Source organism: Yersinia sp. 22-579 (assembly GCF_030433455.1).
Lineage (GTDB): Bacteria > Pseudomonadota > Gammaproteobacteria > Enterobacterales > Enterobacteriaceae > Yersinia > Yersinia enterocolitica.
On record NZ_JAUJTZ010000006.1, the window covers coordinates 1 to 57671 of the forward strand.

Genomic DNA, 57671 nt, shown 5'->3' on the forward strand with positions numbered 1-57671 from the left:
GGCTCTGGCGTATCGGTCGGCTCTGGCGTATCGGTCGGCTCTGGCGTATCGGTCGGCTCTGGCGTATCGGTCGGCTCTGGCGTATCGGTCGGCTTTGGCGTTACCGTCGGCTCTGGCGTATCAGTCGGCTCCGGCGTATCGGTCGGCTTTGGCGTTACCGTCGGCTCCGGTGTCTCAGTCGTTGGTTCCGGCGTATCAGTCGTTGGTTCCGGCGGATCAATTGGCGGTATTGATGGATCAATTGACGGTGTCGGTGGAATGATCGGTGGTATCGGCAATGGTGGTAATGGCAATGGCAGCCCGATACCTCCCCCCAGTAGCTTCAGTCCCGCCAGGCTTGAAAGCGCGGCTAAGCCACCACCCGCACCGCCGCCTCCGCCGCCACAACAATCATCAGAGTTAAGGTGGATCTCTCCCCCTTGAATAATGACTTTCTTTTTACCGACAATCTTGATGGTATCGGCACTGAGCACTAGCTCACCACCCGCACCGATCGCCACAGCACCACCAGCAACCAGTGTCGCAGCACCGCCAGCGGCTACCTGATGAGCACCACCGACAGAAAGTGCGTTGTAACCACCGACGTTGGTCAGGTTGGCACCACCCACGTTGGTGGCATTGGCTAAAGCGACATTCAGAGCATGAGTGGCTCCCACGACCACACTACGCGCCGCTCCCACTTGTATAGAGGAGGCCAATGCGATGGACTGCGCACTAGCACCGAGCACAGTAGATGTAGAGTTAGCACCAACAAGGACACTGCGGTTAGCGCCCACACTCAAGTCGGCATTAGCACCAATAATTTGCGTCTCATCATTTTTTGTCAGACGCGCCATATCACGCTCGGCCTGCTCCCAGTATTGCTCCAGGCCCGGTTTATCCTCAAAACGCACGCCGTTATAGTTGGTTAGCCCTCCGCCAATAGTACGGCTGACCATGCCACTTTGTGTGGCATTCGCAGGTAAATCCCAAGGTGGGCGAGTCACATTATTGTAGAGACTACCACTGACCAACGGGCGATCCGGGTCGCCATTGATGCAGTCCACCAGCACTTCCTGGCCAATACGCGGAATGTAAATGCCACCAAAACTGTTCCCAGCCCAAGCCTGGCTCACGCGTAACCAGCATGAGTCCGACTCTGCGTTTTTGCCGTAACGGTCCCAGACAAAACGTACTTTTACCCGGCCATATTCATCAGTCCATACCTCTTCGCCCGGTGGGCCCACAACGATAGCATTCTGTGGCCCGCTGGTTTTTGGCTTTGGTGTGAGTTGTGGATGGCGATAGATCTTGGTGGTTGGCTGAACCGTAAACGTAGTTTCATAGTGAAACTCATCCCCACGGGATAGCTGCGCCACTTCACTAACCAACAAACGGCTCGAGATAACCATGTATTCGCGGTTAGCTTTATCAACCGGGAAGCCTTGCAGTTCGAAGTTAGCGCCGCAAACGATGCCACGAACCTCGCCGAAACCGACAGCACGCGAACCCAATGCGCCGCGCTCCTCAATACGCACTCGCGCCAGATGCTCCCCGATATCAGGCTGATCATAATCCCCAGGCCATTGATAAATTTCGAGATCGCTAAAACTGGTTTTGCGTGGCTTGCTGTCCATCGTCAAAATGTCAGCACGAGATTTGGTGAAATCGTAGTCGTTATAGACCCAGCGCCCAGTAGTTAGCGTTTCCTGAGTCTGGAATTGGGTGATGTATTCTTCCCCGGCCTTTGGCTCATCCGAGAGATATTCAATGGTATGGTAAGCTTCACTGAAATAACGTTTGTGAGCACCGACATGGTCGACCAGAATTAATTTTTGTTTATGATCATCATGTTCAAAGAACCAGTAAATACCCCACTCCTCCATTAAACGCTGGAGGAAATTAAAGTCGGTTTCACCGTATTGCACCTGGAAGTCGAGTATGGGATAAGTCGTCGCCAGCCGTTTTTCAAACGGAAAGTTATAGTCAGCAAGCACTTCATCAATAATATCTACTACATTTTTATTTTGAAAAATCTTAAAGTCAGAGGTTAAATCTGTGAGGTAGAACCAAGGTCGAAGGACAATTTCAAACATTGCCTGATTGGCATCGCGGCCAATAAATCGGGCTTTTTCGACCAAACCAGAAATTTCACGTGTGCCTTTACCGACACCTTTTACATAATCGAGACCGTTACCATCCAGTTCCATTTCAATGGTCATCTCTTTACCAATTAAGGCTTTGAGATCGACATTAGAGGCTGTCTGCCAAGGAATGGAGGGGTTAGCCGGCGTTTTTGCCGTGATGGTATATGAATACAAAGTCGAAAAGGCTTCCTCTCCTTCTAACTTCGACAGTACCAGCGCAGGCTCACCCAATAAATAGGGCATGGCCGGGCTGCTCAACTTTATTGTCCTTGACATACTAATACCTAATATCCGGTTAATATCGCAAAGTGTTCATTACACTTTTAATGGTTGGTGCATCATGATGAATCGGTTTATTCCATTAATTTTCCATACCTACACACCTCCAAATCCATAGTTTTGTAAGCTTTAACTTCCTGTTAAATCACCAAATTTCATGCATATCATCATTGAGCGCACTTGGGCATTGGAAGCCTCTAAGCAGTTCACTGATACTCTCATTACCGTAAGTCAAACCGGACACTTCCAGTTCGACGCGATCTTTGCCCATGACATAGGTCAGAAGTTGCATGCCACTGGCGTCTTGTGCCACTTCATCAGCCTTATCAGCCCATTTCAGCAATGCCCAAGGGCCACGCAGCAGGATGTCTGGCATCGCTGAAGCTTGTTGGCGCTGAGCAGTTAAACTCACTATTGTTCCTTGACGAACTCCCGGCCATTTGAAGAATGATGGCGTCACCGGGCCGTGGGAATAGCGCACAATATTCCCGTCAAAATTCATGATTAATTGCGTAATTGATGGGGCTAAATAACGCACGGATACCGAGAAGTCCAAAGCCACTTTGCGGCCTTCACTGGCATTAAATAATGCATTGCGAATCACCGCCGCCTGTTCAAAAAACTCCAAACCATCACGGCTTGCACTGCCTTTATAACGCCAAGGCGTGGTGGTAGTGTCGACTTTACTTTCCAGGTTCTTCTTAAAGTAACTGTCCACCGTGCCACCCGCGCCGAAGAAACGCTCAAAATCACTCAAACTGACGACTTTCTCACTATCAGCAAAGGGATAACGCCCTTGTAAGGTATTGCGGCATATCTCACCGACCCCCATATCGATAGCCTTCGACGTGTGGGTAATCACTTTATTTTCAAACTTTTGCGATGAACTGGTTAAAAGTGGCGCAATGATGTTGCTAAACGGATCCGGCCAGGTTTGGGACTCAATCGCGATACGCTCCCCACCATGAGAGATCGGAGGGATATCGCCATATTCAAACGCGCTGTTAAACACCACCAGACGGGTATATTGATCGTTCAATGCACCAATAACCCGGCTCATCTGGGTGCCCTGAATCACAGAAAGGTTACTGTTATTCTCCCCCCCATCGCTCGGTTCGCCCTTAACAAAAGCGCGCAGTCCGTCAAATTGACTATCAACAAATTCCTGAACCAGCTTATTCTCACGAAAAGCGATCTTTTCCTGCACTTTCTTAGCCTGGTTAACTAAATTTCCCTGATTTCTTATTGTTATATCGTCGAGTAGTGTTTTCTCTTTTACGGTTTCAACTAACGTCGTTTCTTTCACTGACTGTTTTGCCAAATTGAGCAAAGGCGAGTTCTCTGACACCAGCGTTCTCAACAGCGCAATATCCAGAGATAACCCTTCTGCATACTCTCCACTGTCAGCATCAACAGAAATCAGGCGCACACTGGAGAGGAAGCGTTTCCAGTAATCGGTGTATTCTTTCAAGTACAGGGTTAGCACATCTTGCTGTAGCGCCAGAGGATCAAATGAAGAAGTCAACGGCTGAGCCATCACCCAACGATCCTCTTGCTGAAGTTGCATCAGCAATGGCGTAAGCTTTTTTTTAACCACCTGATGATACCCGGCGTGGGTGTATAACCCCGGAACTCCTTCATGCAGTAATTCGTCATCCGATAGAGTAAAAACCTGTGTCGCATTCTCACCCACCATTTTACGTAATGTCAGATTGGCGGGCGCTTGTGCCTGTAAATGTGATTGAACGCGCCCCCACAGTCTGGCAGTCTCAGTTTTCTCTGCCAGCATGGTCCTGGCCTGTTTGATCAGCTCGCTATCTGCCGCTTGTCCATATTGTCGCCACGCTTTTTGGGTGAAAAGCGTATTCAAATGGGAAGCAAAAATACCTTTCTCCTCATAAGGCTCGATTTTCCCGCTCTTCTGCCAAGCTTGGGTGACTTTATCAACCACATAATTCTGATCGAAATGCTCTTCATCAGTCAGCATGAGATAGAGTTTTAACGCGACATAGACCGCTTCAGAATCGCCACTATTGATCGCATTTTTTAATGAGACTTCGGCCTCACGTTCAACCATCGGGAAGAGGTATTTTTGCAGGAAAAACTGATACAAATTGTTCGCGCCCCGAGACACCGCCCCGCCAGTGTATAAACCATAACGCCAATCAAGACTTGGGTTTTCCACATCCAGCGTGCCGTACTCAGGTAACTGCTGAGTGGCATTCAACAGCGTGGGTAACATCTGCTCATTGGTGGTTTTAACATAACGGCTAACGCTGCTCTCTAAGTGCTGGAGCTTGGTACTAACCGCCTGTAAATAGCCATCGTTGTGCTGGAAACTGATAAGGAATGCCCATACCAGCCACACCGCCAACCCGATACAAGCCACGTGTCCCAATAAATTCTGGAAACGATATTTGGATTGCACTTTGAGGTTATAGCTCACCAAATCCCCATCTTGGGTGATGACGTCGCGGAATAGCTGCTTGAGGAAATATTGTTTTCCATAAGCCGTTTCGCTGATCAATTGACCTTCATCATCACTTCTTTGCGAAAGCGAGGCCGGGGATGCAGGCTTCATATGACTAATGACATTGCGCCATTTCTGGACCAGGGTGCTGTTATTTAACAGCCCAATATTCGCAGGCTGGCAACTGCTGACAAAATAGATGCCACGCAACGTGGTATGAAATTTTGTCTCATCAAAACGCGAGGCAAAAAATACATTCTGCAAGACTTCAGTCACCCGCTGGGACAACAATCTGAAATCCTGCGGTAACGCATACATGCCTTTACGATCAGTGACGGAATACTCTTCTTGCTGACGCACATGCATGTTGTTGCTGATGCGGTTTTCAAGCAGTGCCAACTCAGTGCTGATACGCTGCTCAAGCTCCATATCCGCGCGCCCTTTCTCCTCGTTATAAGGGAAAGTCACACCCCAGATTTGTTCGCGGTCTTCGGCGGTTAAATTGCGGAAATACTCATCAAAACCAGATAGTTGATCCAGTTTAGTGATAGTCACATATACCGGGAAACGAACACCGAGCGCACCACGAACATCATCTAAACGCGCGCGCAGCGTGGCCGATAGCGTCAGTAACTCGGCTTTACTTTTACCCAAAATGTCGGTGACTGAAATAGCCACAATAACGCCGTTAACCGCCTTGACCGGACGATACTTTTTCAGCGCCTTTAAGATGCCATTCCATTCAATTTGATGCTCTTTGCCGTCATCAATGTACTTACCGGCAGTATCTAAAAACAGAGCATCATTAGAGAACAGACATTCGCAATGCTGAGTCGGTACATTTTCTTTACCGATGCGATCCAACTGCTCAGGCAGAGGGAAATCTTGTCCTGATGAGAGGATCAGTGAGGTTTTACCCGCACTCTTGGTGCCCAGCACCATGAACCAAGGCAGTTCGCTACGCCAGCGGCTGGAAACAAAAAAACGCTTCCAGGTTGGAATGCCACTGTGAATACGACGGACATAATTTATGCCATTGCGAATCACCGCATTGATTTCAGAAAGGTCAGGTTCAAGTTCAGATTGACCTTTCTTCGGGTTGATAAAATTATCCAATAGCGCAGGGTTGAGCGCTAAAGCCCGCATAAAACGCCACACACCATAAAGAATGGTGATAAAGGCAATAAAAGCGATGATTGCGCCACGACGCAATGGATCTTCCAGCGGATGGCTATCCCCTATTAATATAAAGGGCGCGATAACCCATACCGCAGCGCAGGCGACCACCGCCAACATAACAAAGCGCGGCACGTTAAACCAAAAGCCCAATAACAGAGCCAGAGCCAGCAGTAAGAAAATAATTCTGGGTTCATAACCTTCAAGCGGTCGCGCCTCGCCAAATCCGAGGAAAGGCCCCAAAAACCATATTGCGGCAGCCAGTAATAGAAAGCAGCCCACCAGCAATATTCGTTTCATGGCCCAGCCAGAAAACAATCGATTCAAATAAGACATTCTATATCTCAATAATTAACAAAGAGTTCTACACGGCGGTTTTGTGAGCGCCCGGCTGCATCGTCATTACTACTGACTGGCTGCGTATCCCCTTTCCCTTCAAACTGAATTTTGTCAGTCGGGATACCCGCTTTCTCCATAAAGCGTGCAACGTTGGCGGCACGTTTCTCAGAAAGCACCTGGTTATTAGGGAAACCTGGTTTGTTGATCGGCATAGAGTCGGTATGCCCAATAATCAGCACCGCCCCTTGTACGCGATGAACTTCCTGCGCAACACGCTCGATGACACTCATGATTTCGGACCGGACTTTATCCGAACCCACCTGGAACATGGTGTCGCCTTTGAAGATGACTTTGCTGCGGCTGCTTGTTTCATCAACACTCACTAACTGCTTCGCTATCTCGTCTTTTAACAAAATAGCCAGACGTAGTTTTTGTACCGCAACGGTTGGCACGATAACCGGACGTTGCAAGGCTTCCATTCTCTTCAGCAAGTCGCTTTCGGGTACGGAGAGAAAATATTTACTGCCAATAAAGGTGGCCGCAATCAAGAAACCACACAGCAGCATCGACACACGAACCGGAACAAAGATCCCTCGCCGTTTGCGGAACTGATGCGCGATTAATCCATGCGGAGAAAGCGCAGTAGGAACGGTATCGCGGGTACTTTGCAGTAACGTCAACAATCCCTGACGGATTTTGGTTAATTGCCGGTCACCCTCTTCGATAATGCTGTAACGGCCTTCAAAACCCAGCCCTAAAATCCTCAGCAATACCTCTAAGCAATCCGCATATTCATGTGGGCTCATTGAGAGACGGCCTACTAACAGGAAAAATTTATTCCCGCCGTCATTATCACCTTCAAAATGGTTTAGCAGGTTGCTTTGCGACCAACCCGACATGACGCCCCACGACATGGTGTGAGCCGCTTCATCTAGCGCGGTACACAAGCAATAGCGGACGATCGCCATTTTCTTCCACGAGATATCCGCTTCATCACATACCACACTAAACAGGGTTATCTCATTCTTCAGGCTCTCTTTTAATATCTGAACCTGCGAGGCATCCGCTATCTCTTGTGGCATCTCGCTTAAGGCGCGTAATAATGGCTGTGCCGCCTCCAATAATGGCGTTGGAGACGCGACCGCTTTAGCCACGCGCTGCTGGACACTTTCGCCCCGAAGTTGGGCAGTATCATAGGGCTGAAAACCTGGTGAGCGCGTAGCCTCATGGCTGAACGCCGCACCAGATTGTGTGCTCTCGGTGTAAACACTCGGCTCATCAAGCAAGAAATGGCCTAACGCCTGCGGATTGGTATCCGCATCTCTGCTTTGATCAAAGGAGGGCATCGGTATCCCAGGGTTCAATTCACTGCTATCACTCATGAATCTCTAATCCCCCAGAGCTCCATCTTCAATGCAGGGAAATCGCCAGCCACGTGTAGTGCAATGGCCCCTGCATTGGAAACTTTGTCCCAAAACGGCCCGCTTTTCATCAATTCGAAATAAACGTATCCCGCGCTGTACGGAATTTGCCGCGGTGGAACCGGCAACCGCTGTAATTCGAGACCCGGTAAATGTGAGCGCACCAATTCATGCAACTGTTGTGGCGCACTGATTTTGGTCTGTACAGAGAATTGATGCTGCAATACGTCCATTGGCAATTGTGCATGAACGGCCAATACCAAATTGGAAAATGAACGTAATTCATTAGGCAGCACAGAGGCAGACCATACGCCATTCCCTTTTGGGTCCAGCGGGATCATCTGCCCTGCACGCACCAGAATCTGATTGAGCAATTCATGCACATCGTCCACCAATGGGCGAATCGACGGATAGAGTTTCCCGTGGTCATATCCCGGCGCCGGGCGCGGCCGACGCGTTTTGGTACGAATAAAGGTGGATAATTCACCGGCAAACTTGGCAAGTTCTTGATAAAGCACGATTGGCGGCAATTCTGGAATATTGCGCAGATGATCCAGACTTGGCTCGTATTTATTAAAAATTTGCAGCAGCAAGTAGTCGACAATTTCAGCACTGGCGCTGGCTTTGCCATCACTGTTTGACAGACGTTTAGCCAGCATATCGGCACGCATTTTGACCAAGCCATTAAGATGGGTCAGCCACTCTGACAGCAGTGAACTCGCCGCGTATCCCGTCACCGGAGGAATGTAGTCATCCAGATGCAGCAGTACGCTACCATCAGGCTGAATCGCCCTGACTTTGGCCAGTGGCAACCCAATCCATGATTCGGTCATTTCGCTTTCAGAAACCAATTTAAGCCGCAGCCGCGACAACTGCACCGGCTTCGGCCCCTGACGAATAGCATTCGTGTCACTGAGGTCTGCTTCATAGGCATAAAAACGCGCCAATGAACTCATGTCATATTCGTCAAAAATAGTTTCATCACTGTTATCCAGCCGCAACGGAACCGCCAGATAGATTAGTTTACCCAAATGATCCGAGGTGATGGTAAGTGGCTCAGGCAGTTCCGCATGACCGGGAATATCAAAAGGCGTGCCGTCCGGTAATACCCCTTTGCCAGATCGCAGTACCAACTTGCCATAGGAGAGCGCTTCGCGATCAATTTCATATTGCGCGAATCCCCAAAAGAATGGGGTAATCGTGGCGGCTCGTTTATGAGCGTAATATTCAAGATACCGCTCTTGCTGTTGAAAAAGTTGCGGGCGAAGAAAAAGACCCTCACTCCAAACGACTTTGTTAGTTCTCACGACTTAGTCCATTTCTTTGATTGATATTGACAGACGCTCAACGCGCACCTTGACTACCGGATCGTTTTGTTTCCCTGACCACCATTTTTTATACCAGGGCTGCACGCGTTTCTTGGGTAACGGGCTAAAAACCGCGTTCCACTCCGCCTGCTCAATTTCACGGTAAGCAGCTACAACGCCGATGGCAGTGACCCCACTGTTTAGCGTCAGTTCTATTGTTTTTGTCTCATTAGGCAGCATGATTCCGTCAAACACTTTCTCCATCTGCTCTTTCAGAGATGGTGTGCCCTCTTCGGTAATAGTGAAGAAATCACTCGACTTAAATTCATCCGTATTCTTCAGGGTATAAACGGTGATCCTTAACGGATTAGCGACACCTTTGTCATTTGGATTGATATTTTTTGCCGTAGTCAGCTCGACAGCCAATTTATCAACCGGTTCAGGTTGAGGTTTCGAGCTACATGCCATGACCAATAGCGTGACCAATGCCACGAAAAAGTATTGTGTAATCCGATTAAACCAACGGATATCTTTTTTCATACTCAACCTAATCAAATAAAAACATTAAGTTTTATCCACAATAATATAGTGACCGGCAGATTCATCACTTTGCCTATTACCTGCGCTGCTATCAGGCCTGTTACATCTATTGTGGATAAAACCTATATCTGGGTGAAAACCTATTACGGATAAACTCCGTCACTGAGAAAACTTGCCACCCGAAAGTGGCAAGTTTGATGTCTGGTCTAAAACAGCATTGCTTAGCTTTGCTGGTTAGCTTTAACATCGTAGTTAGCAGAAATAACGCCAGATTTATGGCCTTCAGCATTCTGCATAACGTAGTCCTGAGTCATCTTGGTGAATGAGAAACGAATCTCTTCACGTGGACGAGTTTCATCTTCAAGAGAACCGGCCATATCAACACGAGTGATGATTACATCGGTAAATTTAATAGTCAGGTATTCCAGTGGATCGCCACCTGCTTTACGCAGAACGAATTGGATATTCTTAATATGCTTACCCAACAAGCAATAGCTCAATAAGTTCGGGCTTGCTTTATCGATATAATGCGTGAAACAGAAGTCAGAAACAGTTGCTTTACCTGAACCGCCGCCTGAACCACTGTGCATATTTGAGTGCTGAGAAACATCCCATTTCCAAGCCAGCACCTGAATTTCGTTTTTGTGGTTAGCATCTAAAGATTCGCCTTCGATACCATCAATTTTAATAAACATATCTTGCGACATAATAATCCTCTCTCGCACTTCTATTAATTTCACTTAATGAAAAACATCAAGCGTAGGAAGGCCCACGTAATAAATTTACGAAAACACATCCCTTTCCTATGAAAATAAGCATTACAAATAGTTTATTATTGACTATTACAATACTTTACCTATACACCACTTCTTTTAACGTCATTCAATATCATGCCTTGAATGACGTAAGGCCTCGCGCGATGCATTGCACGAAAACACATACTTTCCACTAAATACTCATTAAATAGAGGTAACTTCCATATTCTTTAACCTGATACAGAGAAATATTATTCCTCGGCCCCAGCTATTATCTATTTAATTACGCAACATCTTTCAGTGAAGGTAATTTAGCAACCATGCGCAGTGATACCGTCAAACCTTCCAATTGGAAGTGTGGGCGCAGGAAGAATTTAGCCTGGTAATAACCTGGGTTACCTTCAACATCTTCAACAATAACTTCAGCTGCGGCCAACGGACGGCGTGCTTTAGTCTCGATAGAAGAGTTTGCCGGATCGCCATCTACATAGTTCATGACCCAATCGTTCAACCAGCGTTGCATCTCATCGCGCTCTTTGAATGAGCCGATTTTGTCACGCACGATACATTTCAGGTAATGAGCAAAACGTGAACAGGCGAACAGGTACGGCAAACGTGCCGACAAGTTGGCGTTAGCTGTAGCATCTGAATCGTAATATTCAGCAGGTTTTTGCAATGATTGCGCGCCAATAAATGCCGCATAATCAGTATTTTTTCTGTGCACCAGTGGAATAAAGCCATTTTTCGCCAATTCCGCTTCACGACGGTCAGAAATAGCAATTTCTGTTGGGCACTTCATATCAATGCCGCCATCATCAGTTGGGAATGTATGACATGGCAAGCCTTCCACCACACCACCACTTTCCACACCACGAATCAGGGTACACCAGCCATATTCTTTGAATGAACGGTTGATGTTAACCGCCATAGCATACGCCGCGTTGGACCACACATATTTGCCGTGGTCAGCACCGTCAGTCGTCTCTTCAAAATGGAAGGCATCTACCGGGTTAGTGCGAATACCGTATGGCAGACGCGCCAGGAAACGCGGCATTGCCAGGCCAATATAGCGGGAGTCTTCAGACTGACGCAGTGAGTTCCAGGCAGCATACTCAAGATTCTGTGTGAAGATCTTGGTCAAATCACGCGGATTTGACAGCTCTTGCCAGGATTCCATCTGTAATACTGACGGCGCGGCACCCGTGATAAAAGGTACGTGTGCAGAAGCAGCAACCTTACCGATGGAAGCCAGCAAATCAACGTCAGGCGCAGTATGGTCAAAGTAGTAATCCGCCACCAGGCAACCATAAGGTTCGCCGCCCAATTGGCCGTACTCTTCTTCATAGACTTTTTTGAATAATGGGCTCTGATCCCACGCCACACCTTTATAACGCTTCATATTACGGCGTAATTCATCTTTAGAGATGTCGAGAAAACGCAATCTCAACTTCTCATCAGTCTCGGTATTATTCACTAAATAGTGCAGGCCACGCCAGGCACTTTCCAGAGACTGAAACTCTTGATGATGCAAGATCAAATTGATCTGCTCAGACAATTTACTGTCGATCTCAGCAATAATAGAGGCAATGCTTTTATAAGCATCATCAGATACAGTTACCGAATTAGCCAGCGCCTGCTCTGCCAATGTTTTAACGGCACCTTCTACTGCCGCTTTGGTCTGCTCAGACTTAGCCTTGAATTCTTTAGTCAATAACGAATTAAAGTCGCTATATTCAGTCGCAGCAGCGGCTGGTTTATTTTTTGCTTCTAAAGTGGACATGGTTTTTCTCTTCTTAATCAATCTTACTGTGGAGCATCAGCAGCGGATTGCTTTGTTTTCGGTGCGGATGCCAGTGTTGCCAGTAATGATTTGTCTTTCAGAAGTTTCATTACTAATTCCTCTGCACCTGCCTTGCCATCCATATAGGTTTGCAAGTTTGCCAATTGAGTACGGGCATCTAACAATTGAGACAGAGAATCGACTTTCTTGGCAATTTCATCGGGAGAAAAGTCATTCAGGCTCTCAAAAGTAATATCCACCATCAACTGGCCTTCACCCGTCAGCGTATTTTTAACAGCAAATGCAACACGTGGTTTCATTGCTTTCATACGCTCATCGAAATTATCGATGTCAATATCCAGCAGCTTTCTATCTGCTACTGAAGGTAAAGGCTCAAGAGGCTTACCGGATAAATCAGCCAGCACGCCCATGACGAATGGCAATTCAACCTTTTTCTCACTACCATATATTTCCACATCGTATTCAATTTGTACGCGTGGCGCTCGGTTTCGAGCGATAAATTTTTGGGAATTACTTTTACTAACCATATATGCCTTTTATTCAAAACGTATTGTAAAATCATCAGGAAATAAGCTTCCTGAACCGCTATTGGAGAGATCAAATGTAAAAAATGATACTAAAACGTGCTCCCCTATTTATAAACCAACTCAATACCAGCAGTTGCTCTAACCTGCCCTGGGGTTACCGTATTCGTACCTTTTGCATAATAACCCGCTAAAAAATAGTGTGTGACATCTGCACCAGAACTGGAAATAACATATTCCTGTACACTATTTTCATCGCCAACCACCATTTGTTGCCCTGCAGCTTTACTTAATCTGATTTGCGCGCTTTTGCTGAAATCATCAGCCACTTCATTCTGTAAATTTCCGGTTATTGCATCCGGCATGGTAGCGCCAGCAGCTATAAAGCGTAATGACACTGTTCTATTTACCGGACATTTATTCAGCGCAATTTGAAATTGCTTTTTACCCGCTTCTGCTTTATCAGTTTTTAATTCGCTGGTCGACAAAGTCGGTAATAAAACTGACTCTGAAGAAGAACCGCCATCAATACTGACTTCACAGGTATCTTCCAGATACTCACCGGTAAATGAAACCTGAACTTTACAATCTGCCGCTCCTGCACATGCACTGGCTGCCTGAGCGGGCTGGCGCGCGATAAAAGCCGCAGCCAGCAACAGCAAAAACGTTAAAAGTTTCAGTACAACATTACTTTTTAACCACGAAGACATACCACCTCCAACTGTGTTATATGAGTACTTGCTGTCTTCGCTGTAGCATTTGCTTCCGTGCCTGAGTGAATACGGCATTTATCTTTACCACCATTACTGATGACTTGCAGGGGTTGTGAACCTGTCCCCCAGCCGCGAATAAATGCCATACCACCTTGCCCGACAATCCCCTGACTCACACCATCCGCATCCAATAGATCCGTACCAATAGGGAGAAACTCTTTATTTTCATCCCTGACGATAAGCACTAATGGTGCGCCAGTAATGGTCTTCATCGCGACCGGGATCATTGCTCCTGTTCTCGGTACTACTACTTTTTGACTCTCCAGCACATCTACCGAATCAGGTAATTCTTTGTAATCAATCGCCACTGTATTTTCACGGTATGCCGTCATCGACGGCATAATGGCATAGCCACGACTATCAATTGTTGCTCCGTTACCGTTAAACAACTTAGCTCCCGCAGCGCCTTCAGCATGTACGATGGCAAAAGGTGCATCGCCAAGCCGTGGGCCGATAGTCACGCCTCCCTGGTGAGCCACTACACTACCGTTGGCAGAGGCAGACAACTGGCGAGAAGAGCTGTTATTCGCTGATGCCGTCATCCCGTACTGGCCTACTCCGGTCTTGTAACTCATGTTACCTGTCACCGTCTTACTCGCGGCAGTGTCATTGCCACTGCTGTACGACGTCCCGACACCATAACCCAGCTCACTCTGCTCACCTTGACTACCACTGGCATTCATCTGCACTAGCGTATTACCTGCATCATCATGGCTGGCCATTGAATACAAGGTGTTAAACAATGGTCGCTTCACGATACTGCCACCCAGTGGGATGCTAATAGACGCAATGTAACTGTTTTGGTAATCGTTATTACTGTTGTTGTCATAACTACTGATATAGCTGCTATTACTGGTTCGCATTGCCGTCAGCGCATAAGAAAAATAACGCAACGAATGATTAAAGGTCACGGCATACTGCTGCGACGCATCCTGCCCTCCCCAGTAACTATAAAAACTACTATTCAGGTTCAGCGACATATTGTCAGCGACCCGCTGGGAAACACTCACCGATAAACGGTTGCGAGTACGAGAATCAAAAGCGCTGTTAGCATTTATGCTGCCGTAGTGATCCTGACTCGCTTCCCTAAAAGTATAAAAACCGTTGGATGAGTATCTGTATGCCGCCAACGTCAGGTTGGTATCGGTCTCGCCAACGTATTTGGTATAGTCAACTTTGTAACTATTACCTGATGAGCGATGGTCACCACTCAATTCACTTCTTGCGTGGGTGACATCAAATGAAATCCCCCCAATTTGGGTATTAAATGCGTTACCGATCCCCACCGAACTATAATTCTCTGCCAGCTGCGCTCCGCTATACAACGTATAAGTGTTGCCAAGACCGTAGTAATACGCGCCTTGTACAATCGTCGGACTCGCATTTACCGTATTATCATTCAATCGGCCAGCAGCGATATCAAACTGGGATACACCTTGGTAAAGCAACATCGGCGGCGCTGAAAACGGAATTCTTTGGCTACGGGTACGGCCATCAGATTCGGTCACCGTCATTTCTAAATCACCACCGTATGACATGGTGCCGATGTCAGCTAGTTCGAACGCCCCCGGCGTAACGACTGTTTCATATATCGTCTGTCCACGCTGAGTCACCGTGACTCTGGCGTTGGTTTCCGCCACTCCTCGTATCACCGGTGAGTAATTTCGAATCCCTTCCGCTAACATTCGGTTATCGGATGCCAGTTGAACACCCCGTAGACCGAATCCCTCAAATAAACTCCCACGGGTATCACTATCCCCCAGAGTTAACTGACTCTTCAGCGAGGTGACATCCGTGGCCGCAAAACCATATAAATTCTGAGTTTGCGCACCACCATCATTGTTCCAACGGGTATTAAGACGTTTTCTTAACCGCCACTCACCAAGATTGAGACCGGTAATCAAGCCAATGTTGGCGTTATAGGAGTTCGACTTTGCCCCGTCATCTCTATTGCCGTTAAAAACGCCATACACGTTGCTGTTATAATCCAAGAAACCGACTGGGGCACCAGCATCCCACAAACTGGGGCTAATATAGCCACGCGGATGTTTCACTAAATTAAACTGTGGAACAGTGATTGAAAGTTCAAAGTCCCCTGAGTTATAACGCGTACTGCTGCCTTTAATTAAATCTCTTAAGTTGTAGCACTGATCTTTCGCCGCTTCTTTTACATCATTCGCTATCTTGGTCGAACCATTCAGTTCTATTCTCAGACCCAATGCATCAAGCTGTTCCAATTTAAAACAGGGTTCTGCGGTGGACTCGCCGGCAACGGATTCAAAGCGAATACTATGCTTTCCGTTCATCTTGCCATTAACGATAACCATCACATCATAAACTCCGGGGGATACCGGGTTTTCATTCATAAACCGTGCTACATCAATTCCTGAGCCGCGAATAAAATCAGGATTAAACTCCACTGCGGTAATTTCAGTCTCATTATTTTCATTTACTAATGGTGCCGCTATCACACTCTTATGTAAGAACAAGGTCGTACTTATAATTGTTAACGTAAAGCCCAATGAATTTTTGTAAGGTAAATTCACTAATCTATCGATTTTATTTTGTAAGTAGCGCGTTATACATAAATGATTCACGAGCAAAAGCTCCCTTTAATACCCTACGGCTTACCTGCCATTTCACAGCAAGAGCCTCCGGTTTCCTATCCGACACGCTTATCCTTGCCCACGCAGCGTTTTATTATTTTTTAACAACCACTCCTTTACCTTGTGCAAAAGATATATTTCCATCAATCGCTGCACCGTAATCATTTAATAACTTGTAGCTCATTGCTGAAATACCTGAAGCTTTGCTGTTCGGGTAAAATACCGAAGTGGAAAGTGGTGCCAGCATATCTGTCTTCAGTTCAACTTTTTTCCCGCCAGCAGTCACACTGCCTGAATCAAAGGAAAAATAATAAGGCGACGGGTTTGTTACTTTTACGCCCTGACCTTTTTGACTATCGTTAACTAATTCCCATTGCAGCTTTTCAGCTTGTTCTGCACTGTTGCTATTTAACGCTGTTGGCCGATAGAAAATTTTAATTCGGGTACGAAAAGCCAATTCCAATTTATTTTTATCAGCACTGTCTTTTTGCACTGCTGGTATTTCTAGCATGTTAAACCAAAAGACCGATTCTTTATCTTGCGGTAAGGCCATGCCATTATAAATCATACGGACACTTTGCCCTTTACCGTTCTCAACACGGAATACCGGCGGTGTCACAATAAAGGGAACGGTGACATTATTTATTTTGGCATTACTATTTCCATCATCAACCCAGACCTGTACTAACGCGGGCTCCGTGCCTTTATTATTCGTGCGTACGTTGACTTCTTTCTGAGCCGCTGGGAATATCACCCGTGTGCCACTAATGGTCATAGCTGCATACGTTGGGATGTTGCCAGCCATCAGCGACAACACTAAAATAATCGTTTTATAAAACATCGCGTTACCAAATAATAATAAGTTAAAGCTGTACGTCTGGTGATATAACAACTCGTTACCAATGAATCCTGTTGTAACCTTAGCAACAAGTTGTTATCACTACTTTGGTATGACGACCCAATTACAGTTGGGTCGCAAACCTATCAATCAACGAGTGATTAATTATAAGACAGTACGTATTGAACTTTAGCAGTCACGATACCAGGAGTGGTTTTAGCCGTTGCATAGTAACCACCGGCGTATGACAGAGTCGTGGTACCTTTAGGATCAGCACCAGTGCCTGGAGTCACATCAAATGCTGCACCAGTATCACCTACACGGATTTGTGAGCTAGTGCTATCCAGGTTATAAAGACGTACTTCAGCACCAGTTGCTCCACCAGTAGTGCTATTGGTCAGGTTACCGGTAGTTGGGTTGACACCGTCACTGTTGATTGCGTTGAAGTGAGCAGAAACTTTGGTCACAGCTGCTGGGCAATCCACGACAGAAATAGTGAAGTTTGTGGAACCCTCTTGATCACCAGATTTTGCCAGAACGCTAGTAGAAAGCGTTGGCAGAGTTACCAGCACATCTTCAGTACCCGTTTCAATCTGGCAAGTATCATCTTGCAACAAACCGTTGAAGGTAACAGTACCATTTGAGGCTGCAAAAGCAGTTGTTGAAGAAACAGCCAAAGCCAGTGCACATACAGCCAGATTTACTTTACGCATAACTTTCATCCTTTAGTTTACTTTCCAATTAAATTATTTAAATACAACACACATAGTTAACATCTGTATAAACAGATACGCCCTATTCTTTTTTGCCTTTCATTTTGACAAGAAACAGCAAATTCCTTTTTGAGATAAACTATCCAGCAGACAACGTTAAACTTGATGTCTTTTGTTATTTATCTTTTTCATTCTGCACAGAAATCGTAAATTTATTTTCAACTTTATCGACGAACACAATCTGATTAGGTATTGCGTCGTGGTCACGTAAAATAAATTTGCCAATTTCAGGTGTAATATTCTGTTCAATATAACGAATAAGCATACGGGCGCCGGTTTCTGCTACTGAGCAGCGGCTAACTACATCGTCAACGACCACATCACTGTATTGCAACGTCAGCTGATGCTGAGACTGCAAACGCTGGCCGATACGATCTAAATGTAATCGAACAATATGCTGCAACGCGCTCTGCTGGAGCGGCAAATAAGGGATCACAGTGACGCGACCCAAAAATGCGGCGGGGAATACTTTCAGCAATTCAGGTTGCAACGCACTTAATATTCCATCTTGATCGGGAGCAGTATCTGGATCAGCAAATAAATTACTTAATAATTCGCTACCCACATTGCTGGTTAACAGCAAAATAGTGTTCTTAAAATCAATAAACCGCCCTTCGCCATCTTCCATCTGGCCTTTATCAAATACCTGGAAGAACAGTTCATGGACATCTGAATGTGCTTTTTCAATTTCATCTAACAGCACAACACTATAAGGTTTACGCCGCACTGCCTCGGTTAATACACCACCTTCGCCGTATCCCACGTAGCCCGGAGGCGAACCTTTTAATGAGGAAACCGTGTGTGACTCTTGGTATTCGCTCATATTAATCGTGATAAGGTTTTGCTCACCACCATACATACTTTCCGCAATGGCCAACGCCGTTTCTGTTTTACCCACACCGGAAGGGCCAACCAACATAAAGACGCCCAGCGGTTTCCTTGGGTCTGCCATCCCCGCACGTGCAGTCATAATATTTTCGCTCAACTGGACTAACGCATGCGGCTGACCAATCACTCGCTCTTCGAGACGTTGCGGCAGCTCCATCACGGCACGAATGTCGTCTTTGAGCATTTGCCCTACTTGAATCCCGGTCCAATCCGCAACAATGTTAGCGATCACGGTTGCATTAACCTCAGCTTGCACCAATGGTTGCGCACTGCGAATAAGCAATAATTGCTCTTCCAGTTGCGCCAATTGCTGCTGATGCTGCTGGCGTTTTTCTTCATCAGGCGTGGGTTGCGACACCAGTTCATACAGCGCCGTTCGCGTAGTCGTAATGGCGGTGACCAATTCACGCTCTGCCTGCCAACGTTGTTCAAGTTTGTTTGCCGCTTCCGAGTGCTGAGCAATCGTGGCTTCTAACAGTGCTGCGCGATCGTCCTGCCCTTTGCCGAAATGTCGGGCTTTTTCCAGCGATGACAACTCGGTTTGCGCGGTTTCACTCTGGAAAGTCAATTGCTGCAATTCTGCCGGTTGTGAGAATTGTGCCACGGCAACACGTGCACAAGCGGTGTCAAGCAGGCTGATCGCTTTATCCGGTAACTGGCGCGCAGGAATATAACGATGCGATAATCGCACCGCAGCTTGCAAGGCTTCATCCATGATCCATACGCCGTGGTGTTTCTCTAACGCCGGAGTCAATCCACGCAGCATCGAAATGGCCGTATCTTCATCAGGTTCATCGACCTGAAGGACCTGGAAACGACGAGTTAGCGCCGGATCCTTTTCAATATGGCGTTTAAACTCACTCCAGGTCGTCGCGCCAATGGTGCGCAACTGACCGCGCGCCAGTGCTGGTTTGAGTAAATTAGCTGCATCACCGGTTCCTGCATTCCCCCCCGCACCGACCAGAGTGTGAACTTCATCTATAAACAAGATGACCGGCGTTGGTGAAGCCATTGCTTCGTCTAAAACATTCTTCAGGCGTGCTTCAAACTCGCCTTTCATGCTGGCACCCGCCGAAAGAGCCACAACATCCAGGGTTAGCAGACTCACCTGACTCAGTGCTGGAGGCATTTCACCCGCGACAATGGCCAGCGCCAGACCTTCAACTACGGCTGTTTTACCCACGCCAGCTTCACCGGTGAGCAACGGGTTGTTTTGTCGACGACGCAGTAGAATATCCACCATCGTACTGATTTCATGGTTGCGCCCCAGTACTGGGTCTATTTTGCCTTCACGAGCTAATGCAGTCAGATCCGTGGTGTACTGCGCCAATGTGGCGGTACTTTTGCCGTTAATAGCATTACTGGCTTCACCCGGTAATGCGCCGTCATACATTGGGCTACCATCGGTGGCCGCTTCATTGGTTTCCGGCGATGTCTGCGTAATAAAGTTAAAATCGCTGCTCAAATGCTCCAGTGGAATTTTTTCCATTTCTGGAGCAATAGCCAACAGTGCCCGGCGCAATTCCATATTGGTTAGCATTGCCAGTAACAAATGTCCGCTGCGAATACGGGTATCTAAACATTCCAGGCTGGCGTACACCCATGCCCGTTCGATGGCTAATTCGATATGGTATGAAAAATCTGAAATGCTGGTCGCTCCGACGGGCAAACGAGCAAGTGCTTGAGCCAGACCACGTTCAAAAGCATCTACGTCGACCGCAAAATAGCGAACAATATGTTTAAGGTCGTTATCTTCTTGATGCCAAAGTTGGTTCACCCAATGAATCAACTCGACATAAGGGTTGCCACGCAATTTACAAATTGTTGTGGCACTTTCAATACCTTTGAAAAGAGTGGCATCCAGTTTGCCGAAAAGATTTTTCCTTGTAATAGCCACGTTGTTTATCCTGGTCTTTTTAACTGTATTCACACCTGCATGTATTTATGTCTACATGTGTATATCAGCTTATATGTTTATGCGTATTTGCAGAGCATCGCGAGGTCATTATTATTACGCCACGAACTTTTGTGGGGCTAAGAGTAAAGGGGTAAAATAAAAAACGAAAGTATATTTATTCGATATTGTACATTTTAAGAATTTTGCTCAAACTAATATCAACAAACACATTGATATATTCAAAAACCAAAAACAGTCATTGTGGGATATTTCACTTTTGATAATACGAAAATTCCTACAAATAAGAAGGAAAGCGAGAAGAAGATGAAATAACGCCTGAACTAAATTAGGAATTCCGCCCATAACAAAGTCCTAAAGTCACATATCAATAACAATTTAACGCATTGTTTGTATTGAATATTCAAGAAAAAGCGCCTATGGAATAGTTATCGGGATTTTAAAGAGTATTGAGCCAAAAACCCTTGCGTGTAATAATTTACCTATTAAACAGGATTTAAATAATAGTTATTAGAAATTTTCATCCACATAATAAATACATTGGATGGAGATGAATTCTATTATTCCAACATGTAAATACAAAATTGATAAGACTGTTGTTTCGTTATCGCTGAATACGTTAAATCCGAATAAGTGAATATCAACAAAAACGATTCGACTGATTAGGCGAAATAAAGCTGACATAACAACTGAGGCAGTAAGTGGATCACAAATTTCTTGATTACTATAATAAAGAACTGACTTTTATGCGCGAAATGGCGCAGGAATTCGCAGATAAGCATCCTAAAATAGCGGGCCGCTTAGGCATGCACGGGATTGAAGTTGCCGATCCCTATGTCGAACGCCTGATCGAGTCTTTCTGCTTTCTCTCTGCCAGAACACAAATTAAGCTGGATGCCGAATTCCCTAAATTTACTCAGCGCTTGCTGGATATTGTCTATCCCAATTACAACTCCCCCACTCCTTCAATGGGAGTGATTCAACTTAAGCCAAACCTAAAAGAGGGTGATCTGACTCAGGGCTATAATGTCCCTCGTGGCAGTTCGTTTTTCACCCATATTGCCCCAGGTGAAACGACCCGCTGTGAATTTCGCAGTGGGCAAGATGTTGGGTTATGGCCGCTGGAGATAACAGAAGCGCGCCTAAGCTCCATTCCTCCCGATATGCCTAATCTGGAAAAGCACCGTATTGCCTATCATCGGCTCAAGGGTGCCTTGCGCATTAAGTTAAAACTGGTCGGCGACCTGCAATTTTCGCAGCTAGCAGGGTTGGACCGTCTGCCTATCTATATCAATGGCGACGAGAGGATCGTCTCTCACATCTTTGAACTTCTGCATGCCAGCCATGTTGCAACTATCATTCGTGCAGGGCACGGCGTGACAGCTGAAGATACCGTGATAAGCAATGACGCTCTTGCTTTTGAGGGGTTAAGCCCCGATCAAAGCCTGTTGCCACTGTCGTGGAATATTTTTCATGGCCATAACCTGATGCAGGAATACTTCACCTGCCGCCAGCGGTTCTATTTTTTCACACTGACTCAGCTGTCCAAAAGTCTGCGCAATAATCACACCAACGAAGCGGAGATTATTATCTTACTGGACCGGTTGCCACAGGAGCTGGTGAGTCATGTTGCTCCTTCTCGCTTCCTCTTGAATTGCACCCCGGTGATTAATCTATTCCAGAAGCGCATGGACAAGATTGAGATTAATCGTGCACTGAATGACTTTCACGTGGTGCCAGACCGAAGCCGACCGCTCGATTACGAAGTTTTCTCCATCACTAAAGTCTTTGGTCAACAAGCGGAAACCAGTAAAGAGGTGGTATTTAACCCACTCTACCAAACGCGCCATTGTGACAATGGTAATTTTGGTCGCTATTTTTCCATTACCCGTAAGCCCAGAACGAGTCAGAACAATAAGCGTAAATATGACACTCGTACGCCTTATGCCAGTACTGAGGTCTTCGTTTCGCTGGTTGATCAACAAGAAGCGCCCTACGGCGATAACCTGCGGTATTTATCCATTGAGGCGCAGGTAACTAACCGAGATCTGCCGCGATTGATTACCAGTAATGGCAATTTTGAATTAACCATGTCGGATTCAGCTCCAGTACACGGCGCGCACTTTGTATTTCAGCCCAGCCCCCCTCGAGCCCCTTTTGCGATAGATGAATCAGCCTGGCGATTAATCCGTCAGCTCAGTTTCAACTACTTGCCGCTATCCGATATGACTCATGCTAATGGGGGGGAGTCACTACGTAACATGCTACGTCTGTTTGTTAGCGCCTCAGATCTTGAATCGAATACACAAATCGATGCACTGGTTGGTTGCAAAAGCGAGCCGGTAATCAGACGACTGCCCGGTAACGGCTTACTGGTGTATGGTCGTGGGATCTGTTGCACCTTGACCGTTGATGAAGAAGGGTTCTCCGGCATCAGCCCCTATCTGTTTGGCTTGATCATGGAAAACTATTTGGCACGCCACGCCGCGATTAATGTGTTTACCGAGACTGAATTGCACTCGATGCAAAGAGGACGTGTCGGTCAGTGGAAAGCCCGTCCTGGTCGCCGGGGAGTGCTGTGATGCAACCCGACGACAGCATACAGCAGCAGAGCCAACTCAATCTGGATACCTGGTACCAGCAAGCTGAGCCCTGGAATGCCGGTTTTATCAGCATGATGCGGGCTAATGCGGCCCGAACTCCCGATATGCCCGCTCCCGCTAAAGCTATGCTGCCGAAACAGGAAACCTTCCGTATCGGGCAAAGTGCCAATATGGCGTTCTCACCACGTGAGATAGCCCATGTTGAAATGAAAGACGGGAAGATGGACCTACAGCTTTTTGGTCTGGGTATCTGGGGGCCGCACGGCGCGATGCCGTTGCAAATGACTGAACTGGCTTACACCCGTGCTGAGTTGCATGACCATACGCTGACCGACTTTGCCGATCTATTTCATCATCGGGCGCTATCACAGCTCTATCGTGCATGGTTTGTCTCTCAGGACACCGCTTCGCTTGACAGGCAACATGATGAGAAATTCTCTTTTTATATCGGCAGCCTGGCCGGTTTAGACCCAGCGGAGCTGACACATAGTGCGCTGCCGGTACATGCCCATCTGGCTTCATCCGCCCATCTTATTCGTGAAGCACGTAACCCCGAAGGCTTAGTCGGCGCATTGCAATACTACTTTGAAGTGCCGGTCAGCATGGTCGAATACGCCCAACAGTGGATCTTTCTGGATAAAAGTGACCAGACGCAATTGGGCGATGGTGCCTCGGCGATGCTGTTAGGTGACGGTGCCATTCTGGGCGACACCGTTTTAGACCGACAGCATAAATTCGAGCTGATACTTGGGCCGCTCAGCCTGCAACAGTATTTGCGTTTCAGCCCATCAGGACAGGATTTACCGGTATTACGTGAATGGGTGCGTAACTTTGTCGGATTTGAATATGCCTGGGAAGTGCAGTTGCTATTAACGGCCGCTGAGGTTCCAACCGCCACGTTGGAGGGCACTAGCCAGTTGGGATACACCAGTTGGTTAGCCCGAGAGGATGTCTCAGCCAACGTACGTGGAATGAGTTTTGAACCCGAAATGCACCGTTATTAACCCATCAGCATCACGGCTAAGTCCGAGTGTGAAAAATTAGACGACGTCCACCCATGGCGTTAAAAGGAAGAAACATGAGTGTACCAAGTATCGCTGATAGCACCGGTTATTATCACCGCCTGATGCAGCCTATTCCGGGTGATCATCCTTGCGGCCCAAGTTTGGAATATGACTCAGCATTTCTGATGCTGCAAACAAAACTGCAACCCAAGTTGACCGCCGAGTACGGCAATTTTGTTGAAGTTGCTGAGCCTACCAACTGGACCGATACCGAGCGAAAATGCCTTGAGCTACTAGGTAAAGCCCGTGACATTCGGTTACTGATTATTCTGATGCGCTGTCGAATGCGTCAAATTGGCGTAAGTGCGGTGCAGGAAGGGCTGGAAGCCCTACTGTGGTGTCTGAGTGCCTGGCCGGATGATCTACATCCACAGTTACTTGATGAAGGCGAATTTGAACCTTTCATGCGGGCCAATGCTTTTGCAGAATTAGACGATATCGATGGTTTTATTGCTGATTTTCGCAACCAACCCCTGCCCAAAGCCGCAGGAATGCAAATATCAGTCAAAGAGCTTGAGAAAGCGCATTCGTTCCCGCGCGAAGAAGGTGCACTGGAAGAAGCGACTATGGAAGCCATTGAGCATGATTGGCAGGCCCGTTCCGATAGCGCGATCCTCTCATTGCAAAAAGCTTATGCATTGCTGTTGGAATTAACCGCACGTCTTAGCCATTCTCTCGGTGATGTCACCCCTGACTTCGTCAGATTGACCGCGGTGTTACGCCACTTTGGTGGAAGCAATATGGCCGATATTGCGCCTATCGCAGCCTTTGAAACACCTGAATATATTACGGCGACCGAGGCCACTGAAGTCTATACAACGGCCCCGGAATGGCAGCCTGAGGAAATAGTCACCGCAGCCAGTGTACCCACTGATACTGCGACTCCCACTTATCGGCCTGCGCCACACATGCCACCATTACAACAGCCACCGCCTATAGCCGTTGTGGCACAAGTTCCCATCGCGCCAAAAGGAATTCAAAATCGCGCGGACGCGTTATCCCGACTCATTGAAGTACGCCAATGGTTTGCGACTACCGAGCCTAGCAGTCCGGTGATCGCACTATTGTCATTTTCAGAGAAAACCATTGGCAAAAGCTTTGGTGAATTACTGCAAATCATTCCACCAGAACTGATTTCTAAACTTGATGCAGGACAGGAGTAGTTAGCCATGACAAGGACGCTTTTTATATTGGCATTCGGCGCGGTTATCGCGGGGCAAGCACACGCCATCTGTACCATTGATACAGAAAGCAAAGACGGCGGAACTCTGCCATCAACCATGAATATACCTGGATTAACGATCACTGTTGATGCAGATGCCCCCGCCGATACCACCAAGTTTATTGCCGAGGCGGATTCAGCAACGCAAGGGACCAGAGTGACTTATGTCGATTGCGCCATTGGTAACCCTTATGGCAAAAATGTCGGCATCTTGTTGGGGGCAGATTTGGGTAAGGGATTATTTGCCACCAATATCGAGGGTATCGCCATTAAGCCTATGTGGAGTAATGGTGCTGCCTTTGGTACGTTCAATACTAACGGGGGAATGACATTTACCACTGAAATTGGCCGTTGGACTTATCCCCCTAACTCCTATTTTAGAATTGAGTTATATAAAACCAAGGAGACACTCTCCTTAACTAATACTTCGGGTCAGTTGGTGTTGCCGGCTGGCACTGCGGCCTACAACTGGGTGAACAGCAACAGTGAAACCAATTACGCACAAAAACTGGTTATTGGCCAAATCACTATTATTAGCACCCCATCCTGTACTTTTGACGGTACAAAAATTGTCGATTTTGGCCTGGTAACCTCAGGCACCTTGAATAACGGAGTCGAGCGCAATCTGGATTTTGATATCACCTGTAAAACTGATTATGGGCAATATTCAGCCACCGCTGCCATTACCACACAAACCCCGACTGCCGATGGGAATTATATCAAGGTTAAAGACAAGGATGGTCAGGATGATCGGATGCGCATAAAAATCAGCGACAGTAGCGGGAAATTACTGGCACCCAATGGCAATGATAAGGAGCAAAAGCTCAATATCGCCAGTGCGACACCGGCTGAATTTAAGTGGAAAGCCACTCTTGAACCGGTATCCGCCACAGCTAAACCCGCTAACGGCACCTTTAGCGCCGCCGCAGAAATTATTTTGCAAGTTAATTAACCCATTACGGCAACACTGTTAATTTACACGGATTATATATGCAGTCTGTATCTTCTATTTTTGTGAGCATTGCGAGCTATCGGGATTCAGAATTGATCCCGACGCTACATGACATGATAAATACAGCTAAAAGTCCCGAAAATCTCAATATTGCGGTTTTCTGGCAAGATGAGAATGACATCAATACTTTCATTAATCAGGGAATGCGGCTGATAGAAAGTCAAACCCATCTTGGCTATCCATTGCATCAATTGGAATATAACCAGGCGCATATATGGGTTTTAGCTGTGCATTATTATGAGAGCAAAGGGGCTTGTTGGGCCAGGCATATGGCCGAAGGGCTCTTTCAGGATGAAACCTATTTCTTGCAAATAGATTCCCATTGCCGATTTATTCAACACTGGGATCATGAAATGGTCACAATGTTAAATAGCCTGCGAGACAAAAGCCCTAAGCCAATATTATCCGCTTATCCCCCAGGTTATGAGCCCGGTGAGAATGAAAACAGAAAAGATTATGTCAGTCGGCTGATTTTTAATACTTTTACCCCTGAAGGCATGGTGCAAATGATGTCCACGCCTTTTACCGAAAATGCACCTGTGCGCTGCGGGTATTTAGCCGCTGGATTCATATTCACCGATGGCTGTTTTGTCCGTGAAGTCGCCAACGATCCCGACATTTTCTTTCTGGGGGAAGAAATTGCCATGGCTGCCCGCGCATTTACTCATGGCTACGATTGTTACGCTCCGCACAAAATTCTGCTGTGGCATTTCTATACTCGCAGCAAGCACAGCAAAGTTTGGTCCGATCACAATAATGAGGCCAAGAAATCTGGCGCGGTGGAACTGGCCTGGTGGGAGCGTGACAAAATAGCTAAAAGCCGGGTCCGTACTCTTCTGGGCACTGAACAAAGCAACGCAGAACTTGGTTGCTATGCATTGGGTTCACAACGCAGCTTACAAGAATTCGAATATCGCCTCGGGGTTAATTTTAGCAAGCGAGCTGTGCATCCGGATGTCGTCGGTACCCACAAAGTGAGCTATTTCACTGATCTCCCAACCGCCCACGAGCAGTGGTTAGAATCCTTAATTCTGGTCAATAAAAAAACGCTAAAAATAGAAAAGCATGAAGCCGATTTCACCCGTGAAGATGTGGAATGGTGGCACATCGGTGTTTATAACGCGCAAAACGCTCAAGTTATGGCTGAACATGTTGATATCAGCAATATGAAGAAAATCATTACCAAAACCGATGACTCAATCTTTGAGTTAAAACTGGCCTTTAATACCGAAACGGATTCAAACCCACGCTCTGTCAGAATATGTCCTTATATTCGCTTGCAGGGTTGGGGTGATGTTGTGGAGAAACCCTGGTGAAAAGCGAAGACATTTTCAAACAGATTTTAAGCATCGACACCTTATTATCTTTTAATGGCATTATTCCGTCGTTATCCGGCTTCCAGCGAAAACTGATTGCGCAAATCGAGGAATTTTGCCTCACACTGAAATCAGAACAACATCCTCCCATCGAAGTCGACAGGTTATGTCATCTGCTTTGCCACTATTTGGATAAACGCACTGAAAATACAATTAAAGATAAGGGGTTAAGTTGGGATAGCTATTTATTATTAGACTATTTCTATGGCTACAGTACGCCTGCTCCTGCTGATAATGTCAGCCTGGAAGCGTTATTAAATAGCGATGATGCAGTCATCTGCCAATATGCGCTAAAAATACTTGTCCTCTCGCGTAATTTGCCCACCCGTGATGTGAAATCGCAGCAATTATTTGCGCAGTATGGTCATAAGTTATTACCTCCTAATCTGGTTATGGATAACGATGATCTTCACATGGAGCCAGAGCAGGAGGAAACAGGCCACAATGAGGAACTTCTCGAAATAGAACCCGCATCTGAGCCACGTCGAATTTGGCGATCGTTAGGCTTACCTCTCTTTACCGCTCTACTATCGCTCGGTGCGTTTTGGTTTTGGTGCTCTCGTTATTTAGGTGATCTGTCTTAAATGTTTAAGCTCAAATTAAATAAGTCGCTATTACTGCTCTGGTTGGCAACCTGTGGCGTATTGATAGCAAGTCTGGCTTTGTACGAAAATACGTTATGGAATAATGCTATTTTTATTACTTTCCTCGCCCTATTGGTGCTCACAGTATGGCAACATTACACCCTTAAACCAGAATCATCTCCGCCAGAACCACAACAACCCCCTCAACCGGTGGTTGCAGAAACTGCGCATCAGGGGAATACCGTCATTTTGATTCTTGGCCCCTATGCCGCCAAATGGTTTAGTCATCCGGGAGCTGCCGATAATACGCGTTTTTCCAGTCAGGCCATTTGGATCTTAATCCCCGATCCGGAATCATTGCAAAAAAGGCTCAAACATATAGCGACACATCACCCATCTGCGCAAGTATCGGCTTTTTTCCCATTCTTGCCTGATGTGTATGAAAATACATCAATTATCATTTCACAACTAACAAAATGGCAGAACAGTTTTTCGACCTTATCCCTGCAAACTCCCCTCACCTGCGTGTTTGCTATCTATATTCAGTTAAGTGAGGAACGTCTTAGCCATAATCCTGATAATGCGTATTGGACTGGAAATATTAATCTCGCCAATAAAAAAGAGATCGATATTACTGCTGCTTTCCAAGCATTGAGCCAAAAACTTGAGTCGCAAGATACTAGCAGTACGGCGTTCTCATCCCAGCGTCACGCAATTGCACATAATCTGTTTATTTGGTTAAACGAATCTGGCGTGACAAATAGCTTAAAAAATCTCTTTTCCCACACATCATTACAGCTGACTGATGTGATTTTGTCCGATAACGGAAAAGGGTTTATCAAACATGGTGCCTGGTCAGTATGGCTGGAAAAAACATTGGGAATTTTACCTGGTTTGGCCTCATCCCTATCACGACCACCTTTCCCGGAAGTGATTAATTGGCGAAAACCACAGATAGCCCCAGTGGTCAAATCGACTGTTATTGAAACCCCAACACCACCGAGATGGTTATGGAGTTTGGGTTTTGCCACCGTGCTATTAGCAGTACACATGGCCTATTCTTTATCACAAGAAAAAACTCGCCATGACCAATTTAACCAACAGATGGCAACTTTGGGCAATATGAGCGATATATCCATGCAACATATTACAGATAATATTGCGAAGTTAACTGACAAGGCCAGAACATACTCTAACTGCTTGAATATAATAAATATTACACGTTGGGGGCTATCTCAATGTGCACCGTTATTAAATAAAATAAATCACCAAATTGAAAGTTATCAAGATATCCCTGCGTTTAGCTCTACCCAAATGGCCCCAATGTTTGATTCAAATAGCATAAAACTGAAGCCCAATGCGCAAACAAACGAAACTTTGGCATCCTTGTTACTTCTGGTAGAGCAGCATCAAGGCAGAAAAGTTCTCATTATCGGTCATTCGGATAATACCGGCAGTGCTTCATTCAATATGACAATTTCCGAACAACGCGCAGTTGTAGTACGGGACTGGCTAATCAAAAACAGCGCACTTGCAAAAGAAGATTTCATTATCCGAGGAATGGGAGCATTAGAACCGGTCGCATCAAATGACACACCAGCAGGACAAGATCAAAATCGGCGCGTTGAAGTGCTGTTATTACCAATACATAACAAAAATGCGGGAGCTTAAAATCCAATGAATGCTAATTCTTCTACTTATTCTATTTTTGAGGGCACCTTTCTGACAACGGCCCCGGTTCTGGATCAGTCAGTGAATATCTTAATGTTCAGAGATCCTGATAACCACGAATATACCATTATCATTAACCGTGCTTTATTAGATGAAGAACAAACACCGGAAGATTTCTGTGAAAAAGAGATGGAAGCATTACGCAATAAATTACCTGGATTTCAAATTGAGGGAAAATTACTCAAACATGAGCTTGGCCCAGCGAAACTGCCCGTAGTACAAGTGGCAAACAATTTCTTGCAAGATGGGGAAATTACTCGCCAAGTACAATCTATCGTATTACTGCCGCATCATGCCATCTCAAATCCAGCTAATCGTGTCGTACTGATTTTCACTTTGACGACTGCCGGAGGTGAATTTACTGAACATCAACGCAAGCATTACGTACAAATTATTAATAGCTTCAATCCAAAAGTTGTATCAGCTCGTTAATATCAGCCAAAAACCACTTCACGCTATATTGTCTAATATAGCGTGAAGTGATAATTTTACCAAATGGAGGAGTTAAGGCAGTTTACCGAAAAAACAGTATGTGATATATCGTTTCGGGCAATACATTGCAAATCAGATACAAATGAAAACGGCTTCTTTGTTGCTATAGTTTTTCATATGTGATGCATAATTATAAAACTCTACGCGATTTAACACCCCCAGTTTTCTTATCGCATTTCTCCGATGGGTTAATACTGTTTTTTCAGAACGTTCAAGTATATTTGAAATATCTGTAATTGTATAACCTTGCCCAGTTAATTCTACCACTCGACTTTCAGTGATAGAAAGCTGGATATAATTCTTAAGCCCTAACCGTCTAAATATATCGCTGTTCATCATATTGCAGTGACTAAGGCGTGCAATAGCCAAAATTTTCTTGATTTTAGAGATAATGTCATAGATATCGAGCTGACTGCTATTAAAAGGAATGTTGACTGTCATCATCGGAGTATGACCACTACTGGTGCACTTCGCGATAAACCCACTTTCTTGGTATATATTGACGATCACCATAAAATCTTTAAATATCACATTGGCCAGGTGTATCGATTTTTTTTCATGCGGATTAAGGAATAAATAATCCTCAACGCCATCTTTATTAAAAACCTTCTGGAGTAGAGAATGCAAACCTAACTCATAGAAAGCATTTTGGGTTGTAATCGCTACACTTAACATTTTAAATGTCCTTTATTTTTACTCACTATCCTTAGTCAGGATGGGCTGAACAAATTTTGAATAGAAATGCTGATGACAAATAGTCATCAGCAGAATTTTATCTTTGCGATTGTCACTCTTTCACTGAGAAGCTCAGTAATGTGATAAGTGAAAAGTTAAAACCCGAGAGATAGAACTAACTTTACTCAAACTTCGATGATTGAGGGAAGTACATATATCTGAAGGAAATTCTAAATTTAAAATATTTATTTCATCTATCAACATAAACCTCTCAACTATGAACAATGTAGATTATCAAATATGACCTCGATCATTGAAAATTCAATATGGCAATTAAACAACACTAAGAAGTAAAAGTATATGGGAATACCGCCACCAACATTGTCGGATTTTTCTTACACACATTGTAAAAATTCTTTGTCATAAAAGGGACATTGCGCTTGCCACCATATACAGTTATTGGCTCATACGCTTTGACCGTCTTTTTATATTCCCTTTTGTGACAGCAGATTACCTTGATTTAAAGCCAAGACGGATATTCTTGATAACATCAAAGTACATGAATATTCTTTCAAATTTATTGATGTTAATAGCCATATCAACAACATGGTCAACCAAAAATAATTTTTTATGAGTCTGGCACAGAAATAAAATAAACCCATACATTCTCTATGGATGTTATGCCGCTTGCCAGTATATCTTGTCAGCTCACTCGAAAGATAATCGTTTTGATAGCTTAGAAATAAAAAATCGATCGGTGATACCAATCAAATTATTTATACAATATGAATCCGAGGAGGAGGGTCGCCCCTCCCCCAGCCAGATTAACGTTACGATAACAAGAAAATATCTACATAAGCCTGAAGGGTTAAACAGAATAGACACTATCATCAATGCGATAACTGGCGTTCTTTCATCTCCGTAGCGACATGTTTATATTGAAAAACAAAGACAAAAATAACCAGCAAAATAAGTGTGTAAGCAGCAAATGAAAGCCAAATACTATTCCAGTCTTTGACGCCGTCCGCAGTAAAATAATCAACAACATGCCCACTGGCAATAGCACCAACGTATGCGCCGACACCGTTAACCATAGTCATGAACAGCCCTTGAGCACTGCCCCTAATATTATGACTTACCTCTTTTTCGACATAAATTGCACCAGAAATATTAAAGAAATCAAAGGCACAGCCATAAACAACCATTGATAGTAGCAACAGAACAATACCGCTTGCCGATGGATCGCCATAGGCGAATAGCGCGAAGCGTAAAGTCCAGGCGACCATACTGATCATCATGACGCGCTTAATACCAAAGCGAGACAAGAAGAATGGAATAGTTAGGATGAAAAAGACTTCGGCAATTTGCGCCATCGATAATAATATCGATGGATATTGGACCACCAGGCTATCTTGATAAAGGGGGTTTTTGGCAAAATCATGCAGGAATGGACTGCTAAAAGTGTGGCTGATTTGCAATGAAGCGCCTAGTAACATGGCAAATAAGAAAAAAATAGCCATCTTCTTTTGCTTGAACAATACAAATGCATCAAGGCCTAACAGATTAACCCACGAACGGTCTTTTTTAACATTTGAAGTCGGGCAGCTTGGCAGTGAACAGGCATATATAGCTAATAGCAACGCAGCACCTGAAGCAATATAAAGCTGAACATTACTCAGTTCGAATCCCGATAAACTAATGGCCCACATAGCAAAAATAAAACCGATAGTGCCAAAAACACGTACTGGGGGGAAATCTTTAACCGTATCCAGCCCTGCTTTCTCCAGACAAACATAGGAAATAGTATTGGATAGCGCAATCGTCGGCATATAGACCATGGCATTAAATAACATGACAAAAAACATTAAATTAGGGTCTGAAACATTAGCAGCGATTAATAATGCAACAGCACCTAATAGGTGGCAGCAGGCATAGAGGATATTAGCTTTCACCCAGCGATCAGCAATAATGCCCACAATGCTGGGCATTAGAATGCAGGCAATGCCTTTCGCTCCATAGACCAAACCCACCTGCGCGCCGGTAAAGTTCAATGTATTCATCATGTAAGCACCCAGGGTGACCAGCCAGGCACCCCAGATAAAGAATTGGAGGAAAAACATAATTTTAAGCCGTTTTTTTATTATCATTTTTATTCTCCGTGATACGAATGCGTCGAGGGAATATTATGCTTATTGAGTCTGTAGGGGTGTTCCCTCTTTATTGATATCCCCTAATTTACCGTGGTAAATATCGTGGTAAATAGGGGACTAAATAGCGTTTTTATACTATTTTTGACGATCAGATTTTCGCTTTACTTTTCAGGAAAGCTTCAATTAGTTTAGTAAAATTAACTGATGCCAATTTGGCGCATTTTAATGTTTGTTCGTGTGACAGAACCACGTCAGACAGGCCTTCCGCCAGATTTGTAATGGCCGTGAGTGCAATGACTTTTAAACCGCAATGTGTCGCAGAAAGCACTTCAGGTACCACTGACATACCGACGACATCACCACCGATGATTTGCATCATGCGAATTTCAGCAGGCGTTTCAAAACACGGCCCCGGATATGAAACAAACACGCCTTCTGTCAGTGGAATATCAAGCTGCTGGGCAATATTCGCCATATCGGCACGCAACGCTTTATCATAAGCATTTGCCAGGCTAAAGAAACGTGGACCAAAACGCTCATCATTAGGCCCAACCAACGGCGTTCCCGGCATGGTATTAATATGATCTTTAAGCATCACCACTGAACCTGGTAATACTTCTGGTCGTAATGAACCGGCGGCGTTAGTACAGAATAAGAACTCGCATCCCATCAGTTTAAATGTGCGAACCGGATTGGTCATAATGCTCATGCCTTTGCCTTCATAGAAATGGCCTCGGCCTTTCATGCACATGACAGGAACACCAAATAGATCACCTAACACCAATTCACCGGCATGACCGTGAACTGAACTGACAGGGAAACCGGGAATATCGGCGTAGCTAATGGTGGTGTCGTTAGTAATTTGTTCTACCAAACCACCCAAGCCTGAACCTAAAATAAATGCTATCTGAGGTTTAAATCCAGGTTTTATTTTCTGAATAACCTCAACGGCCTGAAATGGTAATTCACTAAAATCGATATTAATATTTGAATTTGCGGTTGTCATAATATAACCCCTTAGTTATTTTAATTTTTATCCAATAAACTGGTTATTAAATAAACCAGCAAGCGAATAAATAGGGAGAGAGATAGGTAATCTTCCCCATCATATGTAGTGGGTTATGACACAACCAATACTAAAATCCTGCTTATCCATACTGAAATGGTAATGGTTCGAGGTGTGTTTCCACGCAATTATCGTCGATCACCAGAGGATAATAGGCAAACACATGACCACAAGAATAGTTAAAGCGCATCTGCAAATGTTGGGGTTTACCGTCCTTCTTGGCGGTTCATTTATCGCCAGCGCCACCATTAGCAACTCATTGCCGCCAATGGTTATCACGTGGTTAAGGTACAGTATTGCCAGTCTGCTGTTCATTATCTTGCTGATAAGCCAGGGTTTACTCAAACTACCCAGTTATCGGGATTTAGGCCGCTACATCTTGATTAGTCTGCCACCACTGCTCTATTTCGGTTGCATGATTTTTTCACTGCAAACCACCAGTGCACTAAATTCAAGTGCGTTATACACCACTGTACCCTTATTAAGCATGATAATGAGCATGGTATTACTCAACACTAAATCAACATGGCCGGTGATAGTGGCGCTATTAATGGGTATTTTGGGCGCTTTATTAATTATTTTTAAAGGTAACATCGCTCAACTTTTACAATTATCACTAATACCGTCTGATTATTTGTTCCTCTTTGGCTGTTTAGGTATGGCTCTAAATCCTATTGTGGTGAAGAAACTACATCGGGGTGAGCAAGCACTGGTTTTAACCGGTTGGAGTTTAATTTGTGCAACTTTGTTGCTAACAGCGGTGGTCGCCTATCAGTTACCCGATATTGCATGGCGTAATATTAGTCTTATTACCTGGAGTGGCGTTTTATATCTTGCCACTTTTGCTACGGCGTTAAGTTTCTTCCTATTCCAAAAAGCCTGTATTGTGTTGTCGCCAGCCAAAGTCTCAGGTTACGTTTACCTGATCCCACTGTCGGTTATTGCCACTAATATGATACTCGGCCAGCCAATAAACTGGGCAGAGATCGCCTCAGGGGCAGCTATCGTAGTGATTGCGATGGGTATTTTGATCAAAGCTAACTGATAAGCTCAGTTGCCTGTCATCAAAATAATTCGAGCAGCCGATCCAGCGCCTGAGTGTTGCTGCCGGGGTGGTAAACGGCAAATAGATCAGCAGAGAGATGTTCTTTTAGTGGAATGAATTTAATATTTGGCCAAGGAATTTCCTGCATGCTTTCGGGTACCAGAGCAATCCCCATATTGCTGTTTACAAACGCCAGTTGGGTTTGTGGTTCATCAAATTGATAAATAGTCAGCGGCTTACAGCCTGCATTGAGGCAGCTATTATATAAATTCTTTGAATAGCCAGAATGGGTAAAAGTGAGGAATATCAGATTCTGGCCGGAGAGATCTTTTAAAGTGAGTATCTCTTTATCCGCCAATACACTCTCATAGGATACAGCCACCGCGACCCGCTGTTTTTCAACCCGTTGATAAGTCAGCGCCGGATTTTGCTCCAGATCAGCACAGCGCCAGAAGCCAATATCAAGCTTCTTACTTAATAGCGCTTCATATTGTTTGCTCGGTGGAAACTCATGCAATGACCAAGTGGTATTCGGGTTAAGCATTTTAAAATGTTTGAATTTCTCTAATAACTGATGCCAAAGTGCTGAACCAATTATGCCAATATTGAGGTGACTTTGTTCATGTCGAGCAATATAAGAGACGCGGCTTAATGAGTTTTCGATATTCTCAAATACTTCCTTCATTTCAGCCCGCATCATTTCACCCGCCAAAGTTAACACCACGTTGCGGCTGTCTCGTATAAACAACGGGAAGCCCAAAGCATCTTCTAACTCTTTAATTTGCAAGCTTAATGGGGGTTGAGATATATGCAGGCGTTCCGCTGCTTTGCCAAAGTGCAATTCTTCTGAAACGGCTAAAAAATAACGGATCATTTTCAAATTAATACGGCCGGAAAAAAGAAGCTTCTGCATTCACTCTATCCAATTATTTTACTGCTTAACCTGAATTATGTTTTTGATAATAACATCATCTGATCATCCCATGACGACAAGTTATTGTATAAATACCGAACCCGATAACCTGGGTAACCTGATCCGGTATCAACTGGAAATTTAATTCACACAACCAGGCAACTCAATATTGCTTTCGGCCAATGATCCCATATTGTTATACATCGCACAGGCCGCATCCACTAAGTGCATGGCTAACGCCGCACCACTGCCCTCGCCTAACCGCATGCCCATTTGCAAATAGGGTTCCAGCTGCATATGGTTCAGTGCGATAACCGCGCCTTTTTCTGCTGATAGATGAGATGGAATCAGGTAATCACGTACCTTGGGTTCGATACGGCAAGCGGCCAACGCAGAAGCATAGGAGAGAAAACCATCCAACACCACAGGCAAGCCCGCAGCGGCAGCGCCTAACATCACTCCGGCCATACCCACCAGATCAAAACCACCGACTTTCGCCAGCACATCAATGCCATCACTGGCATCTGGCTGATTGGTTTCAATTGCGCGCCGTACTACGGCCACTTTGTGATGTAATTGCTCGCTGGGGAAATTAGCCCCGATCCCCACTGTCAACTCAGGATCGCTGTCGGTAAATACACTGACCATCGCCGCTGCGGGGGTGGTATTCGCCATCCCCAACTCACCCACGCCAAACACTTTCACGCCGCCCGCAGCCTGTTGTAGTGTCAGTGTCGCACTGGCAATCAGTAAATCTTCGGCTTGTTGACGAGTCATGGCCGCACCGCAGGCAATATTGCCGCAGCCGCGCGCCACTTTCATGTCAATCACGCCGGGCAGTGTATCGCTGTCGATACCCACATCCACTATCTTGACTTCAGCACCGGCATTGGCCGCCAATACACAAACACCGGTCACACCCTTGACCATATTCAGTGCTTGTACCATAGTCACAACACGAGGTGAGACAGCCACGCCTTCATCGTAAACACCGTGGTCAGCCGCCATCACAATGATTTGTTTGCGATCAACCTGATGGCCATATAAACCGCGCATTCCCGCCAATTGGATCGCCAATTGCTCCAAACGCCCCAAACTGCCCTGTGGTTTTAGCAAACCATCCAGCCGTGTTTTAGCTCGGGCCATCGCTTTGCTATCCAGTGGAGCAATGGTGCGCAGAATTGATGAAAGTGTTTGCATCTATTTAACCTCGTGGTGCAGGCTGCCAGGCAGCCCGGCTGTTGAACGCACGCAACGTGACAAACCCATCATGGATCTCCAACACGCTGTATGCCCCCTGCTCAAAATGAAAATGCCACATGGCGGCGGCTGGCATCGCCAGTAAACGCGCCAGCATCAGGCTTAATACTCCCTGATGGGCAACCAGCAGTTGATTGTTATCGTGATTGTTTGTTTGGTGACGACTTGCTTGGTGACGATTTGTTTGGTGGCTGTTGGTTGAAAGCAGTGACTGAACGACGCTTTCGACTCGGTCTGAAAACTGTATAAAAGACTCCCCGCCAGTAGGGCTGGCCTGTTGCCAGTCTGCCACCCATGCTGCCCATGCATCAGGGTCTTCACGCTGTAAATCATGGTGATGGCGCATTTCCCACTCACCAAAATTCATTTCATTTAATTGGTCATTAATGCCCGCATTTAGGGGATGACCCGCCAGCACGATATCGGCAGTATGCCGCGCACGTAGCAACTGGCTACTGACACCATCAGCAAACGCCACATCCGCCAGCCAACCGGCAACATCACCGGCCTGCTCGACGCCGAGTGGCGTTAACGCCAAGTCGGTCAAGCCGCAAAAAACACCGCGCAAATTGGCTTCGGTTTGCCCATGGCGCACCAGAAAAAGTCGCATAGAATGGCTCATCAAAAGTGTTCGAAAACAGATCGTGTTACAGCAACGCCAGTAGGAATACCAACTCACCCACTTCGGCTGCCGCGCCCAGCGTGTCACCGGTTTGTCCGCCCAGACGGCGGCGCAGGTAGGTTGCCAATAACAACACCAGCGCCATGCTAATCACCAACGCCAACAGCGCCGCGCTTTGACCCAGTAATAGGGTTAATATCGCACCACCGGCCAAGGTGACAAGCGTTTGTTTCCCTGTCACTTTACCGATGTAAATGTTGCCTAATCCATTACCTTCGCGCGCATAGCGTTGGCGATACATCAACAGCACAATTACCGTGCGCCCGGCCACTGAGGCGGCGGTGAGCATCAGTAGCATCGGTGCACCACGCAGCGCTAACTCACTGACCACCAGCACTTTCGCCACCACGATAAATATCAGCGCCAAACCACCGTTGGTACCGAGGCGGCTGTCGCGCATGATTTCCAGCATTTGCTCGCGCTTGCGGGCAGAAAACACCCCATCACAGGTATCTGCCAGCCCGTCGAGATGAAAAGCACCAGTAACCAGTGCCAACGCCAGGACATATCCCAACGCCGCCAATGGCACACCGCACCACGGAGCCAGCAGAGTGAAAACCACCCCACCGATCACCCCAACAATCAGGCCGATAAACGGAAAACCGATAATACCGCGCTCGTAGTTATCCAGCGCCAGCCCTTGCGTCCAGCGCTCTGGCACCGGAATGCGGGTCATAAACTGCAATGTTGCGAGAAATAGACGCAGGCTCATTTAATCTTAACCTCAATACCCGAAATCACTAAAAACACCTCATCAGCCGCCGCTGCCAATCGCTGATTGACTCGCCCGGCAATATCACGAAAATGCCGCGCCAGGCGATTTTCCGGTACGATCCCCATGCCCAGCTCGTTGGTCACCAGATAAATAGGCGCACTACTGCGAGCACAAGCCGCCAACAACTCAGTAATTTGCTGCGAAATACCCGCTTCAAGCGCGGTAAAATCCATCTGTTCCGGTGGCGTATCCCCCGCCAGTTCAAACAGCAAATTGGTAATCAGTGTGGTAATGCATTCCAACATAACGGCTTCGCCTGGTTCGACGTGCTTTTCCAGCACCACTCCGAGATCACGATAGCCTTCCCAGGTACGCCAATGCGCCGGGCGGCTGACACGGTGTAAAGCAACCCGCTCTGCCATTTCCGCATCTGTTACCACTGAGGTCGCAATGTAAAATACCCGTTCGGCAGCTTGTACCGCCAAACGTTCGGCCAATGAACTCTTGCCACTGCGCGCCCCTCCGGTAATCAAAATCACTGTGCGCGCTCCTGTTGATGCTGTTTCATTAGTTTGAAAATCCTATCAATATCAATATGCTCACGCATCTGTGCTGCCAGAATATCGAACTGTTGCTGTTTATGTTCAGCATAATTCACTGTCACGCCATCAAAAGCAGCCAGCCCTTTGCGTTGACGCAGGCTATCTAATAGCGCGCGGGTAAAGTGGTGGCTGTCAAATAGCCCGTGGATATAGCTGCCCAATACGCTACCATCGCCATTCACCGCGCCATCCACCCACTGCTCGGCTTGTCCGTTACGTAAAGTTAGCTGTGCAAAAGGTATGGCATCACTGCCCAGATGGGAGACACCCATATGGATTTCATAACCTTCCAGCGGGTGATCACCACAGTTTTTCAATATGCCTGGCAGGCCAATCTGACAATAACCGCTAACGCGCGTGGTGACTTTATCTGGCGCGAACTCGGTTTCCACATCCAGCAACCCCAAGCCATCCATCTGTTCAAGGCCCGACTCCACGCCATCAATAATGCGTTTTCCCAGCATTTGATAACCACCGCAAATGCCTATCACCGGTACATTACGCTGATGTAGCTTCAGTAACGCTGCCGCCAACCCGCAGTGGTGCAGCCATTGCAAATCACCCAGCGTATTCTTGCTGCCCGGCAAAATAATCAAATCCGGCTGGCCCAACTCCGACAACTGCGATACATAGCGCAGGCGCACATCCGGTTGCGCGGCCAGCGCATTAAAATCAGTAAAGTTAGCGATATGAGGCAAGCGGATCACCGCAATATCCAGTGCCTTTTCTGCCGTATCCTGATATTTGCCATTTTGCAGAGCGACACCATCTTCATCTTCTAAATCTATATCCAGCCACGGCATCACCCCCAGTACGGGGACATGGGTCAGGGCTTCAATCTGTTCCAGGCCTGGGGTCAGCAGTGCGATATGGCCACGAAATTTATTGATTATCACCCCTTTGACGCGGGCTTTTTCATGGGGATGCAGCAGCGCCAGAGTGCCATAGATAGAGGCAAACACGCCGCCTCTGTCAATGTCCGCCACCAGTAATACCGGCGCGTCTGCCATTTCAGCCATACCCATATTGACGATATCGCGGTCACGCAGATTAATTTCCGCCGGGCTGCCTGCACCTTCCAGCACCATGACGTCATATTCGCGTGCCAAACTGTGGTAAACCTCGCTGATTTGCTGCTGCAATTGCGGTTTGTACTGATGGTATTCCACCGCATCCATATTGCAGGCAACTTTGCCCATTAAAACCACCTGCGCCTTACGGTCACTGGTGGGTTTGAGCAGTACTGGATTCATGCGAACATCTGGGGCAATGCCGGCCGCTTCGGCCTGAAAAATCTGCGCCCGCCCCATCTCTTCCCCCTGCGGGGTAATGCCCGAATTGAGTGCCATATTCTGCGATTTAAACGGTGCACAGCGATAGCCATCTTGCATAAAGATGCGGCACAGCCCGGCCACTAACACACTTTTACCCACGTCAGATGCCGTGCCCTGCACCATGATTGATAAATTCATCACTGGCCGACTCATCGCGCCTCCTCCGTTTCGCGTTGACGCATCAGCGCGAAGAGTTGTTCTTCCGTTTTGCACAGCGGCAAACCCAGCTCACTGTGCATTTTGACCAACCACGGCTGAACCAGCCCGGCGGCTTGCAGTTTTTCCTGTTGTAGGAACACTTCGGTTGTTTCACCGGCAATCATCAGGTGGCCATGCGATAAGACATAAAGGTAATCACAGACCTTATAAATCAGATCGATATCATGGCTGGAGAGAATAACGCGTTTTCCCTCTGCGACAATACGTTCAATGATAGTAATCATATGCTGCCGACCGGCCGGGTCCAATCCGGCTGTGGGTTCATCCAGTAGCAGATACTCTGCCTCCATCACCAGCGCACCGGCAATGGCCACCCGTTTTTTCTGCCCATGACTCAAGTGCTGGATAGATTTATGGCGAAATCCTTGCGCATCTACCAAAGTCAACGCCCGGTCAACCCGCTGCGCAATAATCTCTTCGGGCATCCCCAAATTGCGCAGGCTGAAGGCAATATCACTATCAATATCGGTATAAAAAATCTGCTGTTCCGGATCTTGAAATACCGTGGTGACACGCTGACGCAATTCACGTAAGTTGGCTTTCTTATAACTGAGCGGCTCACCTTGCCACAACACCGCGCCCTGTTGCGGTTGCAAAATACCGGTCAAGTTCATAAATAAGGTGGATTTGCCACAACCATTAGCCCCCAAGACACCGGTGACCGCATGCTGACTGAAATCCAGTGTCAAGTCGTGCAATACCTGCTCTTCCTGATAGCTGAAACCTAACTGCCTGGTGGCTAACATTACATCCTGCCTTACAGGTGGAAATCGCCCTGATAGAGTTTCATATCCAGCGAGATGACCATTTGCTGATAGCGAATCATCACGCGGGTAAATAGCATACCGACCAACATTGCCAGCGAATGGTAGCCGGTACGCAATGAGATATAACCAAATCGCAGAGACTGCGCCTGATGGATCGCGGCGGCCTCCTCAATTAAAATAAAAATAAAACGCCAGGTCAGCAGGATTTGCTCGGTCAGCAATCGGGGGGCATGGCAGCGCTTCAATATTTGTATAAGCTGCGGGAATGGCGTATTCAGCACAAACCAAAAAGTGGCCGCCAATGCCGCCAAACTACGCCATAGCGTTTGATTGGCGGTGGTTAATCCGACTTTATCAAGCCCCAGCCACCAATGCCCTATCTGCATCCCCCACCACAGGTTCTCCGGTTGGCGCGAGAGTGATATCACAATCGTGACCAACCCCACCAATAGGAAAGAGAGCGGTATTGCCAGCCAGCGTAAGTAACGGCGTGGCCCCACCCGCAACAGGTAACATGTCAGGGCGGCGATAAACACCAAGAGCAGCGCCTGATACATCGGCGGGCTAAGCATGGCGGCCAACAGGAAAACGGCATATAGCACCAATTTTCCCATTGGATCGGCCTGTCGCCAGCGGCTTTGATAACTTAGTTTATCAATCCCCAGCATGCTCACCGCGTTTCCCCCGGTAATAGCCCAAGATATAGAAAATCACCGCTGCCCCAATGGAACCTTGTAGGGTAAACAGCAGGCTTTCAATTTCACCACTGGCGGGTTCATATAACGGCGTGAACCACGGCTGATAATGAGGTGCGGTAGTCTGAATCAGCGTTTCGGCTTCACCATCTGAGCCACCATATTCACCACCGTGATTAATAAAGAACGGCATTATGACCAGAGCGATCACCATCGCCAGCAAAATAAGCGTCTTTTTCATGTTAGTGAGTCCCTGCGTGGATTAACTGACGTTTGGTTAATTGGTCGTAAATCATCACTGTCAGCAAGCCTTCAGCGATGGCTATCGGGATCTGGGTAATGCAGAACACCCCCATAAACTTGATAATCGAACCGCTGACACCAAATTGCGGATCAGGGAAAGCCAGACCAAGCTGTACCGAGGTGACAAAGTAAGTGGTTAAATCTGCGAGCATGGCGCAAAGAAATACCCCGACGTCGCGGCGCAATCCCGCTTTACAGGCCAACTTCCACACCAGATAACCCACTACTGGCCCAATAACCGCCATTGACATGCCGTTAGCACCCAAGGTTGTCAGGCCGCCGTGCGCCAGTAATAATGCCTGGAACAGCAGCACAATGGCCCCCAATACCGCCACCACTACCGGCCCAAACAGAATAACCGCCAGCCCGACGCCGGTCGGATGCGAACAACTGCCGGTCACCGATGGAATTTTCAGTGCCGATAACACGAAAATAAAGGCGCCGCACAGCGCTAACAGGACTTTTTGATTGCTGTCTTCAGCGACAATCTGTTTCAAACGAACCAGCCCCATAAACAAACACGGCAGGAACAGTATCCACCAAGCCAGCGCCCACATCGGCGGTAAAAAACCTTCCATGATGTGCATGGCAAAAACATCATTCGGGGCAATCGTTAGCAGGATTGCCATCGTAACCCCGGTAAACGATAGTTTTTTTAACTGTCTTTCCATTTCCATGAGTGACTCCTATAACGTTGAGTATCTAAGTAAAATTAGATAACTATTTGTTTTTAAATAACTCGCTGCTGTTTATTGACTAAAATGGTCGAGAAATAGGGCAATGGCTGGTCAGCGGCAAGGGTATCCAACTGACGCCAGCACACCTCGCCGGGTAATGAAGCTTCAGACATCAACAGCGCATGCGGGAACAGATTTAACCGGCCCAATAACGCCTGAATTTGTGCAAAACGGCCATATACTTTCATCAGCACTACGCAGTCGTGATCGCGCAAAGCGCGTTCCAGCTCGGCTTCTGGGGCAGTGCAAGACATAACCGCCAGCGATTGTTGCTCCATCGCCAAGGGCAATGCGGCACGTGAGGCAATGGCGGCAAAGGAAGTGACTCCGGGGACAATTTCCAACCAATCTGGCCGACCAATACGTTCTAGCAAAAATACCCATGTGCTAAATAACATAGCGTCGCCGAGGGTGATAAAACCCACCTGACGACCCTGCGCAACTTCCGCTTGCAGCTGTTGTGCCACCTCATCCCACACCGCCTGCTTTTCGCTGTCATCGGCGCTCATCGGGAAATGGCAGGTGCGGATTTCGGTGTTAGGTGATAAATATTCGCGCACAATTGACAGTGCCAGACTGTCACCGCCTTTACGCCCTGCCGGGGCATATAGCACATCCAGTTTGGCTATCAGCCGCGCCGCCCGCACGGTGATTAAATCGCTGGCTCCGGGGCCAACACCCAATGCATAAAGTCTGCCGCTCATTACGCTGCCTCCTGCTGTTTTTGCTGCAATGCACTCGCCAGATGCTGAACAAACATCTGGCGAATCAATGGATTCTCTCCCAATCCTTGCAGCCATGATTGCGCACTGATACCCGCAGCTTCCAGTTGTGAACGCCATGAATCCGGCTCTTCAGAAGCCATGTCATTGATGGCGTGATCACCGGCCACCAGCATCAATGGCATCAGATGCACTTTGCGCACCCCCTGCTGCTGTAAGCGGCTAATGATGTGGCCGATTTCCGGATAACTTTCCACCGCCCCCACCAAAGCAGGGAAGTTGAGAGAAGTCATTAAATGGTCAAGGCAGGCATAAGCAGAAAAGGCGAAGTGACTGGCCCCGTGGCCCATAAATACCACCCGCTCATCCGCCGCCAACGGAGGCATTTGTGCTTGCAGTGCCACTAATAATTGCTGGTAATCGGCAAAGCTGCTTAACAGTGGTGTGCCCAATACCAGATGATGAAAACAGTCGCTAAAACCGCGCACTTCAGTAGCGATTTTTTCGTATTCATCGCCATTAATCACATGCAGTGATTGAATAGCCACATCTTGATAACCCTGTTCAGCCAGGTGTTTCAGTGCTTCTCGCGGGTTATTGATCAACAAACCATCGCGTTTACGTAGCTTGCGAATGATCATTTCTGAGGTAAAGGCGCGGAACACATCGCGATCGCTATAAGCCGTCGATAGCTGTTGCTCACAAGCTTCAATGTTCTTTTGGCGGGTGTGTTCATAACTGGTACCGAAACTGATCACCAACAGTGCTTTTTTCATTTTGTTGTCCTCGTTGTTCTTGCCAGTGGGCCAGATTGCTGCCAGTGCATCAGATGTCGGGTAAATTCATCCAATGAAGTCACTTGTTGCCCTAGACTGCCCAACACCACGGCGGCCGGACGGCGCACCACAATGCAGGGAATATTCAGTGCCAGACAGGGAGCCACTTTTTCCTGGTAGCCACCTTGTGCGCCAGACTCCTTGGTGATAACCACATCTGGCTGGCAAAACTCATACAGCGCATGATTGAATTGCGCGCTGAATGGCCCACGCAGCGCGATAATATTGTCTACCCCCAACCCCAGAGCCTCACATTGGCTCAGCACTTCAGCCGTTGGCAGCACTCGCGCTAACAAGGTTTTACCGGTCAGCCGCTGTTGATACTCCGCCAACTGCTTGCTGCCGGTGGTCAAGAGCACTCGCGGCCCTAAACCTTGCGCCACGGCGCACGCTGCCGCTGCACTGTCTACTTTGTAGAGCTGCGGATGATGAATAGCGTCAATTTCACTCGGGCGCTGATAACGCGTCAGTACTACATTTGATTGCCCGCAAGCGGTGGCCACATTGTCACTGAGCAGGTCGGCGTAGGGGTGTGAAGCATCAACTACCCACTGCACCTGTCTGGTGATAAGAAAATCGGCCATTTGCGCTGCATCCATCCGCCCGACCAATACCTCGCCGCCAATATCGCCCGCCAGTTGTTTACCCGCATCGGTAGCGACCGACAGGCTGTAGCGCTCGCCAAATTCGTCCAGCAGTTGGCAAATCAGCCGGGCATCACTGGTGCCGCCAAAAATATGAATCGGCGGATGGTCGTGGGTCATAATGAATCGCCCGTCATAATGAATTCCCCTTTATAATGAATAGCCCCGTGGCGTTATCATCAGTCCATTGCGGCAATAAGTGGCCTGATTGCCAACAATCACCAAACTGGTCATATCCACCGGTTCAAAATCCATTTCACCTATTGTGGTTAGCCATTTTTCCTGTTTTTTGCGCCCTGCCGCCTTCACCACACCCACTGGCGTTGCGGCTTTCTTCCACGGCTGCATCAGCTCGAACGCCCGTGCTAAATGCCCTTCGCGGCCACGGCTGCGCGGGTTATAGAAGCAGATAACAAAATCGGCTTGTGCCGCTGCGATAATGCGTTTTTCAATCACTTCCCACGGCGTCATCAAATCACTCAGGCTGATATGACAAAAGTCATGCATCAGCGGTGCGCCGAGCAGTGAGGCCGCCGCGATACTGGCGGTAATACCGGCTACCAACCGGACTTCTAACTCCAACTGTTGCTGTGTGACCAGCTCCAACACCAAACCCGCCATGCCGTAAATACCGGCATCGCCACTGCTGATAAGCGCCACGTTATGACCGGCCAGTGCCAGGTCAATCGCCGCCTGACAGCGCTCAATCTCTTTACACATGCCAGTTTTAATCACCTGTTTATCCAGGGTCATTGATTTGACCAGATGGGTATAGGTTTTGTAACCGACAATAATTTCTGCTTCGCGAATAGCGGCGATAGCGTCCTGCGTCATCATTGATTCACTGCCTGGCCCAATGCCAATTACGGTTAACATTAATGCGATACTCCCAGAGTGATGGTGACGCCCTGCTGACGCAGAGTATTGCCAACCAATTTACCGTCGCTCATCAGCCAGGCGACCGGTTGTGAAACGCTACCGACACCCACCGTTTGGCGGACAAAATCAGAAGCAGGGAAACGTTGTTCATGGCGGCTCAGTTCGCCGACGCTGAACAGTTCGAACGGGACTCGCCAGCATTTAGCCAATTGATGCAGCGCCGGTTCATCTTTTTTGATAGTGACGCTGCCAATCGCGCGCAATGCCATGATATCAAAATGATTTTCTGCCATTTGCTGTTGCAGTAATTCAACCAGCGTTTGCAGAGAGGTGGCACGGCGGCAACCAATTCCCGCCACTACCCGGCGTGGCACCAGCTTATAAACTGGCAACGTCGCCAGTTGATCAGCGGGCAGCGGCAGAGTGTCGCGCAACGTGATGCACACTAAGGCGTCTAATGGGGGGCGTTGCTCCAAACTAAGTGGATCCAAACTAAGTTGATCCAAACAATCAACCGGCACGAACCCCCGCGTGTCGCAGCGCTCACGTTCCGCCAACAGCGGCGTGTCCCACCACAGCCCGACTTTCTGGTTACTGACCAACATTTGATTGACCACTTTGACCGCGTGGCGGAAATCTTGCATTTCGGCATCCAGCTGGGTTGCCAGTGTGTCCAGCGCCGCCATCTCGTTAACATCGGTGGCGGTGGTTATCACCGGGTCAGCCCCCAAAATGCCAGCAAGGTAGCGGGTTAGGGTATTCGCTCCACCCACATGCCCCGACAACAAACTGACGACGTGTTGCCCGCGCTCATCAATCACCACCACCGCAGGGTCGGTCATTTTGTCGTTTACCAGCGGCGCGATAACCCGCACCGTTAGGCCAATAGCTCCGACCACCACCAGTGCTGAATACTGTTTAAATGCTTCACGAAGGGTGTCGCCAAAACTGCCGTTAAAGGGCAAAAAACCCTCTTCCAGCAATTTGTCACTGGTAAAACAGGTCAGCGGCAAGTGAGTTTGCAGGCGTCGCGCCAGCCGCACACCACCGGGTGTCAGGCAAAATACCGCGATTGATTCAGGCTTGACGATATTCATGGCTAAACCCCGCGTCATAGAGTTTGGAATAGTGGTATTCATCACCGAGGAATGCCCCCACCAAAATCAGAGCAGTTTTATGAATGGCTGCCGCGCGAACCAACTCGGCGATATCCGCCAGTGTGCCGCGGACTGTACGGCTTTCAGCCCAAGTCGCTTTGTATACCACTGCGACTGGCGTATCCGCGGGATAACCACCGGCGATTAAGCGATCGGCCACTCGGTCCATTTCCTGTACCGACAAGAAAATAGCCATTGAAGTTTGATGAGCGGCAAAAGCTTCCAGTTGTTCCAGTGGCGGCATCGGAGTGCGCCCCTCGATACGGGTGATAATTAAGCTTTGCGCCACTTCAGGTACGGTGTATTCCACCCCTAGTTGTGCCGCTGCGCCCAAGAAAGCACTGACACCGGGTACTGACACAAAGCCGATGCCGTGTTCGCCCAAGACTTCGCCCTGTTCACGAATCGAGCCATACAAAGAGAGATCACCGGTTTGTAACCGCACCACCAGCTTGCCCGCCTGCACACCCTCCACCATCAGTGTGATGATTTGTTCCAAATTTAATCCCGCGCTGTCGTGACATTCAGCCTCGGCAGAGCAATATGCCAACAGCTCAGTATTGATAAGTGATCCAGCATAGATAACCACCTGTGCCTGTTGCAGCAAGCGGTAACCTTTTAGCGTGATCAGCTCTTTGTCACCCGGCCCAGCACCAACAAACCAGACTTTTTGCGTATCCCATGTTGGTGTAACAGGACTGGGTGTAGCAGAGGTGGGTGTAACAGATGCTGATACGGCATTAGGATGCTCAGACATGGCTCGCCTCCTTGTGGCAGGAAATAAGATAAGTAGGATTATTCGGTTTAAAATAGTGCCCGCTACCCAGAGGGGTCAGAGTGGAGAGTTGCAATTGCACACAATCCAGCTCGCTAACGACGCAGGTCTGTAAATGGCTTAATGCTTCATTGAGGTTATTGAGCAAAATAAAGGTCAATACCAGGCGGCCACCGGGATTTAACATCATCAATGACCAGTCGATAAGGTCGGTCAGATGGCCGCCACTGCCACCAATAAAAATGGCATCGGCTTTATCGGATAAAGGTAAAGGAGCGACTCCGGCAATAATGTCTACCTTGCGACACCCTAGCCGCTGGCGATTTTCATTAATCAACTCAAGTGCTACCGGATTCCGTTCAATCGCCGTCACCCGTAAATCAGGAAAACGTAAAGCCGCTTCCAATGCCACACTGCCAGTACCCGCCCCCACATCAATCAAGTGAGTCGCATCTGACAAACTCAGCCGTTCCAGTGCCAATACTCGCACCGCTTCTTTGGTCATCGGGACTTTTTGCCCACGTAGGAACAGCTCATCTTTCATTGAGGATCACCACCACATTCATGTCATAGCGGGCAGCCACTTGCTCTGCTGGCAGGCGATAAATTCGTTCGTTGGGTTGCGAGAGGTTTTCACCAATAATCAAGGTACGAGACAGACCACGTTGCTGTAGCGCATCAGCAATAGCTCTTGGGCCAATAATGCCGTCGGTCACCATCGCCACTTTGTCGTGCTGGAAGATCCAGTCAAAATCGGGTTCACGACCATGACTGCTGGTAAGAAAGAGGTCGTTCATATCCAGTGCAGCTTTGGCGCACAAATATTGAATCGCGCTAATGCCGGGAACGATATGCAACTCCTCAGCGCTGAAGTTTGCTGCCAGCAATTTGCCGATGCCATACAGCAAAGGATCTCCCGAGGCCAGCACCACAATGGCGCGATGCTTATTGCTATCCAGCCACTCCAATAGCCCTAATAGATCAGCATCCAACAAGCGCGACTCTTTACTATCGCAGCTCAATGTCTCCAGATGGCGCTTACCGCCAACCAGAACTTCGGCGCGTTCGATAGCCCGTCGAGCTGCGGGTGTCAGATAATCAACATCACCAGGGCCAATCCCCACCACCGTAATCATCGTAACGCCTCCACAATCTCATCCAGTGGCCGGTTGCTACCCAGCACCTGATTATCAAAAGAGAATAAAATGGCGTCGCACTGTGGTGGATTAACCGAGAAACGCATCATCTCAGCGATACGCTCGCAGATACGCTCGCAGATACGCGAATAGACGCCCTGCCAACCCTGCTCGGCAATTAACTCCATTGCCGCTTCCGTGGTATCACACTGATTAACTTCAAGTAATAGCGCATATGGTGCCCCCATTAAGGCCAAATGCGCCACCAGCGTCTCCATACGTCCATCAGCAATATGGCTGTGGGTATGGAAGATACCGGCGGCCACTTTGACCAATTTGCCCGGATGCCCCACTAACAGAACGCGGCGGAACCCCAAGCGCACGGTTTCTTGCAGCATATAGCCGACAAAATTACTCATGGTGACCACCCGTTGGCTATCCAGCCCCAGGTGGTCGCGGACAAAGCGCTCGCCGTGATTACCCGGCACCAAAATGACGCGTTCTTCACCGGCTGCCCGCTTCATTTCCAGCTCCAGCGCCAATGAGCGTTTCCAGCTCTCTTCTGACATTGGCGTCACAATACCGGTGGTACCGATGATGGAAATCCCGCCCAGAATCCCTAGCCGCCCGTTGTAGGTTTTCTTCGCTCGTTCCTCGCCTTCCGGCGCAAAGATTTCGACTTCTGCGCCACGCAATGGGCCGATGACTTCACGCACTGCGGCTTCGATGGTTTGGCGCGGAGTGCGGTTAATGGCGCTGCTGCCGACCGGCAACCCAATTCCTTTGCGGGTAACAGTTCCCACACCTTCGCCGCCTCGCAGAGTAATGTCGGTCTGTTCGGTGAGGGTCACGCGGGCAAAAATCAGCATGCCGTGGGTAGCATCAACATCATCGCCGCCATCTTTGCGGATTGCGGCGGTGGCTTGCTGACCTTCAATCAACGGCTGCTCAACATTCAGACACAAGGTGATGCCGGAAGGCGTCACAATAGAAATTTGATCAATCACTTGCTGACGCAACACCATCAGCGCCGCCACTTTGGCCGCCGCCGTGGCACAGGAACCGGTGGTATAGCCTTTACGGTACTGCTTGCCGTTGTGCCAAATGCTGTCTAATTGCTGGTTTTGCAGCGCAATATCATCATTTATAGGGCTATCACTGGCCAGACCGTCGCTCATAGCGCCCCCCGTAGTTGCGTCCTTTGTAACTGATAGAGGATGGCGTTGATAATGGCTGCCGCCACGTTACTGCCCCCTTTGCGCCCCAGCGCGGCAATACACGGCAAACCACTTGCCACCAACGCATCTTTGGATTCCGCCGCACCAACAAACCCCACCGGCACGCCGATGACCGCCACCGGGGACGCTTGCCGTTCTAACAAACGGAATAACGCCGTCGGCGCATTGCCGAACACAAACAGTTTTTCGCCCGGCTCCGCCAACGCCACATCTACCGCAGCCATCGAGCGGGTAATTCCCTGTACCGGCGCACTCTCTACCACGCGCGGATCACTGATATAGCAGCGACACTCGCATCCCATCTGCTTTAACAGTGTTTTGTTAATGCCCGACATCGCCATTGTCGTGTCGGTATACAGCGTGCATCCTCGACGTAAACCCTCAGCAATACGGGTCAGCACATCCGGTGAAAAATGCAGAATATCCAGCCAGTCAAAATCCGCTGTAGTGTGGATAACCCGCTTGACAACCGCTTCATGCATCGCACTGGCAAACCGAGTCTCTGGCCGCTCAGCGGCGATAATATCGCCAATGATAACGAAGCTATTTTTCTCGATTTCCTGCGGGTTTTTTATATAGTTCATGGGGTTATCCTTGTTAAATACCGACCAACAGCAGATGGGTCAGAGCGAACAATAAAAGGGCCAATAGCGACGCCATCATCATCAAATGAATGCTGCGTGGAATATCACTCAGAGCGATTTCACGCCGCTCATCGCCAATCCACGGCTTCTCCACCCGCTCACCAAAGTAATCATTCGGGCCACCCAAGCGGATGCCCAACGCTCCCGCCACCGTGGCTTCCGACCAGGCGCAGTTCGGGCTGGAGTGTTGATAACGGTCGCGCCAACCAATGCGCAACGCCTGACGATAATCAGCCTGAATCAACCAGGCTGCGATGCTGAGTAACAGCCAACTGAGGCGTGCAGGAAGCCAATTGGCGATATCATCCATACGGGCAGAGACATAGCCAATTGCACGATATTTCGGCGTTTTATATCCCACCATCGAATCAAGGGTATTTACCGCTTTATAAGCCATTGCCAGCGGAGCCCCCCCCAGCATCAGGAAAAACAGCGGAGCAATCACGCCATCGACACTGTTCTCGGCCACGGTCTCTACCACCGCACGGGTGATTTGTGGTTTCTCCAATTGCGAAGTATCACGCCCAACAATCCATGACAGCTTTTCGCGACTTTGCGCCAGGGTTCCGTGTTGTAGCGCATCAAAAACCGCTAATGCCGCGTCACTCAAGCAGCGTCCGGCCAGTAAGGTGTAAATCATCCACACTTGTGCTAACCAGCCGAGCCACGGATTAATCTCTGTCATCAGCCATAAAAACCCCCAGCTGACGAGCCAGGTGCTCCCCACCACCAGTAACCACAGCACCGCACCACCCCATTTGAGTGCCCGCTCGCTATGACACACGGCGCGAATGGCTCTCTGCAACAGCGTGATCAGATTACCCATCCAGCGCACCGGGTGCGGCCAACGCGGCGGGTCGCCGAGCCAATGGTCCAACAGGAAAGCCACAAACCACGCGCTCAGGGTCATAGCACACTCCGGGCAGCAGTCAGCCAGCCATCCAATAATCCGGGGCGCTGAGCAAAGTGAATATGCAGATAACTGGCCTGAGTCCGTTGCACTTGATAGCCACTGTGCCAGCGCTGAATAACTTCACCATCGCGCCATTTACTGCTATCAAAAACGGGTGTCAGTGGGCTGGTAAAATCGGAATAATGGAACTCATGACCGCGTAGAATTTCGCCAGACGCGGCTAGTAATGTGTCGCTGCGGGCCTCTGCCTGACAGTAACCAAAGCGAGTCAGGCGTTTTCCCATCCGGCTTTCTCCGGCCAAAACTCCTACCATCCGATGGCGCTGTCCGCTTTCATCCGTCAGAGCATCCCCCAAATACATCAAGCCGCCACATTCGGCATACATCGGGATTTGCTGCCGGTGGGCTTGCTGTAACACCGCATGCATCGCGGTATTCTCTGCCAGTGCACTGGCGTGAATTTCGGGATAACCGCCGCCCAGATAAATCATCTGACAAGCCGGCAGATGGCGGTCATGCAGCGGGCTGAAACGCTGGATGCGCACGCCAGCTTGCTCCAGCAAATCAAGGTTATCGGGGTAGTAAAAATTAAAAGCTTCATCTTCGGCTAAGGCCAATGTCAGCCCGTCGGCCAAAGCTTGAGAAGGCAATCCGGGTGGGGTTCCAACAGGGCGTTGGGTGCTTGAAGTCAGGGTCAACAAGCGGTCCAGATCGATAAAGGCTTCAACCTGCTGGGCCAATTGTTGCCAGCGTGGCGAGTTATCAGGCTGTTTGGATAGTGCACCGCCTCGCTCTTGTGCCGGGATCAGCCCCAAATGGCGTGATGGCAAGGCAACATCGTCCATGACCGGCAAGCGGCCCAAAACCGGAATGCCGCAATAACGTTCGATAGCATGGCGAATAAGTTGATAGTGATTTTCTGAATTGACGCGGTTAACAATCACACCGGCAATCGTCAGCTTGGGGTCAAATTGGCTAAAGCCCAGCACGGTTGCGGCAACGGATGTCGAAACCGCTTTACCATCCACCAGCAAGATAACCGGGCAGCCTAATTGCTTGGCCATCGCTGCACTGCTGCAATAATCGGGGTCAGTACCGTAGCCGTCATACAACCCCATGACACCTTCAATCACCGCTACATCGGCATGGCGCATATGCTGGTTATACAACCCATTAAGGGTGGCGGGCGGCAACATAAAGGCATCAAGATTACGTGACGTCACACCACTGACGGCGGTATGCCAGCCAGTATCCAGATAGTCCGGCCCAACTTTGAACGGCTGCACCGACAATCCGCGCGCCATCAGCGCCCGCAAAATACCCAGCGTCACAGTGGTTTTACCACAGCCGCTGCCGGTTCCTGCGATGATAAATGCTTGTTTACCTGAGCATTGCATAAAAAAATCCCGCCATTTCAAGCGGGATATGCAGTGTCAAAAAGGTGCATTTGCGCAACGTCACCGCTGCGCGCATCTGATGACAACCCGCTTCCCACCGAAGGAGTTGAAACTCTTTACTGATTTGGCTGGTCTTCTGGCTTAGCGTCACTCTCCCCCGCTACCTTCCCAATCCTATGGATCAGTGGTCTCAGCGGGTTCGTCAGCATCACAGCAGCGGGGGCTGCGGGGGATTTACACCCCCTTCCCAATCGTGTTATCCACGACATACCTGTTTCAGTATTTAAGTACAGTAGATTCTGTTATTTAATTTCTTATTTCGTTATTTAATTTATCTCTTTATTTACACTGTTATAACAGAGCGTTTATTAATTAGTAGCCTGGTAGGCTTTCTTGAAATTAATATACGCTTTTCTGTTCATAAAAAATGGTTAATTTCATTTTTTGCGAGTGATTTTTTTGTATCGCCACAACAAATAATTGCCATGAAAATACAAATAAAACATTTAAAAACAACAAGTTAAATGAAAAATATCGTTTTAAAAAATAGCAAAAAATTGTCATTATTTATTTTGTATTTTTAATATCAAACTGGATATTAAAATAGACAAACTTGAATGAACAGCATGACCAATTGATATTAGATCAATAACTATCATTCCATTTCGCTGCGTTCAGAAGAAAGTGAGCGAAATACCTGCGGTGTCACGTTGTAGGTCTGACGGAACACTTTGCAGAAATAGCTGGTTTGGGAAAAACCCAGATTCTTGGCAATGCTGGCAATACTCCAATCGCTGTGTTGTAACATCTCTCTGGCATTGGCCATCCGCTGCTGATTGACCCAGGCATTAAATCCGATGCCCTGATATTTTTTAAATAATTTGCTGAAGTAGTACGGGCTGAGATATACCTTAGCCGCCACTTCTTCCAGCCGTAGCTCTTCCGATAAATGCGTATCAATATAACGTAGTGCTTTCTTCATTTTGCTGTCATGGGGGTGAACCGGTCGTATTCTGCCTGGTTCTTTGCTGCCCATGTTGTCGTTGATCACCACAAAATTGAGATGTTTTTTGAGGCAATTCTCAACAATCAACTTCAATAAATCTGCCGATGCAATCACCCGTGAAAAATCCATAACAGGCACATTGTGGAACTCATCCATCAGTGCCGGATTCTGCTGCCAGTGATTATCGACATTAAGTATATCAATCAGATAAACATCTGAGTGCAACCGCACCTGGCCACATAACACAAAACCCACTAAATGACCGGCAATGACCAGCGGAATAGAGAAATCAGTTAACCCAGCGTGGCAGCGATAAATACAAGGCTCATTGGACTTTGAAGCTTCAAGACCCCCGCAACGATCACTCATTCGGCAACGGAGATGGTTCACCGGGTCCTGGCGCATCAACTGGCAAAATGGCGTAAAGTTAAAAAGATCAGAAATCTCTTCGCCGTGAATATTCACTACCACCACGGCCAGCCCTGTGGCCTGAGCAAAATCCTGCGCGATTTTATTTATGAGCTCTGAGTTTAGAGAACTGGCAGAAATCATGATAAAACCTCTCAGTTAATTTTAATTTATTATTATTAAGTTTCGTTTGTTGCTATAAATCATCCCTGTAATAAACCATTTGTTACTAATTTGTTATATTTGCATTCCTATCAGCAAGTGGAAAACCTATTTCCCTGTGAAGGTTTAGCCTCTGGCAAAATGAAGGAAAATAACAATCCACCTTACCAGAGTCATAATCAACAGGGGACTATAATCAGTCCATTAACCAGAATAGATCACGAAATTTCCTCATCTCGTTTCATAGATTCAAGATGAGGAAACTTACGTTGATTTATAAACTGGCTTTCTCATCCTCTAATTTACACGTATTGCAAGGCAGGTTTTTGCCAATGAAGAAGCGATAAACCGCCGCACCGAGGCAAGCACCAATAATAGGGGCGACAATCGGGATAATGAAATAAGGGATATCACGCCCACCAGTCATTGAGATTTTTCCCCAGCCGGCAAAGAAGGTAAATAATTTAGGGCCAAAATCACGCGCGGGGTTCATGGCAAAACCGGTTAATGGCCCGGTTGAAGCCCCTATCACCGCCACCAGGATACCAATCAATAGCGGCCCTAATGCACCACGCGGTACCCCATTACCATCATCCGTCAACGCCATAATCAGCCCCATCAGAATGGAGGTAATAATGATTTCAACAAATGCGGCTTGCCATACACTGATAGCCGGTGAGGGGAAGGTACTGAAAATACTGGCCAGTTGTAGACTTTCCAGACTGCCACGTACCATCTGATGGGCGGTTTCAAAATCAGTAAATAAGTTGTGATACAACATATAAGACAGCGCCGCACCACCAAAAGCACCGGCAATCTGTGCAATGCTGTAGGGAATGACTTTGCGCGCCGGGAAACAGGCAAACAGCCATAAAGCAATGGTAATCGCGGGATTGAGGTGAGCACCGGAAATACCCGCGGTCAGATAAACCGCCAGTGAAATCCCCAGCCCCCACACAATACAGATTTCCCACAAACCAAAACTGGCACCGGCCACTTTCATCGCCGCCAGACAACTAATACCAAAAAACAAAAACAGCCCGGTGCCAAGAAATTCTGCCACACACTGAGCTTTGAGCGAGTCGTTCATAGGGTTACCCTGCTTGAAGTTATTATGATGAATAAACTGTTATTTCGGTATTGCACGGCCCTTGACCTGATCACTATAAAGAGACGGAAAATGAAAGTGTTGTCGTGATTAGCTATTAGTTAAACAAAAAATAGAGTTTCTATAGCAAATTATTGCTATTACCTGGCCCAGAACCCCCTCAAAACCCTGTAAATAAGCAACTTATTGTCTAATTAAATAATGTGACTTTCTTGTCATTTATTCTTTCCGTTATTGTTAGCAAGCTCGCAATTTCTATTTTAATGTGAGCCAGCTTCCATCTTTATATTCACGTGCGTGAGTACCAAAGAAAATAGGGATTGTCACTGACTTAATTGTAATTATGAATATGCAAAAACCAATTATTATCACCTATCCATTAATAAATAGACTTATAAAATAATCAGTTAAATGAGCTCATGACAATAATTTGTTATTTCGTCACTAACCATTCCCGCCAGTAAATTCAATACAGCCATTCTTTTTCATTGCTTGTTTGTATATTCAATCTCAGCACGAACCTGACAACGTTATTACTGAATATAACAACATTACTTTTGAACATGATATTCGTCGAGGTACTTATGCAACAAGAAGCACTAGGAATGGTGGAAACCAAAGGGTTGGTTGCGGCCATCGAGGCTGCTGACACCATGGTGAAATCGGCCAATGTGACGTTGGTAGGCTACGAAAAAATTGGCTCCGGTCTGGTCACTGTCATCGTCCGTGGTGATGTGGGGGCGGTTAAAGCGGCCACTGATGCAGGCGCTATCGCGGCTGCCAACGTAGGTGAAGTGAAATCAACCCATGTGATCCCACGGCCACATACCGATGTTGAGGCCTTTCTTCCCAAGGGAAACTTACCAAA

The 57671-nt window shown here is 47.5% G+C and carries 50 protein-coding genes and 1 riboswitch (1 of these 51 running past the window's edge); of the genes, 10 read left to right on the top strand and 40 right to left on the bottom strand.

Annotated features, from left to right (window positions below):
* From tssI to tssH, 13 genes are all read right to left on the bottom strand, one after another.
* Positions 1-2402: type VI secretion system tip protein TssI/VgrG (gene tssI / locus QSV56_RS08550; RefSeq protein WP_301211958.1), on the bottom strand; the 2402-nt coding region annotated here is incomplete at its 3' end.
* 148 nt (positions 2403-2550) lie between these two features.
* Positions 2551-6387 (bottom strand): type VI secretion system membrane subunit TssM, encoded by a 3837-nt coding sequence (gene tssM / locus QSV56_RS08555; protein ID WP_050157768.1) that lies wholly within the window; start codon positions 6385-6387, stop codon positions 2551-2553.
* 8 nt (positions 6388-6395) lie between these two features.
* On the bottom strand, positions 6396-7772 hold the full coding sequence (tssL, locus tag QSV56_RS08560; protein ID WP_046695222.1) for a type VI secretion system protein TssL, long form: 1377 nt from the start codon (positions 7770-7772) through the stop codon (positions 6396-6398).
* Positions 7769-9118 (bottom strand): type VI secretion system baseplate subunit TssK, encoded by a 1350-nt coding sequence (gene tssK, locus QSV56_RS08565; protein ID WP_019080948.1) that lies wholly within the window; start codon positions 9116-9118, stop codon positions 7769-7771. Before tssK ends, tssL begins: the two co-directional genes overlap by 4 nt.
* Positions 9119-9121: 3 nt before the next feature.
* A complete protein-coding gene (gene tssJ, locus QSV56_RS08570) occupies positions 9122-9658 on the bottom strand; it encodes a type VI secretion system lipoprotein TssJ (protein ID WP_046051221.1) in 537 nt (178 codons plus the stop codon).
* Between the two features lie 221 nt (positions 9659-9879).
* Positions 9880-10365, bottom strand: coding sequence for an Hcp family type VI secretion system effector (locus tag QSV56_RS08575; protein ID WP_013649664.1), 486 nt, complete (start codon positions 10363-10365; stop codon positions 9880-9882).
* A 331-nt stretch (positions 10366-10696) separates the two neighbouring features.
* A complete protein-coding gene (gene tssC / locus QSV56_RS08580; RefSeq protein ID WP_005157570.1) occupies positions 10697-12193 on the bottom strand; it encodes a type VI secretion system contractile sheath large subunit in 1497 nt (498 codons plus the stop codon).
* Positions 12194-12216: 23 nt separating this feature from the next.
* Positions 12217-12741 carry a type VI secretion system contractile sheath small subunit gene (gene tssB / locus QSV56_RS08585; protein WP_005157572.1) on the bottom strand — a complete coding sequence of 175 codons (525 nt, stop codon included), beginning with the start codon at positions 12739-12741 and terminating at the stop codon, positions 12217-12219.
* A 104-nt stretch (positions 12742-12845) separates the two neighbouring features.
* Positions 12846-13448, bottom strand: a complete 603-nt coding sequence (locus QSV56_RS08590) for a fimbrial protein (protein WP_046695223.1) — start codon at positions 13446-13448, stop codon at positions 12846-12848.
* A complete protein-coding gene (locus tag QSV56_RS08595; protein ID WP_301211969.1) occupies positions 13433-16108 on the bottom strand; it encodes a fimbria/pilus outer membrane usher protein in 2676 nt (891 codons plus the stop codon). Before QSV56_RS08595 ends, QSV56_RS08590 begins: the two co-directional genes overlap by 16 nt.
* 103 nt (positions 16109-16211) lie before the next feature.
* On the bottom strand, positions 16212-16958 hold the full coding sequence (locus QSV56_RS08600; RefSeq protein WP_019080952.1) for a fimbria/pilus periplasmic chaperone: 747 nt from the start codon (positions 16956-16958) through the stop codon (positions 16212-16214).
* Between the two features lie 158 nt (positions 16959-17116).
* Positions 17117-17668 (bottom strand): fimbrial protein, encoded by a 552-nt coding sequence (locus tag QSV56_RS08605; RefSeq protein ID WP_019080953.1) that lies wholly within the window; start codon positions 17666-17668, stop codon positions 17117-17119.
* 175 nt (positions 17669-17843) lie between these two features.
* Entirely contained in the window at positions 17844-20513 is a 2670-nt protein-coding gene (gene tssH / locus QSV56_RS08610) for a type VI secretion system ATPase TssH (protein WP_046695224.1), read from the bottom strand.
* Positions 20514-21232: 719 nt separating this feature from the next.
* Between tssH and tssF the strand changes: the two genes are divergently transcribed.
* The 8 genes from tssF to QSV56_RS08650 all read left to right on the top strand — a co-directional run bounded on the left by tssF (position 21233) and on the right by QSV56_RS08650 (position 30555).
* A complete protein-coding gene (gene tssF / locus QSV56_RS08615; RefSeq protein WP_019080955.1) occupies positions 21233-23113 on the top strand; it encodes a type VI secretion system baseplate subunit TssF in 1881 nt (626 codons plus the stop codon).
* Positions 23113-24138 carry a type VI secretion system baseplate subunit TssG gene (tssG, locus tag QSV56_RS08620; RefSeq protein ID WP_019080956.1) on the top strand — a complete coding sequence of 342 codons (1026 nt, stop codon included), beginning with the start codon at positions 23113-23115 and terminating at the stop codon, positions 24136-24138. Before tssF ends, tssG begins: the two co-directional genes overlap by 1 nt.
* Positions 24139-24212: 74 nt before the next feature.
* Complete coding sequence (locus QSV56_RS08625; RefSeq protein WP_046051222.1) at positions 24213-25361, top strand: ImpA family type VI secretion system protein; 1149 nt, start codon at positions 24213-24215, stop codon at positions 25359-25361.
* A 6-nt stretch (positions 25362-25367) separates the two neighbouring features.
* Entirely contained in the window at positions 25368-26372 is a 1005-nt protein-coding gene (locus QSV56_RS08630) for a fimbrial protein (RefSeq protein WP_019082801.1), read from the top strand.
* 38 nt (positions 26373-26410) lie between these two features.
* Complete coding sequence (locus QSV56_RS08635) at positions 26411-27748, top strand: GlcNAc-transferase family protein (protein ID WP_019080958.1); 1338 nt, start codon at positions 26411-26413, stop codon at positions 27746-27748.
* On the top strand, positions 27745-28392 hold the full coding sequence (locus tag QSV56_RS08640) for a hypothetical protein (protein WP_050880736.1): 648 nt from the start codon (positions 27745-27747) through the stop codon (positions 28390-28392). The genes QSV56_RS08635 and QSV56_RS08640 overlap by 4 nt, the downstream gene beginning before the upstream one ends.
* Entirely contained in the window at positions 28393-30063 is a 1671-nt protein-coding gene (locus tag QSV56_RS08645) for an OmpA family protein (RefSeq protein WP_019080960.1), read from the top strand.
* A gap of 6 nt (positions 30064-30069) precedes the next feature.
* Positions 30070-30555, top strand: a complete 486-nt coding sequence (locus tag QSV56_RS08650) for a DcrB-related protein (RefSeq protein WP_005168514.1) — start codon at positions 30070-30072, stop codon at positions 30553-30555.
* Between the two features lie 132 nt (positions 30556-30687).
* Here the strand turns inward: QSV56_RS08650 and QSV56_RS08655 are convergent, their stop codons facing one another.
* The 3 genes from QSV56_RS08655 to xapA form a co-directional block, all read right to left on the bottom strand.
* A complete protein-coding gene (locus tag QSV56_RS08655; protein WP_019080961.1) occupies positions 30688-31290 on the bottom strand; it encodes a LuxR family transcriptional regulator in 603 nt (200 codons plus the stop codon).
* Positions 31291-32180: 890 nt separating this feature from the next.
* Positions 32181-33437 (bottom strand): nucleoside permease, encoded by a 1257-nt coding sequence (locus QSV56_RS08660; RefSeq protein ID WP_046051226.1) that lies wholly within the window; start codon positions 33435-33437, stop codon positions 32181-32183.
* A 151-nt stretch (positions 33438-33588) separates the two neighbouring features.
* On the bottom strand, positions 33589-34446 hold the full coding sequence (gene xapA / locus QSV56_RS08665; protein ID WP_050131422.1) for a xanthosine phosphorylase: 858 nt from the start codon (positions 34444-34446) through the stop codon (positions 33589-33591).
* 256 nt (positions 34447-34702) lie between these two features.
* Between xapA and QSV56_RS08670 the strand changes: the two genes are divergently transcribed.
* Positions 34703-35551, top strand: coding sequence for a DMT family transporter (locus tag QSV56_RS08670; protein ID WP_046052046.1), 849 nt, complete (start codon positions 34703-34705; stop codon positions 35549-35551).
* A gap of 19 nt (positions 35552-35570) precedes the next feature.
* Here QSV56_RS08670 and QSV56_RS08675 read toward each other — a convergent pair whose 3' ends face one another.
* The 24 genes from QSV56_RS08675 to pduF all read right to left on the bottom strand — a co-directional run bounded on the left by QSV56_RS08675 (position 35571) and on the right by pduF (position 56785).
* On the bottom strand, positions 35571-36464 hold the full coding sequence (locus QSV56_RS08675) for a LysR family transcriptional regulator (protein ID WP_019080965.1): 894 nt from the start codon (positions 36462-36464) through the stop codon (positions 35571-35573).
* Between the two features lie 141 nt (positions 36465-36605).
* The gene (gene cobT / locus QSV56_RS08680) at positions 36606-37664 is read right to left on the bottom strand and encodes a nicotinate-nucleotide--dimethylbenzimidazole phosphoribosyltransferase (RefSeq protein WP_050157761.1); all 1059 of its coding nucleotides are present in this window, start codon (positions 37662-37664) and stop codon (positions 36606-36608) included.
* A 4-nt stretch (positions 37665-37668) separates the two neighbouring features.
* Positions 37669-38334 (bottom strand): adenosylcobalamin/alpha-ribazole phosphatase, encoded by a 666-nt coding sequence (locus QSV56_RS08685; RefSeq protein ID WP_046695230.1) that lies wholly within the window; start codon positions 38332-38334, stop codon positions 37669-37671.
* A 37-nt stretch (positions 38335-38371) separates the two neighbouring features.
* The gene (gene cobS / locus QSV56_RS08690; protein ID WP_050131425.1) at positions 38372-39118 is read right to left on the bottom strand and encodes an adenosylcobinamide-GDP ribazoletransferase; all 747 of its coding nucleotides are present in this window, start codon (positions 39116-39118) and stop codon (positions 38372-38374) included.
* Positions 39115-39660 carry a bifunctional adenosylcobinamide kinase/adenosylcobinamide-phosphate guanylyltransferase gene (cobU, locus tag QSV56_RS08695; protein WP_050163748.1) on the bottom strand — a complete coding sequence of 182 codons (546 nt, stop codon included), beginning with the start codon at positions 39658-39660 and terminating at the stop codon, positions 39115-39117. Before cobU ends, cobS begins: the two co-directional genes overlap by 4 nt.
* Positions 39657-41195 carry a cobyric acid synthase gene (locus QSV56_RS08700; protein ID WP_301212168.1) on the bottom strand — a complete coding sequence of 513 codons (1539 nt, stop codon included), beginning with the start codon at positions 41193-41195 and terminating at the stop codon, positions 39657-39659. Before QSV56_RS08700 ends, cobU begins: the two co-directional genes overlap by 4 nt.
* 11 nt (positions 41196-41206) lie before the next feature.
* Positions 41207-42022 carry an ATP-binding cassette domain-containing protein gene (locus tag QSV56_RS08705; protein WP_004699338.1) on the bottom strand — a complete coding sequence of 272 codons (816 nt, stop codon included), beginning with the start codon at positions 42020-42022 and terminating at the stop codon, positions 41207-41209.
* Positions 42023-42033: 11 nt separating this feature from the next.
* Positions 42034-42711: an energy-coupling factor ABC transporter transmembrane protein gene (locus QSV56_RS08710; protein WP_019080971.1), complete on the bottom strand. Its 678-nt coding sequence runs from the start codon at positions 42709-42711 to the stop codon at positions 42034-42036.
* Positions 42698-42979 (bottom strand): energy-coupling factor ABC transporter substrate-binding protein, encoded by a 282-nt coding sequence (locus QSV56_RS08715; protein ID WP_004699340.1) that lies wholly within the window; start codon positions 42977-42979, stop codon positions 42698-42700. Before QSV56_RS08715 ends, QSV56_RS08710 begins: the two co-directional genes overlap by 14 nt.
* A gap of 1 nt (position 42980) precedes the next feature.
* On the bottom strand, positions 42981-43718 hold the full coding sequence (cbiM, locus tag QSV56_RS08720) for a cobalt ECF transporter S component CbiM (RefSeq protein ID WP_019080972.1): 738 nt from the start codon (positions 43716-43718) through the stop codon (positions 42981-42983).
* 53 nt (positions 43719-43771) lie between these two features.
* Positions 43772-44482 (bottom strand): cobalt-factor II C(20)-methyltransferase, encoded by a 711-nt coding sequence (locus QSV56_RS08725; RefSeq protein ID WP_019080973.1) that lies wholly within the window; start codon positions 44480-44482, stop codon positions 43772-43774.
* Positions 44482-45276, bottom strand: a complete 795-nt coding sequence (locus QSV56_RS08730) for a sirohydrochlorin cobaltochelatase (protein ID WP_019082793.1) — start codon at positions 45274-45276, stop codon at positions 44482-44484. Before QSV56_RS08730 ends, QSV56_RS08725 begins: the two co-directional genes overlap by 1 nt.
* A complete protein-coding gene (locus QSV56_RS08735) occupies positions 45273-46100 on the bottom strand; it encodes a cobalt-precorrin-6A reductase (RefSeq protein ID WP_019082792.1) in 828 nt (275 codons plus the stop codon). Before QSV56_RS08735 ends, QSV56_RS08730 begins: the two co-directional genes overlap by 4 nt.
* Positions 46101-46130: 30 nt before the next feature.
* Positions 46131-46856, bottom strand: coding sequence for a precorrin-3B C(17)-methyltransferase (locus tag QSV56_RS08740; protein WP_019080976.1), 726 nt, complete (start codon positions 46854-46856; stop codon positions 46131-46133).
* Complete coding sequence (cbiG, locus tag QSV56_RS08745) at positions 46856-47956, bottom strand: cobalt-precorrin 5A hydrolase (RefSeq protein WP_050131429.1); 1101 nt, start codon at positions 47954-47956, stop codon at positions 46856-46858. The genes QSV56_RS08740 and cbiG overlap by 1 nt, the downstream gene beginning before the upstream one ends.
* The gene (locus QSV56_RS08750) at positions 47937-48773 is read right to left on the bottom strand and encodes a cobalt-precorrin-4 methyltransferase (RefSeq protein ID WP_071843386.1); all 837 of its coding nucleotides are present in this window, start codon (positions 48771-48773) and stop codon (positions 47937-47939) included. The genes cbiG and QSV56_RS08750 overlap by 20 nt, the downstream gene beginning before the upstream one ends.
* The gene (locus QSV56_RS08755) at positions 48766-49335 is read right to left on the bottom strand and encodes a decarboxylating cobalt-precorrin-6B (C(15))-methyltransferase (RefSeq protein WP_019080979.1); all 570 of its coding nucleotides are present in this window, start codon (positions 49333-49335) and stop codon (positions 48766-48768) included. Before QSV56_RS08755 ends, QSV56_RS08750 begins: the two co-directional genes overlap by 8 nt.
* Positions 49325-49927, bottom strand: coding sequence for a cobalt-precorrin-7 (C(5))-methyltransferase (locus QSV56_RS08760; protein ID WP_046051235.1), 603 nt, complete (start codon positions 49925-49927; stop codon positions 49325-49327). Before QSV56_RS08760 ends, QSV56_RS08755 begins: the two co-directional genes overlap by 11 nt.
* Entirely contained in the window at positions 49924-51105 is a 1182-nt protein-coding gene (cbiD, locus tag QSV56_RS08765; protein WP_050122662.1) for a cobalt-precorrin-5B (C(1))-methyltransferase CbiD, read from the bottom strand. The genes QSV56_RS08760 and cbiD overlap by 4 nt, the downstream gene beginning before the upstream one ends.
* On the bottom strand, positions 51102-51749 hold the full coding sequence (locus tag QSV56_RS08770) for a cobalt-precorrin-8 methylmutase (protein WP_019082788.1): 648 nt from the start codon (positions 51747-51749) through the stop codon (positions 51102-51104). The genes cbiD and QSV56_RS08770 overlap by 4 nt, the downstream gene beginning before the upstream one ends.
* 13 nt (positions 51750-51762) lie before the next feature.
* A complete protein-coding gene (cbiB, locus tag QSV56_RS08775) occupies positions 51763-52719 on the bottom strand; it encodes an adenosylcobinamide-phosphate synthase CbiB (RefSeq protein WP_050131431.1) in 957 nt (318 codons plus the stop codon).
* Complete coding sequence (locus tag QSV56_RS08780) at positions 52716-54119, bottom strand: cobyrinate a,c-diamide synthase (RefSeq protein WP_050122657.1); 1404 nt, start codon at positions 54117-54119, stop codon at positions 52716-52718. The genes cbiB and QSV56_RS08780 overlap by 4 nt, the downstream gene beginning before the upstream one ends.
* Before the next feature lie 108 nt (positions 54120-54227).
* A riboswitch (cobalamin riboswitch) is annotated at positions 54228-54409 on the bottom strand.
* Between the two features lie 365 nt (positions 54410-54774).
* The gene (gene pocR, locus QSV56_RS08785; RefSeq protein WP_005168458.1) at positions 54775-55677 is read right to left on the bottom strand and encodes a regulatory protein PocR; all 903 of its coding nucleotides are present in this window, start codon (positions 55675-55677) and stop codon (positions 54775-54777) included.
* Between the two features lie 292 nt (positions 55678-55969).
* Positions 55970-56785: a propanediol diffusion facilitator PduF gene (pduF, locus tag QSV56_RS08790; RefSeq protein WP_004699353.1), complete on the bottom strand. Its 816-nt coding sequence runs from the start codon at positions 56783-56785 to the stop codon at positions 55970-55972.
* A 602-nt stretch (positions 56786-57387) separates the two neighbouring features.
* On the opposite strand from pduF, the gene pduA reads away from it, so the two are divergent.
* Positions 57388-57671, top strand: the 5' portion of a protein-coding gene (pduA, locus tag QSV56_RS08795) for a propanediol utilization microcompartment protein PduA (RefSeq protein ID WP_005157689.1). 13 nt of this gene lie beyond the right edge of the window; only the first 284 of its 297 coding nucleotides appear in the window; its start codon is at positions 57388-57390; its stop codon lies beyond the right edge, outside the window.

Excerpts from the sequence above, each read along its gene's own strand:
- tssM (WP_050157768.1), bottom strand. The coding sequence starts at position 6,387 with ATGTCTTATTTGAATCGATTGTTTTCTGGCTGGGCCATGAAACGAATA.
- tssL (WP_046695222.1), bottom strand. The coding sequence starts at position 7,772 with ATGAGTGATAGCAGTGAATTGAACCCTGGGATACCGATGCCCTCCTTT.
- tssJ (WP_046051221.1), bottom strand. The coding sequence starts at position 9,658 with ATGAAAAAAGATATCCGTTGGTTTAATCGGATTACACAATACTTTTTC.
- QSV56_RS08575 (WP_013649664.1), bottom strand. The coding sequence starts at position 10,365 with ATGTCGCAAGATATGTTTATTAAAATTGATGGTATCGAAGGCGAATCT.
- tssC (WP_005157570.1), bottom strand. The coding sequence starts at position 12,193 with ATGTCCACTTTAGAAGCAAAAAATAAACCAGCCGCTGCTGCGACTGAA.
- tssB (WP_005157572.1), bottom strand. The coding sequence starts at position 12,741 with ATGGTTAGTAAAAGTAATTCCCAAAAATTTATCGCTCGAAACCGAGCG.
- QSV56_RS08590 (WP_046695223.1), bottom strand. The coding sequence starts at position 13,448 with ATGTCTTCGTGGTTAAAAAGTAATGTTGTACTGAAACTTTTAACGTTT.
- QSV56_RS08600 (WP_019080952.1), bottom strand. The coding sequence starts at position 16,958 with ATGTTTTATAAAACGATTATTTTAGTGTTGTCGCTGATGGCTGGCAAC.
- QSV56_RS08605 (WP_019080953.1), bottom strand. The coding sequence starts at position 17,668 with ATGCGTAAAGTAAATCTGGCTGTATGTGCACTGGCTTTGGCTGTTTCT.
- tssG (WP_019080956.1), top strand. The coding sequence starts at position 23,113 with ATGCAACCCGACGACAGCATACAGCAGCAGAGCCAACTCAATCTGGAT.
- QSV56_RS08625 (WP_046051222.1), top strand. The coding sequence starts at position 24,213 with ATGAGTGTACCAAGTATCGCTGATAGCACCGGTTATTATCACCGCCTG.
- QSV56_RS08630 (WP_019082801.1), top strand. The coding sequence starts at position 25,368 with ATGACAAGGACGCTTTTTATATTGGCATTCGGCGCGGTTATCGCGGGG.
- QSV56_RS08635 (WP_019080958.1), top strand. The coding sequence starts at position 26,411 with ATGCAGTCTGTATCTTCTATTTTTGTGAGCATTGCGAGCTATCGGGAT.
- QSV56_RS08645 (WP_019080960.1), top strand. The coding sequence starts at position 28,393 with ATGTTTAAGCTCAAATTAAATAAGTCGCTATTACTGCTCTGGTTGGCA.
- QSV56_RS08650 (WP_005168514.1), top strand. The coding sequence starts at position 30,070 with ATGAATGCTAATTCTTCTACTTATTCTATTTTTGAGGGCACCTTTCTG.
- QSV56_RS08655 (WP_019080961.1), bottom strand. The coding sequence starts at position 31,290 with ATGTTAAGTGTAGCGATTACAACCCAAAATGCTTTCTATGAGTTAGGT.
- QSV56_RS08660 (WP_046051226.1), bottom strand. The coding sequence starts at position 33,437 with ATGATAATAAAAAAACGGCTTAAAATTATGTTTTTCCTCCAATTCTTT.
- xapA (WP_050131422.1), bottom strand. The coding sequence starts at position 34,446 with ATGACAACCGCAAATTCAAATATTAATATCGATTTTAGTGAATTACCA.
- QSV56_RS08670 (WP_046052046.1), top strand. The coding sequence starts at position 34,703 with ATGTTGGGGTTTACCGTCCTTCTTGGCGGTTCATTTATCGCCAGCGCC.
- QSV56_RS08675 (WP_019080965.1), bottom strand. The coding sequence starts at position 36,464 with ATGCAGAAGCTTCTTTTTTCCGGCCGTATTAATTTGAAAATGATCCGT.
- cobT (WP_050157761.1), bottom strand. The coding sequence starts at position 37,664 with ATGCAAACACTTTCATCAATTCTGCGCACCATTGCTCCACTGGATAGC.
- QSV56_RS08685 (WP_046695230.1), bottom strand. The coding sequence starts at position 38,334 with ATGCGACTTTTTCTGGTGCGCCATGGGCAAACCGAAGCCAATTTGCGC.
- cobS (WP_050131425.1), bottom strand. The coding sequence starts at position 39,118 with ATGAGCCTGCGTCTATTTCTCGCAACATTGCAGTTTATGACCCGCATT.
- QSV56_RS08700 (WP_301212168.1), bottom strand. The coding sequence starts at position 41,195 with ATGAATTTATCAATCATGGTGCAGGGCACGGCATCTGACGTGGGTAAA.
- QSV56_RS08705 (WP_004699338.1), bottom strand. The coding sequence starts at position 42,022 with ATGTTAGCCACCAGGCAGTTAGGTTTCAGCTATCAGGAAGAGCAGGTA.
- QSV56_RS08710 (WP_019080971.1), bottom strand. The coding sequence starts at position 42,711 with ATGCTGGGGATTGATAAACTAAGTTATCAAAGCCGCTGGCGACAGGCC.
- QSV56_RS08715 (WP_004699340.1), bottom strand. The coding sequence starts at position 42,979 with ATGAAAAAGACGCTTATTTTGCTGGCGATGGTGATCGCTCTGGTCATA.
- cbiM (WP_019080972.1), bottom strand. The coding sequence starts at position 43,718 with ATGGAAATGGAAAGACAGTTAAAAAAACTATCGTTTACCGGGGTTACG.
- QSV56_RS08725 (WP_019080973.1), bottom strand. The coding sequence starts at position 44,482 with ATGAGCGGCAGACTTTATGCATTGGGTGTTGGCCCCGGAGCCAGCGAT.
- QSV56_RS08730 (WP_019082793.1), bottom strand. The coding sequence starts at position 45,276 with ATGAAAAAAGCACTGTTGGTGATCAGTTTCGGTACCAGTTATGAACAC.
- QSV56_RS08735 (WP_019082792.1), bottom strand. The coding sequence starts at position 46,100 with ATGACCCACGACCATCCGCCGATTCATATTTTTGGCGGCACCAGTGAT.
- QSV56_RS08740 (WP_019080976.1), bottom strand. The coding sequence starts at position 46,856 with ATGTTAACCGTAATTGGCATTGGGCCAGGCAGTGAATCAATGATGACG.
- cbiG (WP_050131429.1), bottom strand. The coding sequence starts at position 47,956 with ATGAATATCGTCAAGCCTGAATCAATCGCGGTATTTTGCCTGACACCC.
- QSV56_RS08750 (WP_071843386.1), bottom strand. The coding sequence starts at position 48,773 with ATGTCTGAGCATCCTAATGCCGTATCAGCATCTGTTACACCCACCTCT.
- QSV56_RS08755 (WP_019080979.1), bottom strand. The coding sequence starts at position 49,335 with ATGAAAGATGAGCTGTTCCTACGTGGGCAAAAAGTCCCGATGACCAAA.
- QSV56_RS08760 (WP_046051235.1), bottom strand. The coding sequence starts at position 49,927 with ATGATTACGGTGGTGGGGATTGGCCCTGGTGATGTTGATTATCTGACA.
- cbiD (WP_050122662.1), bottom strand. The coding sequence starts at position 51,105 with ATGAGCGACGGTCTGGCCAGTGATAGCCCTATAAATGATGATATTGCG.
- QSV56_RS08770 (WP_019082788.1), bottom strand. The coding sequence starts at position 51,749 with ATGAACTATATAAAAAACCCGCAGGAAATCGAGAAAAATAGCTTCGTT.
- cbiB (WP_050131431.1), bottom strand. The coding sequence starts at position 52,719 with ATGACCCTGAGCGCGTGGTTTGTGGCTTTCCTGTTGGACCATTGGCTC.
- QSV56_RS08780 (WP_050122657.1), bottom strand. The coding sequence starts at position 54,119 with ATGCAATGCTCAGGTAAACAAGCATTTATCATCGCAGGAACCGGCAGC.
- pocR (WP_005168458.1), bottom strand. The coding sequence starts at position 55,677 with ATGATTTCTGCCAGTTCTCTAAACTCAGAGCTCATAAATAAAATCGCG.
- pduF (WP_004699353.1), bottom strand. The coding sequence starts at position 56,785 with ATGAACGACTCGCTCAAAGCTCAGTGTGTGGCAGAATTTCTTGGCACC.